Below are 55,407 nucleotides of genomic sequence, written 5' to 3' on the forward strand. Positions count from 1 at the left end.
TCGTGCTCACGCCCGTGCACGTGCAGCGTGTCCAGCGCGCACAGGCCGTCCGCGACAAGCTGCAGCAGATGGGCATCACCGAAGAGGATGTGCAGGAGGCGACCTCCTGGGCGCGCAAATGATGCGTGTCGTCCTGGACACCAACGTCGTGCTCTCGGCATTGCTGTTCACGTCCGGCCGTCTTGCGTGGATACGCCGGGCCTGGCAGCACCAGCAGTTGAAGCCCCTGGTCTGCAGGGAAACGGCCAGCGAATTGCTGCGTGTGCTCGCCTACCCGAAGTTCAAGCTGTCAACGGCCGAGCAACAGGCCTTGCTGGAGGATTTCCTGCCCTGGGCCGATGTCGTCACACTGCCGCAGCCCTGGCCTGCATTGCCGCTGTGCCGGGACGACAAGGACCAGGTGTTCCTGGTGCTGGCGCATGTGGGCCGGGCCCAGGCGCTCATCACCGGCGACGGCGACCTTCTGGCGCTGCGAGACAGCTTTCCCGGCCTGATCGTGACGCCCGATGAGTGGGCAGCGCTGCACAAGCGCTGAGGGCAGGAATCCATGCACAACGCCCACGACCCCAAGGTTCTTCCCATACGCGACGGCGTCAGCCCCAGCTGCGTGGTGCTGCCCAGCCAGGGCGGCGGGTTGCTGATCGATTTTCTGGCCGAGCGCCTGCCGGCCGTGGCGCGCGAAGACTGGCTGCGGCGCCTGGCGCTGCGCGAGGTGGTGGACGAGCATGGCCGCGCCGCCGATGCAGGCACGGCCTTTGCGCCGGGCCTGCGCTACTACTACTACCGCGAGCTGCAGGCCGAGCCGCCCATTCCCTTCGAGGCCGAGGTCCTCCACCGCGACGCGCATCTGCTGGTGGCCGACAAGCCGCATTTCCTGCCCGTGGTACCGGCCGGCAGGTACCTGCAGCAGACGCTGCTGGTGCGGCTCAAGCGCGAGTTCGATCTGCCCGAGCTGTCGCCCATTCACCGCATCGACCGCGACACGGCGGGGCTGGTGGTGTTTTCGGTGCAGCGCGCCACGCGCGGCATCTACCAGGCGTTGTTCCGCGACCGCGCCATCCACAAGACCTACGAGGCCGTGGCCCCCTGGCGCGAGGACGTGGTTTTCCCGCGCACGCATGAAAGCCGCATGGAGGAAAGCGGCCATTTCTTTCGCATGCACGAGGTGGCCGGCGCGCCCAACACCCGCACCCACATGCAGGTGCTGGAGCAGCACGGCCGCTGGGCGCGCTACCGGCTGGAGCCCGAAAGCGGCAAGCGCCACCAGCTGCGCGTGCACATGGCCGCCCTGGGCCTGCCGCTGTGGGGCGACGGCTTCTATCCCGAAGTGCATGACATGCCCGAGGGCGACTACTCGCGCCCGCTGCAGCTGCTGGCGCGCAGCCTGTCCTTCACCGATCCTCTGGACGGCCAGTCGCGGCGCTTTGACAGCCGCCGCCAGCTGCTGCCGCTGACCGACCTGTAGAGGCTTTTCCACTGCCGGAAACCGTTGGTTTTTTGCCCATGGCCCCGCCATGGGATAGGCTGGTTGCGGACATTTAACGGACAACTTTGTCCGATAATTGTCCGCATGACTTCCAAAAGACCCAGTGCCGATATCCGCCGCGCCCAGCTGCTGGACGCGGCCGATGCCGTGTTCTCCGAGCATGGCGTGACCGCGCCGCTGGACCTGGTGGTCGAGCGCGCCGAAGTCGGCCGTGCCACGCTGTACCGGCAGTTTCCTGACCGGCGTGCGCTGATGCTGGCGCTGCTGGAGCGTTCGCTGGACAACATGCGCAGCGCGGCCGAGGCCATGGCCGAGGATGACGATGCCTTCTACAAGCTGCTGTCGCGCCTGGCCGAGCGCATTGCGGTCTCGGCCCCCATCACCGATTACTGGCGCACCGTGGAGCGCGGCGACGAGGTCATCGCCCAGGCGCGCGTTGCCATGTGGCAGATCTTTCGGCCGGCCATGGACCGGGCCGTGGCCTGCGGCCATTGCCGCCAGCCGCTGACGCAGGCCGAGCTGTCCCTGGTCTTCGGCATGCTGGGCGCCTCGCTGCGCGGCGAGACGCCGCAGCAGCGGCGCACGCTGGCGCGCAAGGCGCTGCAGATCGTCTGGCAAGGCCTGAAGGCCTGACATGGCCACCACACCCACTCCACCGGGGCCCGTACTGCCCCCGTCGCCCCCCGTCGTCTACCTCAAGCCCCCGCCGGACTGGGAAGAGCATGAAAAGCCCAGCCTGCCGGGCTCGCCGTCCATGCCGCTGCACCAGCCGGCCGTGCGCGCCGCCTATGGCCTGATCGCCGTGCTGGTGGCGTTGACGGGCGGCCTGGGCAATGCACTGTTCACGGCCAACCTGCCCACCATCCAGGGCCAGATGGGGCTGACGTCTTCCGAGGCCGCCTGGCTGACCGGCGCCTACGTCATGCTCAACATGACGGCCAACCTGCTGGTCTACAAGTTCCGCCAGCAGTTCGGCATGCGGCTGTTCGCCGAGATCGGCCTGGGCCTGTATGCGCTGCTGACGCTGCTGCACCTGGTGCTGGGCAGCTACACCAGCCTGCTCATGCTGCGCGCGGCCAGCGGCCTGGCGGGCGCCACCTGCAGCACGCTGGGCACGCTCTACATGCTGCAGGCCGCGCCGCGCAAGCATGTGCTCAAGATGCTGGTGATCGGCGTGGGCCTGGGACAGATCGCCACGCCGCTGGCCTGGATCCTGTCGCCGGGCCTGCTGTTCAACAGCGAGTGGCACAACCTCTACCTGTTCGAGGCCGGCCTGGCCCTGATCTCGTTCGCGGGCGTGGTGGTGCTCAAGCTGCCGCCGGGCGTGCACATCCGCAGCTTCGAGCGGCTGGACTTCCTGACCTTCTTCCTCATGGTGCCCGGCGTGGGCCTGCTGATCGCCGTGCTGGTGCAGGGCTACAACCACTGGTGGCTGGACACGCCCTGGCTGGCCTGGATGCTGATCGGCTCCATCGTCCTGCTCAGCGTGGCGCTGTACATCGAGCACCACCGCCGCAACCCCATGCTGCAGACGCGCTGGTTCGTGCTGGCGCCCACGGTGCGCTTCGTGATCGGTGCGCTGCTGCTGCGCTTTCTGACCACCGAGCAGACCTATGGCGTGATCGGCATGCAGCGCATGCTGGGCATGACGGTGGACCAGATGCAGCCGCTGTTCATCGTCATCCTGCTGGGCACCATCGCGGGCATTGCCGTGTCGGCGCTGACCTTCGGGCTGGAGAACATGGGCAAGCAGATCGTGGGCTCCATCGTGCTGTTCGCGCTGGCGGCCTGGCTGGACCACAGCCGCACCAGCCTGGCCCGGCCCGAGGACTTCTTCGGCAGCCAGTTCCTCATGGCCGTGGGCGCGGGCCTGTTCATGGGGCCGCTGATGCTGATCGGCGTGGTGCAGGGCCTGAAGTTCGGCGCGCACTACATGCTGACGGCCATCGTCACCATCTCCATGACGCAGGCCATGGGCGCGCTCATGGGCTCGGCCCTGCTGAGCACCTACCAGATGCACCGCGAGCAGGTGTATTCGGCCGCCATCGTGGCCGACGTCGATCCCACCGACCCCATCGTGGCCGACCGCCTGCGCCTGCAGCAGCAAAGCCTGGCCCGCGTCATTGCCGACCCGGCCCTGCGTGCGGCCCAGGGCACGGCCCAGCTGGCGCAGGCCGCACGCCGCGAGGCCAATGTGCGCGCCTACAACGACGTGTTCGCGCTCACGGCCGGCGTGGCCGTGCTCTACCTGCTGTGGATGCTGGCCCTGGCCGGCCGCGCACGCCAGCGCGCCTTCGTGGAGCGCATGCGCGCCGCCGCTGCCGATGCCTCGGCCATGCGCGGCACCGATGCCGCCGCGCCGCAGGACGCGCCGGGCCAGCCGCCCACCCAACCCGTCGCCCGCGCCTGAAACCGTTCGCCCAGAGAAAAGACAACAACATGAGTGACTCCGAAAATTCCAATGGCGGCACGGCCGCCTCTGCCTCGCCTGCGCCGGCTCCCGCTGCGGCGCCTTCGCCTTCGCCATCGCCATCGCCCAAGCTCATCAAGCCCTCGCTGCGCAGCGTGCTGGTGATGCTGGTGGTCGCGCTGGCCGGCGTTCTGCTGGTGCTGCGTGCCTGGAACCTGTTCCCCTTCGCGGGCACCGTGGTCAGCACCGACAACGCCTATGTGCGCGGCGCCGTCACCGTGCTCGCGCCCCAGGTCAGCGGCTATGTGACCGAGGTGCTGGTGCAGGACTACGAGAACGTCAAGGCCGGCCAGCCCCTGGTGCGCATTGACGCCCGCACCTACGAAGCCGCCCAGGCCCAGGCGCAGGCCCAGCTGGCCAATGCCCGCGCACAGCTGGCCAATGCCGACCAGACCCAGGCCCAGAACCGCGCCACGCTGGGCGCCAGCCGCGCCGGCCTGGCGGCGGCGCAGGCCGAATCCGACCGCGCCGCAGCCGAGCTGCAGCGCGTGCAGGCGCTGTCCGAGCGCGGCTCCGTCTCGCTCAACGAGCGCGACAAGGTGCGTGCCACCGCGCGGCTGGCGGCCACCAACGTGGCCAAGGCCCAGGCCGACATCGAGATCAACGCCCAGAAGATCAAGGCCACGACGGTGAACCGCGCCTCGCTCGAAGCCCAGGTCCAGATGGCCGAGGCCCAGCTGCGCCAGGCCCAGATCAACCTGGACAACACCGTGGTGCACGCGCCCGGCGATGGCCAGGTCAGCGAAGTCGGTGTGCGCCGGGGCCAGTACGTCACGGCCGGCTCCCAGCTCATGTACGTGGTGCCGCACACGCTGTGGGTGGTGGCCAACTTCAAGGAGACCCAGACCGCCCAGGTGCGCATAGGCCAGGCAGTGCGCTTCAGCGTCGATGCGCTGGGCGGCGCCCACCTCACGGGCCGCGTGCTGGAGATCGCGCCGGCCACGGGCTCGGAATTCAGCGTGCTCAAGGCCGACAACGCCACGGGCAACTTCACCAAGGTCGTGCAGCGCCTGCCGGTCAAGATTGCAATCGATCCCGACCAGGAGCTGGCCGCCAGGCTGCGCGCGGGCATGTCGGTGGTGGTGCGGCTGGATACGGCGCAGCCTGAGTCCCAACCCGCACAGCAGCCCGCACGGCAACCCGCACTACAACCCGCACCCCAACCGGAGGCTCGCCCATGACCGCCCGCGCACTGGCCATGGCCATGGCCTGCGCTGCCGCGCTGGCCGGCTGCAGCGTGCCGCCGCTGAGCACCGCGCCTGAAGCGGCCCGGCCCGCCGTGCCCGCCCAGTGGAGCGGGGCAGGGCAGGAGCCGGCCGCCGCCGTCCAGGCATCGTGGTGGCAGGCCTTTGGCGATCCGCTGCTCACGCGCTGGGTGGAACTGGCCCAGTCCCGCAACAACGATGTGCTGCTGGCCCTGTCGCGCGTGGATGAGGCGCGGGCCAACCTGGATGTGGCAGGCGCTGCGGGCCTGCCACAGCTCTCGGCCACGGCCGGCGCCTCCACGGGCCGCAGCCTGGGCGCGCGGGGCCTGGCGCACACGCGCTCGGTTCAGCCCGGCCTGCAGGCCAGCTGGGAGCCTGATCTGTGGGGCCGCATCGCCCACCTGGAAAAGGCCGCCGCCCTGCGCCTGCAGGCCAGCGAGGCCGACCGCGACGCCGTGGCCCTGGCCGTGGCCGCCACCACGGCCCAGGCCTATGTGGGCCTGCGCTCGCTGCAATCGCAGCTGCAAGTGGCCCAGGCCACGGCCCGCTCGCGCGAACAGGCCCTGCGCCTGGCCGACGAGCAGGCGCGCGTCGGCTACACCTCGCAGCTGCAGCTCACCCAGGCCCAGGCCGAGCTGCAATCCGTGCAGCAGGCCGTGGAGCAGCTGGAGCTGTCGCTGGCGCGCCAGCGCACGGCGCTCCTGCTGCTGGCCGGCGGCGAGGGTGACGAGCAGGCAGCCGCGCTCATGGCAACAACCGACGGCCAGTCCGCTGCGCTGGGCGCACCGCCGCCTGCGCCGGCCGCCGGCCTGCCTTCTGCCTTGCTGCAGCGCCGCCCCGACATTGCACGGGCTCAGCTGCAACTGGCGGCCGCCGACGAAAGCCTGGCCGTGCAGCGCACCGCCTTCCTGCCCCAGGTCTCGCTGACGGCCAGCGCCGGCAGCCTGCTGGTCAACGCACTGCAATACCACCCGGCCACGGTCTGGGCCCTGGGCGGCAGCGTGCTGGCGCCGCTGTTCACGGGCGGCCGGCTGCAAGGGCAGTTCGACGCCGTGACCGCCCAGCGCGACCAGGCCGCCTATGCCTACCGTGGCGTGGTGATCAAGGCCCTGGCCGATGTGGAAAACGCCCTGGTCGGCACCCGGCGCCTGCAGTCGCAGTGGCAGCACGCCAGCGAGCGCGAGGCGGTGCTGCAGCGCTCCCTGGGCTTTGCCAAGGACCGCTACGAGGCCGGCTACGCCAGCTACCTGGAAGAGCTGGACGCCCAGCGCAATCTCTACCAGGCCCAGCAGGAAGTCATACGCCTGCGCCAGAGCCAGCTGGAAAACGCCATTGCGCTGTACCAGGCGCTGGGCGGCGGCTGGCAGGCCGCCACCACACCAGTCGCTGCACCTGTCGCCAGCCCCGCCCGCTGATCAGACCTTCTCGATGCGCGCAGGCAGCCCCTGGCGCACCGCGGCGCCCGACACCCAGTCCACCCACACGTTTTTGCAGCCGGGCCGCGTGGGATCGGCAAAGCCCAGGTCGTTGAGGTTCACGCCATTGGCATGCTCGGCGTTCACCGGCATGGGCTGGCCGTCGATGCTGTGGCGGCCCGCGCCCAGCTCGCGGTGGCCGTAGCCGTGCTCGATGGCCACGGTCCCCGGCATCACGCCGTCGCGCACCATGGCAACGGCCGTCACCGCGCCGCCCGGCGTGCGGATGCGCACCGTGTCGCCGTTGGCGATGCCCAGCCGCTCGGCGTCATCGCGGTGCAGGGACACCGGGTTGTGCGGATGCACCTGGCGCAGCCGCGAGACGGCAATCGACATGGAACTCATCAGGTTGGACTTGTACGAGGTCAGCAGCAGCGGCCATTGCTGCTCGCCGAAATGCGTGCGCATGGCGCTGCCGTCGGCCAGCCGCGCCGGATACCAGGTGGGGCAGCCGCTGTAGCGCTCGCCCGTCATGGCGTGGCGCATGCGGGCCAGCTCCTCGCTCCAGACCTGCAGGGCAGGCGCGTGGGCCTTGCGGGTGTGGCCGTCCTTCCAGGCGTCCTCGATGCGGTCGAAGCGCCCGCCGCGCGTCAGCAGCATGGCCACCTGGCGCCATTCATCGTCCTTCAGGCGCTGGCGCAGCGCGGGCACCAGCCTGTCCACGCCGGTGATGGCGATGTCGTCATCGCTGGCCGCCGGCACGGGCTTGCCGCCTGCCCAGGCCACGTTGGCCAGGGCGTGGATGAAGAAGTCCTCGGCCGAGCGCAGCGCATGGGGCTGGCCCTGGGCGTCCTTGATGGCGGCCTCGCCAAAGCCGGGCAGGCCCAGCCGTTCTGCCACGGCGAAGAGAAAGCTCTCCACGTTCACGGGCTGGCCGCCGGCCGTGCGCGCCACGGCGGGCTGCACCACGGGCCAGCGCACGGTGGAGCTTTTGGCCACCACGTCGGCCCAGGGCGCCGAGATGCCCCAGCTCTCGTAGGTCACGGTATCGGGCACGATGAAATCGGCCAGCGCGCTGGTCTCGTTGATGAAGGGATCGATGGAGACGATCAGCGGCAGCTTCTTTGGGTCCTTGAGATCGTCCACCAGCGCATTGCGAAAGCCCGCAATGCCGTAGACGGGGTTGCTCATGTGGTTGATCCAGGCCTTTGCGCGATAGGGGTAACCGGCCAGCGCGCTGGCCAGCATCTCGCTGGACAGGCCGCCCACGGCCGGGTACCACGGGGCCTGGGCGGCGGGGTAGTTCTTCGCGCCCTCGGGCTGGCCCTCGCGCTTGCGCTGGAATTCCGCGCTTTTCTCGTAGGGCTGGCGGTGGCGTGACAGCGCCAGGCCGCGCGGCTTGACCTTGCCGTCGAAGTTGGCGAAGTCGTAGCGCGGGCCCGGGCCGAAGGGGCCGAACGGGCCGGCATCCAGCACCAGGCCGCCCTGCACGTTGAGGTTGCCCACCAGGGTGTTGAGCATGCTGATGGCGTAGGCGGTGTAGAAGCCCGCGCCGCTCATGGTGCCGCCATGCGCATCGGCCACGGCGCGCTTGCCATGGCTGGTGAACTCGCGCGCCAGCGCCTCGATCTCGCCGCGCGCCACGCCGCACAGCGCCGCGTACTCGTCCAGTGTCTTGAGGCTGGCCTGCTCATGCAGCTTGGCCAGCGAGGAGCAGACCGACAGCTCGGGGGCCTGGTCCGCGCCTTCGGCCTTCATGCCGGGCACGGCCACGCGGGTGCGCACCATCAGCTGTGCAGGCTCGGCCTGGGTGTGCGGCGCCAGGCTGCCATCGGCACGCTGCACCACGAACACATCCTGGGCCGGCTTGCCGTCTTCGGCTGGCGCGGGCAGGGCCCAGCCCAGGTCGGCGCCACGCAGAAAGCTGCCATGGCGCGGGTGGCCGGGCTCGTTGACCAGCAGGTGCGTGGCATTGCTCCAGGACGCCTCGCCCGCCGCCTGCATGGCGGCCGGGCCGGGCTGGGCGAGAAAGCCCGTGTCATGGCGCGCCTCGTCCAGGATGACACGGATCAGCGCCATGGCCAGGGCCAGGTCGCTGGCCGGCTTGACGGCCAGCCAGCGGTTGCCGCTGCCCGCAGCCAGGCTGGACGAGGTGGGCAGCACGGGCGAGACCACCACGTAGCGGAACCGGTTGTCCTCGCGCGAGCGGGCCTCGGCCAGTTCGCGGCCCTGGCGCTGGAAGGGGTTGCCGGACTGTGCGGGCGCCGCGCCGATGAACAGGCCGAAGCTGGCATGGCTCCAGTCCGGCTTGCCGTGCGGCATGCCGGGCAGGTCGCCCAGGGCCGCTGCCGCACCCACTCGGAAACTCTGGCCGCAGTAGGCGCCGTGGTTGCTGACGTTCACGGTGCCGAAGGACGGCCCCGCAAAGCGGCGCAGCAGCTGGGCGCGGCCTTCGTTGGAGGCGTCGGTCACCAGCAACTGGTTGGAGCGCGGGCCGAACTCGGGGTTGTCGGCGTCCAGCGGCGTCCTGGTGTCCCAGATGGCACGCAGGCCATCGACCTGGCCTTCGCCGAACAGATCGCCGCCCTCGCAGACTTCCTGCACCAGCTGCTCGAAGGAAATGCTCTGCCAGCGGCCGCTGCCGCGCGGGCCCACGCGCTTGAGCGGGGTGAGCACGCGGTGCGGTGCACTCTGGTGCTCCAGCATGGACGAGCCGCGCGCGCAGGACGTGGCCCGGCCCTCCAGGCCCAGCTCCTTGCCCAGCTTGGCGTAGACCTCGCGCACGGGTTCTTCCATGGCTGCCGGGCGCGTGGTGGCCAGCGGGTGGTAGGGGTTGCCTGCCACGCGCAGGATGCGGTTGCTGGCGGTATCGACACGCACGCGCACGCCGCACTGCGTCCAGCAGCCCAGGCAGCTGGACGGGCTGACCACCTGGCCGGGCTGGGTGGCGAGCGCGCCCGTGGCCGGGTCGATGCGGAACTCCGGCGTCAGCGAATTGCCGCGCGTGGCGCTGGCCGTGGGCGTGCCCGAGGTGCCTGCGACCAGGCCCTTGGCGCCACGTGCCAGCGTCTCGCCGTAGCCGGCCGCAAAGGCGGCCAGCCCACCGGCGGTGAGTCCGCCGCGCAGCAGCAGGCGGCGGCGGGCGGCCTCGGCATCCAGGGAATCTTCGGGGGCTTGGGGGAGTTTCTTCTTGTCGGTCATGAAAGGCTTTCTGTGGCGCGGCTGGCCGGTGGCGGGCCGCGCTCCGTGAATGGGTGAGGGGTCGTCAGGGCGGCGGTGTCAGAGGGCGCGGGCCGCGGCCGAGCGCGCGGGAAACAGCTCCAGCGCCCAGGTGGCCAGCGTCACCAGTGCAATGCACAGGCCGGCCACGCCCAGCATGCCCAGCAGGCCGTCGCCGCCCAGCGGCATGTGGTAGATGTACAGGCCCGCGCCGTACTTGGGCACGCCTTGCACGCCCATGAACAGCGCCCAGCGGAAGGCCCAGGCCGCGGCGGCCAGGCCCATCCCCAGGGCCAGCGTGTAGCGCGGGCAGGCCATGCGCTGCCCACCCCGCACCAGAGCCCACAGCAAGGCGGCACCGGCCACGGCCGAGCCCAGCATGCTCAGGCGCCAGACCGGAAACTGCTGCCACAGCTGCAGCGCCGCCTGGAAGGAGCGGCCCTGGCCCAGCCAGCCGGCAACGGCCCAGACCGCCACCATGGCCAGCAGGCACAGCGCCAGCGCCAGGCCCAGCATGCGCAGGGCCTGCAGGGCGCCGGCATCGGGGCGGTGGCGGGCGGGCAGAAAGCGCGCCGTCACCAGCATGCAGCCCACCGTGGCCAGCCAGCCCGTGAGCGCCAGGTTCAGCGGCACCCACAGCGTGTTCCACAGCGGGCGCGAGCGCACGGCCATCAGCTCGGCTCCGGTATAGGCGGTGATGGTCAGCGCCGACACGGCCAGCAGCGGTGCCAGCCAGCGCAGCCACTGCGGCCGGCCCAGCCACCAGGCCAGCACGAAGGCCAGCGCCAGTCCCACGAAGACCGGCAGCAGCAGCGCGCCCACCGACATCCACGACCACGGCGTGAAGTGCGCATAGAAATGCCAGAAGCGCGCAGGCTGGTGCAGGTCGGCCAGCAGCGACACGGGCGCCGCGATGGCGCTGACGGCCAGCACCAGCACGGCGGCCGGCAGCAGGCGCGCCATGGCGCTGGCGCGCGGCGCCCAGGCGCAGGCGGCGGCCAGCAGGGCGGCGCCCGTGGCAATGCCGGCCAGGAAGAAGTACTGCACGGCCCAGGGCAGCCAGGCCGATTCGTAGGCGGGGGTCAGGAGTTCGACGATGTGCATGGGGTGCTCCTTGCGTTCAGTGGGAAGTGACCAGCCGCACGCTGGCCTGCCCGTCCACGCCGTCGACGAAGGCGTCGGGCAATCCCAGGTAGTACACATGCGGGTCCGTGCCCATGGCGGGCTTGAGCACCTTGAGGTCCTTGGCGTGCTCGCGCATGCGCTGGCGGATCTCGCTGCCCTCGTCGTTGAGGTCGCCGATCACGCGGGCGCCGCCCACGCAGCTTTCCACGCAGGCCGGCAGCAGGCCGGCTTCCAGGCGGTGCTCGCAGAAGGTGCACTTGTCGGCGGTCTGCGTCTCGTGGTTGATGAAGCGTGCGTCATAGGGGCAGGCCTGCACGCAGTAGCCGCAGCCCACGCAGCGCTCGTTGTCCACCAGCACGATGCCGTCGCTGCGCTGGAAGGTGGCCTGCACCGGGCAGACCGGCACGCAGGGCGGGTTGTCGCAGTGGTTGCACAGGCGCGGCAGGTTGAGCATGGCCGGCGGCAGGTCCTCGTTGCCCGCGTGCTGCACCTCGTACTGCAGCACCGTGGTGCGGAACTGGCCCAGCGGCGGCAGGTTCTCCATGGAGCAGCTCACCGTGCAGGCCTGGCAGCCTATGCAGCGGCGCAGGTCCACCAGCATGCCGTAGCGCCTGCTGGCCTCGCCGGGGCGGCGCGGCGGCTGGAAACCCGGGGTGCCGGGCGCGGCCGCCGCCACGGGCAGGGCCACGGCCGCCATGGCGGCGGCCAGCAGGTCCTGCAGGAAGCCGCGCTTGCCTGCGGCGGGCTGTGCATGGGAGAGGGGAGGGGCGGGGATGTCCAGGGTGGAGGGCTTGCAGCTGCAGTCGTTGCAGCCGCTGCCGGCGCGGGATGTTTTTGGCATGGCCTGTCTTTCATCGTCCTGCGGCCACGGATCGTGGTCGCTCAAACTCAATAAAGCATTAAAAATATGCTTTTTATATTGAATTTAATATATGAAATTCAGGGCCTTGGCGGCTTGATGTGAGTCAAGCAATGGGCTTGCAAAGCGCCACCGACTGCCTGCCATGGACAGGCGCCCAAGGCAGTCCATAGCGTGTGGCGCAGGGATTAAGACGGGGTTAACAGGGTGACTGCATTCCTCGGGAATGCGGGGCGCGTATCGGAAATCACCCTCTTGTTTCCGTGCGCGGCCCCGGTCTAGGCTGCTTGTGTCGCCACTGCCAAGGAGTTCTCCATGAACCATGCCCTGAACAGCCTTGCTTCGGAACTGGACCTTGCCGCCGAAGCCGGCGAGCACCTGAGGCTGCAATTCACACAGGCCTGCGTGGACCGCATCGCGCACCTGCTGGAAGACCCGGACGTCATCCGCTGCGCACAAGGCCTTCGTCGCTACCTGGACGGCCAGATCGACAGGCAGGAGCTGGACCGCCTGGCCCGCGAAGCGGCCAGCCTGGCCAACCACCACCAGGGATCACGCTCCCTCGACGGCTGCGGCCATGCCGCCGTGTCCGCCACCTATGCCACGGCCCATGGGCTGGCGGGCCGGGCGCTGCAGGCGGCCGACTATGCGGCCTACGCCATGGTCTATGGCGAGGGCGGCCACGGCGCCGTCACGGACCGCGAATCGTTCGAGCCTGAATACCAATGGCAGGCGCGCTGCCTGGCCTCGCTGGCGCAGGCCGCTCAGCAGCGCACGTAGCACCAGGCCGACTGCTGCAGCAGGGCCAGTGACTCGATGCCGCCCTGCGGCAGCACGCGCATGCCGGCAGGCGCCTCGCGGCCCAGCTTCCTGAGCGTGTTCGGGCAGACCAGCGCATGAGCCAGGGCGTCCGCATCCAGATGCTGCGGCGTGCCCGGCGCGGCGTCCAGCAGCGCCTCGACGGCCGGGCCGTTGATGACGATGCGGACCTCGGCACCGGGCCGGTCCTGGCGCAGGTTGGCCAGATTGCTGCGTGCACGGGCCAGGGCGCCGGGCGTGGGCGCATGCAGCACGATGCGCAGCGGCGGCGCATCCGGCCGTGCGGGGAACAGGTCGCTCCAGTCGTTGGAGGAGGTGGAAGCGGCGGGACAACGGCTTGTGCTCATGGTCGTCCTCGTCATTTCCTGCCGCGCGGCCCCATGACCTCTTCCAGCAGGCCCGGCGGCAGGCCGGTGCGTACCTGCACCACTCCCTTGTCATCCTTCCAGACCAGAGCCGGCGTGGCACGCAGGCCCCAGGTGGACATCAGCGAGGCATGGTTGGCCAGCACCTGCCGCGTGGCCTGCGGCACCGGGGCCAGCGGCGTGGCGCCCGCGCCCTCTGCGCTGGCGCGGCCGGCCTTGGCATAGGCGCGTGCGTGCTCGGCCAGGGCCTGCTCGGGCTGGCGCGCGGTCAGCAAGGCGGCGGCCTTGCCCTCGCTGCTGGGCTTGAGGATGCCCACCAGAATGTGGCGCAACTGCACCTGGCCGCTCTCCACCCAGGGCCGGGCATCGTTCCACAGCTGGTTGCAATAGGGGCAGTTGGGGTCGGTGAACACATAGACCGTGCGCGGCGCGTCGGCGCGGCCATCCGGTATGGACTGGGCGCGCTGCACATCGCCCCACAGTTGCTCGCCCATGGGCTTTTGCACGGCGGCCTGCAGGGCCTGGGCGTTCACGTCGCGGCCCTGGGCGTCGATCACCGTGCCCAGCACCCAGTGCTTGCCGTCAGGCATGCGGTAGATGGGCACGGGCTGGCGGTCGCGGTAGGCGGCCCAGGCCTTGAGTCCGCCCACGGCCGGCAGCGGTCCCACCAGGGTCAGTCCCTGCTGGGCCAGGAAATCCTCCGATGGCAGCTCGGACGCCGCAGCCGGCAGGGCCAAGGCTGCCGACAGGGCCAGGGCTCCTGCCAGTGCAGGCAAGGGGAACAGGGGGGAAGCGCTCATGAACATTCCTTCAGATGCTGGGCCAGGCTGGCGCGCGACAGCTCGCCCATGCGCATGCCGCACAGCCGGCCGTCGGCGCCATAGAAATAGGTGGAAGGCAGGCCCCGCTGGCGCCAGTGCCGGCCGGCCTGCTGCTGCGGGTCGAACAGCACCTGGGCCAGCGGCAGCGGGGCTGCTGCCTGCTCGCGCCGCAGGTAGCCCATCACGGCCTCGGCAGACTCGCCCTGGTTGATCCAGATGAAACGCACATCGGGCCGCTGCTGCTGGGCCTGGGCCAGCACCGGCATCTCGCGCCGGCAGGGCGGGCACCAGGTGGCCCAGAGGTTGATCACCATGGGCCTGCCATCGGCCTGCTGCAACTGCTGCAGAGAGACCGGCTGCGCCTGTCCGTTGACCAGGGTGAAGGCCGGCAGGGCCGGTGCATCTGCGGAGGGCAGCGCCTGCAGCAGGCTGCCCAGCACCAGCAGGGCCGCCCCCGCGCCCAGCGCCAGCCCTGTGGCGCGGCGCAGCACCGGGGAGCGGCGGCTGCGCCACAGCATGTACAGCAGCGCGGCCAGCAGGCCGGCCCAGAGGTTCCATCCCCCGTCGCGGATATCGATGATGCGGCCTGCGAAGGCCGGCATCCCGCCCCAATCCCAGGGAGCAGGCGCGTACTCTGCCCACCACTGCGCGACATAGGCCAGGCGCGCCGCCAGCAGGCCGGCCAGGGTGCTTTGCCACAGCAGCGCATCCACGGCCTGGCCTGTGCGCCTTTCATTCCTGCGCGCCAGCCACTGCGCCAGCAGCCAGGCCAGCATGGCCACCACCACGCCCATCGGCAGGACCAGCGGCCCCAGCGCCAGGCTGGCAGGCAGGTGCAGCCAGGCGCCCAGCGCCGATAGCGCTGACGGCCCGCCAGGCTCTGCCGCTCCGGCAAGAACAGGCGAAGGCGCCAGCAGCAGGCCGGCAAGCAAGGGCAGGAAGGACGAGAGAAGAGGGGATGACCGGAGGTGCATGGAAGGGAGTTTCAGCCATGCGGGCTGACAGGCCGTGGATGCTGGCAGCGGGGAATTAACGGGGGGTTAACGAGGGTTAACGGCCTCATGGCCATCAGGCTGCGACCGGTCCATTTCGCCCAACCAATCCCATGGCCGCAGACAGCAGCAAGGCCGCAGCGGCCAAGCCGCCTGACAGCCAGAGCGTGGCGTGCAGCCCCCAGCCATCGACCAGCTGGCCGCCTGCCCATGAGCCCAGCGCAATACCGATGTTGAAGACGCCAACGTACAGCGCCGTGGCAATTTCCACGGCGCGTGGCGCAGCCTGCATCATCCAGGTCATCAGGCCCACCGATACGCCGCCGTAGGCCAGGCCCCAGACCAGCAGCACGGCGCCACCACCGGTTGGCGAGTCGCCCACGGACAGGAACAGCACAGGCGCCAGCAGCAGGCCCATGGCGATCGCCGCCAGACTCGGCACCGTGCGGCGCGCCGCGATGATGCCCGCCAGGAAGTTGCCCGCAATGCCCGCGATGCCGTAAGCCAGCAGCAGCGCGCTCATCCATTGCGCATCGAACCCCGACACCGTCAGCAGCAGCGGGCGCACGAAGGTGAAGGACATGAAATGCCCGGCCACCAGCAGCAGCGTCAGTGCCAGCCCGGCCTGCAGCCTGCGGTTGGCCAGCTGATGACTGAATTGGCGCAGGCTGGCCGAGCCTGTGGCAGGCAGGGCGGGGAGAACGGCCATGTGCAGCGCCAGCACCAGTGCGCTGAAGCCTGCCATGCCACCGAATGCCCAGCGCCATCCCGCGAAATCGCCGATCAGCGCGCCCAGCGGCACGCCCAGCACCGAGGCCGCCGCCACGCCGCCAAAGATGATGGAGGTTGCCAGGCCCATCGACGCCTGGGGTACCAGCCGTGCCGCCAGCCCGCCCGCGATTGCCCAGATGCCGCCCATGCAAAAGCCCACCAGGACGCGCGCGGCCAGCAGCCAGATCAGCGACGGCGCCAGCGCCGAGGCCAGGTTGGCCAGCACGAGCAGGGCCAGCAGTCCGCACAGGATGCGGCGCCGGTCCATGCCGCCCGCCGCCATCACCACCAGCGGCGCGAACAGCGCGGCCAGCAGCGCCGGCAGCGAGATCATCAGGCCGGCCCTGCCCATGGAGGTGCCCAGGCTGCCAGCAATGGATGTGAGCAGGCCGACCGGCAGCATTTCCGTGGTCACCACGGAAAAGGTGGCCAGGCCCACGGCGGACACGGCCAGCCACGGGCGGCGCGCGGCGGGTTCGGGCCGCGTGGAGGAAGACGAATTCATGGTCCAGATCCCTTCAAACAGGTGGGGGGTGTTGCACCGCCGTCGCGGGACAGAGAAAATACATACGCTGCGTATGAATAGAATCCTATATACATACGAAGCGTATGTAAATAATCATGCACGCCGTATGTAAGGAGATTGGCCATGGTCCGCCGCACCCGCGCCGAGATGGAAGAAACCCGCGCCACGCTGCTGGCCACGGCCCGCAAGGCCTTTGGAGAGCAGGGCTACGCCGATGCCTCCATGGACGATCTCACCGCGCAGGTTGGCCTGACGCGGGGCGCGCTGTACCACCATTTCGGCGACAAGCAGGGCCTGCTGGCGGCCGTGGTCGAGCAGATCGATGCCGAGGTGGATGAACGCCTGAAGGCCATCACCGCCCATGCCCGGGATCCCTGGCAGGGCTTTCGCAGTCGCTGCCAGGCCTACCTGGAAATGGCGCTGGAGCCTGAAATCCAGCGCATCGTGCTGCGCGATGCGCGCGCGGCTTTGGGCGGAGCGCTGCCGCAATCGCAGCGCCACTGCATTGCGTCCATGCAGGCACTGATTGCGGACCTCATGGCGCAGGGCATCGTGGCCCGGGCCGATCCGCAGGCGCTGGCATCGCTGATCTACGGCAGCCTGGCCGAAGCGGCTTTCTGGATTGCCGAGGGCGATGACGCCGACCTGCGGCTGGAGCGCGGCGCGGCGGCGCTGGACCTGCTGCTGGGCGGGCTGCTGGCCCGGCCCTGAGCGGGCCGCCTGGCCGCATTCTTGTGCACCCGCCTGCGAAATTCGGCGCACCGCCGCGCCAGCGCGGCAAATCTGCGATGCTCAGTCGCTTTTCGTTCCCGACTTGGATACAGACGGCGGGGCCTGGCGCCAGGCCCTGCGGACAACAACATGCATGTTCTCTTGGTGGAAGACAACGCGCTGGTGGCCAGCGGCGTGCGGGCCGGCCTGCAGCTGCAGGGCTTTGGCGTGGATACCGTGGCCTCGGCCGGGCAGGCGGATGCGGCCATCCGTTCCTCGCATTTCGATGCCTGCGTGCTGGACCTGGGCCTGCCCGACGAGGATGGCCTCTCGCTGCTGGCGCGCTGGCGCGGCCAGGGCCTGCAGGTGCCCGTGCTGGTGCTGACGGCGCGCGATGCTGTGTCACAGCGCATCGAAGGCCTGCAGACCGGCGCCGACGATTACCTGGTCAAGCCCTTTGACCTGCACGAACTGGCGGCGCGCCTGCATGCGCTGCTGCGCCGCGCGGCCGGCCGCAGCGTGGACTGGATCGAGCTGGGCGAGGTGCGCATCAACCCCGCTGCCGGCCATATCCAGCGCCAGGGCCGCACCGTGGAGCTGTCGCGCCGCGAGTGGTCGCTGCTGCGCGCGCTGCTGCAGTCGCCGGGCCGCATCCTGAGTACCGAGCAACTGCGCGACAGCCTCTACGGCTACAGCCAGGACGTGGAGAGCAATGCCGTCAACGTGCATGTGCACCACCTGCGCCGCAAGCTGGGCCATGAACTGGTGGAGACGGTGCGCGGCGAGGGCTACCGCCTGGGCCTGCACCCATGATGCGCAGCCTGCGCGTGCGCCTGCTGGCATGTCTGTGCCTGGCGCTGTGCACGCTGTGGGGCGGGGTGGCGGCCTGGATGTTCTCGGACATGCGCAACGAGCTGCGCACCGTGCTGGATGACCGGCTGATCGCCTCGGCGCGCATGGTGGCAGGCATCGTCCACCAGTTCCGGCCTGCCCGGGAGCTGCCGCAGGACTGGAGCCCCATGCTCAACGTGATCGCGCGCGACGGCGTGGCCTGCGAGGTCAGCCTGGTGCGCGGCGAGGTCCAGCCCGTGCGGCCCGAATCGGCCCTGCCGCAGGTGCTGGCCAAGACCGAGGGCAGCCCCGTGTTCCCGCAGAGCATGCCGCTGGGCTTCTCGACCATCATCAAGGGGGGCAAGCCCTGGCGCACCTATGTGCTGGAGGACCACGGCGTGCGCATCGCCACGGCCGACCGCATCGATGTGCGCGAGGGCCTGATCCACGGCTTTGCCTACACCATCGTCCTGCCCTTCGTACTGGCCCTGCTGGCCAGCATGGGGCTGATGTGGTGGGCCGTGACCCAGGGCCTCAGGCCGCTGGAGGCCCTGCGGCGCGAGCTGGCGCGCCGCCCGCCCGGCGACGATTCGCCCGTGGCCCAGGGCCTGCAGACGCGCGAGCTGGCGCCGCTGGTGGGCACGCTCAACCAGCTGCTGCACCGCGTGCGCGCGGCCATCGACCGCGAGCGCCGCTGGAGCGACGACGCGGCCCATGAGCTGCGCACGCCGCTGACCGCCATCAAGACCCATGTGCAGGTGGCGCAGATGGCGCTGGCGGCGCCCGGCATGCCTGCCGGCCTTCTGGCCGCGCCGCCTGGTTCCATGGCGCGCGATTCGCTGGCACAGGCGGGCGAGGGCGTCGAGCACCTGCAGCACACGCTGGAGCAGTTGCTGCTGCTGGCGCGGCTGGAGCAGCATGAACCGGGCGCCGCCAATGCGCTGGCCTGCGGCGATGCGCCTGCCGATGCGCTGCAGGCGCTGGACAAGGCCTGGCAACTGGCGGTGAATGCCGTGAGCGCCGAAGCACCGGCGCCGGCGCAGCGCCAATGGTTGGACACGCACCAGCAGCCCGGCAATGGCGCCTGGCCGCTGGCCATCTCCGAGCCCCTGCTGGTCTCGGCCCTGCGCAATCTGCTGGAAAACGCCCTGCGCCATGCGCCGCAGCATGCCGTGGAACTGGCGGTGCGGCCCATTGGCGCCATGCCGGGCACGACGCAGCAGCCGGGCTCAGGCTATGTGGAGTTCACCGTGGCCGACCATGGCCCGGGGCTCAGCGCCGAGGAATGCGAAGAGGCCACGCGCCGCTTCTGGCGCAAGCGTCCCCAGGAGCATGGCAGCGGCCTGGGCCTGCCCATCGTGCAGCGCATCGCCGAATGCGCAGGCGGCTGCCTGCTGCTGCAGCCGCGCAGCCTGTGGCGGCCCGAAGAAGGCGATGCGAGCGGGCTGGTCGCACGCCTTTATCTGCCGTTGGCGGTGGGCGCCGGCGCACTGGTGCCGACGCACTGACGAGAGCGCACCGACGCCGGCGCATTAACGCCGACTTAATCTGCGCTGCGTATCGTGCCGACCTGGCTGGCCAGCCGCGCAGGCATTGCGCCGTGCGGGGGCAGCCGCAGGTATCCAGAACTGACCCCGTCCGCCGCTGCCGCGCACCTGCCGGCGCCCACGCATGGCAGGGCAACAGCCTCTTCCCACGATGAACCGCATGAACAAACAGACCCTGTCCCGGTCGTGCATCGCCATTGCTGTCGGCATCTGCATGCCGATGGGCGGCGCCTGGGCACAAGACACCTCCGCTGCGCAGGCGGCAGTGCAAGGCAACGCTGCCGCTGGCCAGAAGATCGCCCAGGCGGGCACGCCCCAGGGCGCGGCGGCCTGTGCCACCTGCCACGGCGCCAAGGGCGAGGGCATGGCGGGCTTTCCGGCCCTGGCCGGCCAGCACGCCGGCTATCTGGCGCGCCAGCTGCAGCACCTGGCCGACGGCAGCCGGCAGGCGCCCGTGATGGCGCCCATGGCCAAGGCCCTGTCGGCCCAGGACCGTGCCGACGTCTCGGCCTACTACGCCAGCCTGCCGCTGCCCATCCAGCCCGTGCGCGGCCCGCTGCCCAAGGGCAAGGACGATGACGGCGCCTGGCTGGTCGAGCGTGGCCGCTGGGCCGACGGCATTCCTGCCTGCGCCCAGTGCCATGGCCCTGGCGGCGTGGGCGTGGGAGCGGACTTCCCCGCCATCGGCCACCTGACGGCCGACTACATGCAAAGCCAGGTCGCCGCCTGGAACAAGGGCCAGCGCGAGGCCGGCCCCTTGGGCCTGATGGGCAAGATCGCCCGCAAGCTCACGCCCGAAGACATCCAGGCGGTGGCGTCCTACTACGCCCGCCTGCATGGCGCGGGCACAGCCACCGCAGCCACGGCCTCCGCGCCGGCCAAACCCTGATGGACCGGGAGCCGATCATGTCCGACACACCACGCAATCCCGCCCCCGGCAGTTCCAACACCGCCGAATACATCGTCGTTGCCTGCCTGTTCGCCGGTCTGGCGGGCACACTCGCCTATGGCATGTACGTCAGCCGTCCTGCCCGGCCCGACGTGCCGGTCAACGTGGCCGCCGCACCCGCCGCACCCGCTGCTGTCCCCGCAAAGCCCGATGCCCAGCCCGTTCAGGGGGCTGCCGACGGCGCAGCCTTCACGCCGCCCGGTGCCCGCGACATTCCGGACACCCCCATGGGCGAGTGGATCCGCCGTGGCGAGGCCATCTTCCTGCGCACGCCGGCCAACGCCGTGGGCTTTTCGGGCAACACCCTCAACTGCGTGAACTGCCACCTGGACGCAGGCCGGCTCAAGGGCGCCGCACCCATGTGGGGTGCCTACCCGCTGTACCCGGCCTACCGCAAGAAGACCAACCACGTGGACACCTTCGCCGAGCGCGTGCGCGGCTGCTTCATGTACAGCATGAACGGCAAGGCGCCCGACGACGGCCATGACATCCTCGTGGCGCTGGAGGCCTATGCCTACTGGATGGCACAGAAGGCGCCCACGGGCGAGAAGCTGCCGGGCGCGGGCTTCACCAAGGTGGGCAAGGCCGCGCAGGAGCCCAGCTTCGAGCGCGGCGCCAAGGTCTACGAGGCCAAGTGCGCCCTGTGCCACGGCCCTCAGGGCCAGGGCCAGGAAGTAGGCGGTGTAACCGTGTTCCCGCCGCTGTGGGGCAAGCAGTCCTACAACTGGGGCGCGGGCACGCACGAAGTGGACAAGGCCGCCAGCTTCATCAAGGGCAACATGCCCTACGGCAACCCCACGCTGGATGACCAGGAGGCCTGGGACGTGGCCACCTACATCAACAGCATGGAGCGCCCCCAGGACCCGCGCTTCACCGGCAACGTGGCCGACACGCGCAAGCAGTTCCACGACAACCCGTACTCGCTGTACGGCACCGAGGTCAACGGGCGGCTACTCAAGGGTCTTTGAGCGGATCGGACAGGCAACGGCAGGCCGGGCGCAGGCCTGCGTTGCTGCAAGGGACAGGGCGCTGACAGCCGCCCTGCAAGCGCATCTGCGCCGGTGCGGCCTTTGCACCAGACGGCGTACGGTCATCGGTTTGACGGCCGGCATTTCATGATTTAATAAGAATCATTCTCACTGATTTGCCGACGCATCCGGCTTGCACCGCAGCACACCGCCTTGCCGGCAAGCCCGGCCCGTGCCGCACGCGGCCATGCGCACAGGCCTTCGCGCGACCGCCGCGCGATGCTCAGGTTTGCCGAGGAAACCATGACCCAGACCTTGGACGACATTCAGCAGCTGGCGCACGAGCACCAGGTGCTGCTGCGTGGCTACGGCCACGCCCAATTGCGCAGCAGCGAGCTGCTGTGCCTTCAAGCCCAGGAAATAGAGAGGCTGCAAAGGCTGGTGATCCGCCAGCGCGCGGCCTTGATGGCCAAGGAAACCCAGCTGCTGTGGGCGCGCGAGGAGCGCGAGGCGCTGGAGAAGGCCATTCCCGGCCTCTCGCGCCGCGTCACGCTGGCGCGGCGCGTGGAGTCGCTGCTGGTGCGCGTGCAGGACCTGTTGCGCGAGCGCGCACGCTGGCAGCGCCAATCGGCCGCGCCCCTGGCGCAGCCCGCCGTGCCTGCAGCGGGCGCGCATGCGCGGAAGCCCGAGCAGGACGCCGAGGCCTTCGAGGCCAGCCTGCGCGAGGCCGATCTGGTGATCTGCCAGACCGGCTGCCTGAGCCACGGCGAGTACTGGCGCGTGCAGGACCATTGCCAGCGCACGGGCAAGACCTGCGTGCTGGTGGAGCAGCCCGATGCGCTGCGCATCGTCCGCATACACCGGGGTGCCGAAGGCGGCGACAACCCCGCCATGACACTGACACACGGAGACACCACCGCATGACACGCAGCAAGATGCCCCTGAGCCCGGGTGGCGAACCCGAACTGCGCAGCGTCGGCCTGAAGGCCACGCTGCCGCGCATGCAGGTGCTGGAAATCTTCAGGCAGAGCGCATCGCGCCACCTTCATGCCGAGGACGTGTTCCGCCTGCTGGCCGAGCGGCGCGCCGAGGTGGGCCTGGCCACCGTCTACCGCGTGCTGTCGCAGCTGGAGGCTGCAGGCCTGCTGCTGCGCCAGACCTTTGAAAGCGGCAAGGCGGTGTTCGAGCTCAATGAGGGGCCGCACCATGACCACCTGATCTGCCTGCAGTGCGGACGCGTGGATGAATTCAGCAACGACCACATCGAGGCGCTGCAGCACCAGGTGGCCCAGGCCCACGGCTACCGCCTTGCCGACCACCGCCTGGCCCTGTACGGCCATTGCGGCGCGTGCTCGCAGCTGCCACCTGAATCACCGGCACAGCCCGAGCAGGCAAGGCAGCCTGCGCTGCAGGACAACGAATGAGCACCAACGACAGATCCCTGACCCCCGAGCAGCGCGCCGCGCTGGACCTGCTGATGTCGCGCCAGTCACGCTGGCCGCTGCAGGAGCCGGCGCCGGGCGCAGACGTGATCGACACCGTCATCGATGCTGCACTGCGCGCCCCCGACCACGGGCAGCTGCGGCCCTGGCGCTTCGTGCTGGTGCAGGGCGATGCGCGCCATGCGCTGGGCGAGGTGTTCGCGCAGGCCGCCAGGGCGCGCGACCCGCAGGCCGACGCCGAGCGATTCCGCGCCAAGGCCTTGTCCGCCCCGCTGATCATTGCGCTGGGCGTGCACCTGCAGCCCGAGCACAAGGTGCCAGAGAGCGAGCAACTGCTGGCCGGTGGCGCTGCCGCCATGAACATGCTCAACGCCCTGCACATCCTGGGCTTTGGCGGCTTCTGGGCCAGCGGCGCCAACAGCCACGATGCGCGCGTGCGCGAGGCCCTGGGATTCGAGCCCCATGACCGGCTCGTCGGCCTGCTGTATGTGGGCACGCCCGTCTCGGCCGGCCGCGAAGCCCTGCGGCCGCCGCGCAACCGCTTTGTGCGCGAATGGCAGCCCGGGCAAGACCTGGTGCAAGGCCTGGCCCTGGCCCTGTCCGCCAGCGCGGACGACGCAGGCTGATCCTGGTTCCTTGAAGCAAAGATGCCCGGCTTGACCGGGCATCTTTCGTTGCGGCTGCGCAATCGGCCTAAGCCGCCGTCTCGACCGACTTCAGCTGGTAGATGGCATAGAAGTGCACGCCAAAGGTCCAGCGGAATGCCGGCCCCACCAGCGAGTAGGGCGGGCCGTAGCCTTCCATCACCTGGTGCGTGGCCACCAGCTGCAGGCGGGGATGGGCTTGCGCCAGATCGGCCTCGCGGCGCAGGCCCCAATGGAACTGGGCCTGGGTGAGCCGGACCGAAGGGTGCTGGCTTGCGCGCCCGGCCGCCAGCCAGCACATGGCGTCGAACACCAGCTCCGAGCCCGGCGGGCTGCGTTGCGCAAACGTGGTCCACAGCGCCTGCATCTGCTCTGGCTGCAGGTACATGGAAACGCCCTCGGCCATCATGAACACCGCAGGCCCGGACCTGTCGGCCGGCAGTCCCAGCCGCTGCCACCAGTCGGCATCGGCCAGGTCGAATTCGCGGATCTCCTGGCGCTCCGATTGCCGGGGCAGCAGCTGCCTGCGCAGCGCGGTCACCGGTCCCAGGTCGGCATCCGTCATGTGCATCTGCCCGTTGTCCAGCCATTGGAAATAGTCGCTGAGGCCGCAGCCCAGGTTCACCACATGGCCCTGCGGCTGGCGCTGCAAGAAGTCCTGCGCCAGCGCGCGAAAGCAGTGCGTGCGCGCCAGCACGCCGTAGATGCTCTGCCGGTCCTGCAGCCACCGGCTGCCGTCGTCGCCCAGCTGGGTCAGGGTGTCCAAGGCGTGGGCGTCGCTGACGGCCATGCCGGGAAACAGCCGCTCGCCCAGGGCGCGGGCGGCCAGTGGAATGCGCAAGGTCTCGCTGACATCGGACAGTTTTTCCTGGCGTGGCGAGGAGGGCTGCGCGTCGGGCAAGGCCGTTGCGGCCGTCGGGGCAAGAGATTCGGGCATGGCGGGCTCCTGTGCGTTGCCGGCCGGGGCGGGCGGCATCCACCTTCCATGAATTGCTTCAAGGGCTGATACCCATATTAGGGCCTGTTCGCACGAATGCAGGCAACCTGACGGGAAGCTGCCTGCCATCAATCCTTGTTCACCTTGTGGTCCTCGCCCTTGGCCTGTTCCATGGCCTCGGGCTCCAGCTCCTCGGCGGAGCGGTTGAGGTGGATGAAGGCACCCCAGCCCAGCAGCAGGACACCCACGGCGCTGACCAGGGCGGCGGGATAGAGCAGGTGGGCCGGCTCTTCCTGCGTCTTGAAGGCAGCGACCAGGGCTTCGACGGCCAGGGCCACGACCAGCACCACCAGAAAGCGCGAGAGAAACCGGCGCACGCGCGTGGGGCCGCTGATATGGGCCTCGCGTATGACCTCCTCTTCGGTGATGGTCTGGGCGATCTGCAGCGCGACCACGCCCGAGGCCAGAATGCCCAGCGCCTCGACGATGCGCAGGCCCGAATCGCCATCCACGCCATGCGCCATGGCATTCCAGCCCTTGAGGCCTGCAATCCACAGCAGGGCGATGGCCGCCAGCGAAAACAGCAGGGCGATGAGCGCGTGCACGACGGTGAAAAGGGTATGGAGTGCTTTCATGGCAAAGGGCGGAGAGTGGGCTGTGGCGCATGTTTCCACGGCGCCGGCGCGCCGCTTGTAGGAAACGGCGAACAGCCGTGGACAGTGGCAGGCAGCGGTGGGCAGGCGCGGTGCCTGCCCGCGGGTGCGGCGCATGGATAAAATCCCCGGACCATGTCCAGATGGTTCATCGTGGCTTTTTCCCTGCACTTCGTCGTCAGCGTGGCCTTGTCCACGCTGGGGCTTGTGCCATGGCGGGCCCTGCCGGGGGCCGCTTGCGAGCCGGCCGGCGCCGCCTGCGCCAGCGTGCAGCGCACGGCAGCGCCGCTGGTGGACACGGCCTCCCTGCTCGATGACTTCGACCATGCGCTGATGGACGATCAGCAGGACCTCCCCGATGTCATGCATGCCGTCGATGGCGTGGATGCCCCCCGGCTGCAGGCCGATCGCCATGTCGCCAGCAGCCTTCGCGAAGGACCGTGGCGCAGCCTGGCCCCGCCCGACCGGCCTCCCCGGGCGGCCTGATCCCCTTTGCGACCTGCCGGGGCCGTTGGCTCCGCCGGGTCGGCTCATGCGGCATCCACGCCGTTCGCCGGGTCCTGTCCGGCATGCCCCGTCTGCGGGGCTGGCCTATCGCTTCCAATCTTTCCGGACCCAGCGCAGCATGGGCCCTTTTTGCCGCAGCGGCGGCTCCCGGTTCCCAGAACAAGCATCATGGAAATTGCCATTCTTTTTGCGCTGATCCTGCTCAATGGCGTCTTCGCCATGTCCGAGATCGCGCTGGTGACGGCGCGCAAGGCTCGCCTGCAAAAACTCATAGACGAGGGGGACGCCGGCGCCGCCGCAGCCGCCCAGCTGGGGGCCGACCCCACGCGTTTCCTGTCCACCATCCAGATCGGCATCACCTCCATCGGCGTGCTCAACGGTATCGTCGGCGAGGCCGCGCTGGCCGCTCCCCTGGCCGAGTGGCTGCAGCGCATGGGCGTGCCCGCGCCCTATGGCGGCTACACGGCCACGGCGCTGGTGGTGGTGCTGATCACCTATTTCTCCATCGTCGTCGGCGAGCTGGTGCCCAAGCGCATCGGCCAGACCTACCCAGAGACCTTTGCGCGCCTGATCGCACGCCCAGTCAACTGGCTGGCCCATCTGACCAAGCCCTTCGTGGTGCTGCTGTCCGTGTCCACCCATGCGCTGCTGCGCCTGCTGGGCGTCAAGGAAAACAGCGGCAGCGCCGTCACGGAGGAAGAGATCCACGCCATGCTGGCCGAAGGCACGACGGCCGGCGTCATCGAATCGCACGAGCACACCATGGTGCGCAACGTGTTCCGCCTTGACGACCGCCAGATCGGCTCGCTGATGGTGCCGCGCAGCGACGTGGTCTGCCTGGATGCCGATGCGCCGTTCGAGGACAACCTGCGTGTGATCGAGCAGTCCGACCACGCGCGCTTTCCCGTGGTGCGCGGCGGCATGGACTCCATCATCGGCGTGCTCAACGCGCGCCAGTGGCTGTCGCGCGCGCTGCAGGGCAAGGATCAGGGCCTGACGGACCAGCCCATGCAGACCGCGCTCTATGTGCCCGAGACCATCACCGGCATGGAGCTGCTGGAGAGCTTTCGGCTGTCCGACGTGCACATGGCCTTCGTGATCGACGAGTACGGCGAGGTCCAGGGCATCGTCACCCTGCAGGACCTGGTGGAGGCCATCACGGGCGAATTCCAGCCCCGCGATCCGCGCAACTCCTGGGCGCTGCAGCGCGAGGACGGCAGCTGGCTGCTGGACGGCCACATCCCCGTGCCCGAACTCAAGGACCGGCTGGAGCTGGCCACCGTGCCCGAGGAGGAGCGCGGCCGCTACCACACGCTGGCCGGCATGGTCATGCTGCTCACGGGCCGGCTGCCGCGTGTCACCGACACCGTGCAATGGGAAGGCTGGCGCTTCGAGGTGGTGGACATGGACGGCAAGGCCATCGACAAGGTGCTGGCCATGCGCGTGGACGTGTCGCTGCAGGTGCCCGGCGACGAAGACGCAGGAGCAGCCCATGCACCGCGTTGAACGACGGGCACCGCGCTGCGCCTGGAAACTGCTGGCATGCGCGGCGGCCGTGGTCTTCATGGCCGCCTGCCTGGACGGCGTGCAGGGCTACCCGCAGCAGCAGGCGCCCATCATCAGCCCCTACGACATGACGCAGGAGCAGCGGCTTGCCGAAATGAACGCCATGGGCGCGGCCGGCCATGCCGACCACCGCTGGACCTACGAACTGCGCCCCGGCTGCGTGCTGCGCGTGGACCTGGACGGCCCGCAAGGCCCGCGCCCTTCCCTTGATATCGCCCTGCTGGGCAGCGTGGTGGCCGTCACGTCCCAGCGCGAACGCGGCAGTTTCCGCGTGGAGCTGCAGCCCGGCGACGGCCTGCAGTCGGCACGGTCCCTGGTGCTGGAAAGCACCAAATGGGCCGACGCCAGCTGGACCCAGCTGCTGCTGCGCCTGATGCAAAAGGGTTGCATGGAAATGCAGGGCCGCCCGCACGGCAGGACCGCCAGCCGGCACTGAGAGGCAGCGCACAACGGCACGGATCGGCATGCATCGGCAGGGACCGGCAGGGACCGGCAGGCCAGGCAAGCGTGGCTTGCCCGGCCCCGCAAATGTGAGGGGCGGAAACGACAAGCGGCACCGAAGTGCCGCCGGGTAGGGCGCGGGGCGCAAGGTCCCGGGCCAGGGCAGATCGCCGGCTTACTTGGCCAGCGTCAGCGTGCCCTTCATCAGCGCGGAATGGCCGGGGAAGGAGCAAAAGTAGCTGTAGGCCTCGCCCGCCTTCAGGGCAGCGGTGGAGAAGGTCACGGAGTCGGTCTCGCCGCCGCCGATCACCTTGGTGTGGGCGATCACGCGGGCGTCCTTGTCCTTCACGAAGTCCTTGGCGGCGCCGGCGGCGATGCCGTCATTGGCCACGGGCTGCAGGTCGGCCGTCTTGCTCAGTACCCAGTTGTGGCCCATGGCCGTCTTGGGCAGCTTGCCCACGTGCTTGAGCTTGACCGTGAACTGCTTGCAGCTGGCGGGCACGCTGATGGTGGGCTTGTTGAACTGCATGGCGTCATTGCCTTCGATCTCGACGGCGCAGTCGGCGGCCAGCACAGGTGCGGCGACGGCAGTCATTGCGAGGGCCAAGAGGACGGGTTTCCATTGCATTGCCATTGTTTTCTCCTTGAAAAGCGGGTGAGGTGGCTGGCATCCGGTGGCCATGGACCGGCAGGCGGTCTGTCGCCATGGATGCTTTGTATGGCTGCCTCCAGCATAGACAGGATGGGGGAGGGCGGGTTGATTTGAATCAAGTCAAAACAGTTCGAAGACCTGCGCTCCAAGCATGCGGTATGGCGTCACGCCGGCAGGGTATGCGCGGTGGCTGTCGCCGGGAATCACTTGCCGTCCGTCGTCTTTTGGCGACGGGCAACCCCACAGCTCGCATGCCTCTACTCACCTCAGTCACATTTGGGTACGATTGCGGAACATAGAGGGGGTTTATGAGAGTGATGGTTTTCATAGGTGCTGTCATTGGCGCCATCTTTCTGCTGACGGCGTTCTTCGTCGATAGCTCCCAGCAACAGACGGCGCTGGCGGGCATGGCCTGTGCCAGCGTCCTCATTCCGTACGTGCTGTTCAGGCTGCACTCGATCGCTGTCGAGCAGGACAAGCTCGATCAGATCCTGCAGCTGATGCGAAAGTCCGGCAGCCAGCCCGAAGGGGTGGCTCCGGGCGGCGAGGGGTCCCGTGAGCCGGGTGGCCCCTCGGCGCCCAGGTCCTGGATGTCCTGAGGCGCGGGGCGGCAGCCAAGGCAGGCCAGGCAGGTCCGGCAGGCCTCAGGCGAACTGCACGACCACGCGCCGGTTCGTGCGGCTTTTCTTCTCGATCTTGGTGACGGCCACCGTGCCGATCTCGGCCGTGCTGCGCACATGCGTGCCGCCGCAGGGCTGGCGGTCCAGGCCGGGGATGTCGATGATGCGGATCGTCGCCGTGCCGCCCGGGGGCGCCGCGCCTGCGGTGCGTACCAGGTCGGGCTGGGCGGCCAATTGCTCGGGCGTGATGCGGTCCACGTTCACGGCATGGCTGGCGGCGATCAGGGCGTTCAGGCGCTCCGTCAGATCGGCCTTGTCCAGCGTGGATTCAGGCAGGTCGAAATCCAGGCGTGCCGAGTCCGGCGAGATGCTGCAGCCCGTCACGGGCACGGGCACCAGCACGCCCAGCAGGTGCAGGCAGGTGTGCAGGCGCATCAGACGGTGGCGCCTGTCCCAGTCGATGGCTACCTGCACGCGCTCGCCGACCTGGGGCGGCGCATCGGTCTGCAGCACATGCAGGATGCGCTGGCGGTCATCGGCATAGACGGTGTCGATGACCGCCAGGCTGCGTCCGTCGGCCAGGATCAGCGTGCCGGTGTCTCCGGCCTGGCCGCCGCTGCGGGCATAGCAGACCGTGGCATCCAGCTCGATGCCTTCGGGGCTGACCGCGATCACGGTGGCTTCGCAGCGGTCCAGGTAGGCGTCGTCGTCAAAGAGCTTTTGCGTCTGGGACAGGGGCATGGGCATGGGCATGGGGTGTCTCCGGGGTCATGTCGCGGTCCATGGTATCGGCGGCATGGCGGGGCCGGGCAGTACGCCTGGGCGAAAAGTCCCCAGTACAGTCCATGGCCGGCAGCGGTGGCAGTCGGCTGCTTGACAGCCTGTCAAGTGCCCGGGTCCGCGACCTGACAAGATCGGCGCCCGCGCCGCGCGCGTGCCGCTGAACAATGGCGCATTCCTTGCCGACGGCGCTACAGTTTTTTCCGAAGCTGACGACATACGCAGGGCATGAATCTGTGAGTTTTCCGAGGAACTGTCCGAATGGATCAAGAACCTTTGCGTCCATCCCGTGCAGGCTCCACCCCCGTCTCCATCCCGGCAGGCCCCGGTTTGCGGCTGCCCACATTGTTCATCTCCTCATCTTTATGAGCACTACCGATCTTCACGCAGCTTCTCTGAGCGATCTCTATGACCGGCTGGACGAAGGCCTCAGCGAAGAGGCCTTTGCCGCCGAACTTGATGCCCGGCTTCATGACGGGCGGGCCGATGAGGTGCAGGTTTTCCTGCGTGATTGCGAGGAGCGCTGCCTTTACATGCTGGGGCGCCTGAACAGCAGCGAATCGCCCTGGACACATGACGGTGAGCGCTGGCTGGCCCTGGCACGGCTCACGGTGCCGCGCGGCCATGCGCCGGCAGGGCTCAGCGAGAAGCTGACCAATGCCAAGGTGGCCGCCGAAGTGCGCGTGATGGCCGAGCAATGGCTGGCCCATGCCCGCAGCGCGGATCTGCCGGTCTTCAAAGGCATAGGCATGGTGCTGGGCAACCTGGTGCCCTGGCTCTGCTATCCAGGCATGCCCTACGAGGAAGTGACGGCCACGCTGGACTGGACGCTGGCGCTGCGCAAGGAAGGTGAGTACAAGCCCGACACCGAGTACCACGCGCCCTGGAAGCGGCTGATCGCCCAGCTGAACGATGCCGACCTGCAGCGCTACGCCGCCGTGGGCGGCAAGCTGTTCGCCGATGTGATAGTGCACTACCGCGAAGAGCGCCAACCCAAGCAGCCCAAGGGGCAGGGCTGGAAGTCCTGGATGGGCTTCTTTGCCGCGCATCCCGAGCTGTATGACCAGACCTACATAGGCGATCCGGACCTGATAGAGCAGCGCTGGGCCAGCGCAGATGCCCCACGGCGTGAGGAACTGGCGGGCACCCTGATGGGCCAATTGGGCCATGCCCAGGGCGGGGAGCGTACCCGTGCGCTGCAGCTGCTGGACCGCCTGGTGGCCGAGGATCCCGCGCCCTTTGCCAGGCAGCTGCGTGAGAACGGCGGCTATCGGATCAGCCTGGCGCTGGCCATGCATGTCATGAAGCAGGACGATGCCGCCTTGCTGCCCCTGCTGCTGCCGGCCATTGCCCAGCACTGCGACCGCGAGGACGAGCTGCGCCGCTACCGCAGCGCGATCCGCGAACTGGTGACCCGCCGCCCGGCCGATCTGGCCGAGGTGCCTGTCAAGGACCTGGTCAATGTGCTGCCCGCGTTCGACACCGCCAGCCTGAAGGCCACGCTGCCCACCCTGACCCCGCTCATCGCAGGCAGCAGCGCCAAGGGCCTGCGCGCCGCCATGGCCGGCCTGGCCGCCCATATTCCGCTGGCCAGCTTGGTGGATGCCGGCTGGCTGAACAAGCCGCCCAAGAACCTGCTGCTGACCTGCCGCGACGTGCTGCTGGCCCACCCCGACCCCGCCGTCGGTCCCTTGCTGGCGCAGTTGCTGGCCGGCGGCAAGCTGGATGCGGCCTCGGCCAGCAGCGTGCAGCAGCGGCTGAACCAATTGGGCCTGACCGGGCAGGGCGCCTCGGCATCGGAAGAAAGCCAGGCGGATGCCGCATCGCCAGCGTCTGCCGCTGGCGGCGTGGACTTGGAAGCCCAGATCGCCTCCATCAAGCGCCTGAGCGCGGCCATCAAGCCCTTCGACACGCCCGAGCTGCTGGCGCTGTGCGCGCCGCTGTCCGAGCACGCGGCCCGCGTGCTGCTGCACGTATCCGCCATTGCCGAAGGCGGCCTGCCGCCGCTGGCCGGCGAGCTGCTGGCGCGCATTCCGGCCGACAACCGTGCCCGCCTGGCGCTGGCCCTGGTGCAGCAATGGATTGCTTGCGAGGGCGAACCCAAGCAGCGCTGGGCGCTCAGGCTGCTGCCCGGCCATGCCGATGACCGCGTGGTCGATGCGCTGGTGGCCGCCGTCCAGGCCTGGAACCGCCCGCGCCTGCAGCGCGCGGCCGCCGCCGTCGAGCATCTGGGCGAGGTGGACAGCCTCTACGCTCTGCTGCGCGTGCAGGAGATCTCCGAATCGCGCTCGCTCAAGGACCAGGTGCAGCGCACGGCGCGCAGCGCCCTGCGTGCCGCCGCTGCCCGCCGCAAGATGAGCGTGCCCGAGCTCTTCGACGAGCTGACCCCCGACTTCGGCCTGGGCCAGGGCCTGACGGTCACGGTCGGGCCGCACAGCTACCGCGTGGAGCTGCAGGGCGATCTGAGCCTGCGCGTCATCAACGACAGGAACAAGGCCAGCAAGACCATTCCTGCGGTCAAGGACGAGGCGCTCAAGCCCGAATGGGAGGCCGCTACCGCGCAGCTCAAGACCCTGTCCACCAGCCTCAAGACCGTGGTCAAGCAGCAGGCGCCGCGCATGCTGGCGGCCCTGGTCAGCGGCAAGCGCTGGCCGCTGGATCGCTGGCAGCGGCTGTTCGTGGCCCACCCGCTGCTGCGCATCGTGGGGCGCAGCCTGATCTGGCGCGCAGAGGATGCGCCGGGCTTGGCGCGCACCAGCTTCCGCCTGGCCGAGGATTTCTCGCTGGTCGATGTGGAGGATGAAACCGTGGCCCTGCCGGCAGGCTGCAGCATCAGCCTCTGGCACCCGGCCACGGCCCAGCCCGGCGAGCGCGAGGCCTGGCAGGCCTACATGGCCGACTATGAGCTGGAGCCCCTGGTCGACCAGCTGGGCGCCTGCGCCGAGCAGCCCGCGCCAAGCCAGTTCAAGAACGGCATGCTGCTGCCGCCCGCGCCGATCACGCTGGCGCAGGAGCAGCTCGGCGCCATGCTCAAGAAGTTCGGCTACCGGCCCGGCCCCGTGGGCGATGGCCCCAGCATCAACGAGCATGTGTGGCGCCTGCCCGCGCTGGAGCTGAGCCTGGAGCTGTCGCACGGCTATTTCCCGCCCTACCTGGACCTGGGCCTGCCCGTGGCCGTGGAAGGCCTGCGCGTGCACGACCTGAGCAAGGGTTACGGGGCCAGCGCCGACCCGGCGCGGCTGCCCAAGCCGCTGCTGGCCACGCTGCAAGGCCAGTGGCTGGCCCTGGCGGCCAAGGCGGCTGCCTGAGCCCTTGTCTTTGTGAACCTTTGCTCCCTTGAAACGTTGGCCGGCCGATCGCCCATCACCGAAGACTCCACAGACCATGAGCAACAACGAGACAGCAGCGCTTCCCCTGCAGGCTTTGTACGAACTGCACACGGCCGCGCCGGCCGGGCGCGAGGGCATGCCGGCCTTTGCCGCCGAACTGGCAAAGCGCCTGGCCCAGGGGCGCGATGCCGAGGTGGCGGACTTCCTGCGCGACAGCAGCAGCCTGTGCCAGGAGCGGCTGCACCAGTTGCCCGGCGAGCATGCGCCCTGGCAGCGCGACCACGCGCTGTGGCTGGCGCTGGCACGCATCAGCCTTCCGCTGGGACAGTTCTATGGAGGCAACCCGGGCGTGCCCCGGCGCAGTGCCGAGCTGACCGCAGAGCTGACGGCACTGGCCCGCGCCTGGCTGGATGACTGGGGCAGCCGCACCCACCAGCCCTGGAGACTGCGCGATGGCTACGACCTCGTGCTCAGGCAGGTGTTCGGCGTGCTGGGCCATGAAGGCATGTCCAGTGCCGATATCACCGGCCTGCTGCGCTGGGCGCGGGAACTGAGCGCAAAGGCCGGCATTGCGCCCGGCGCGCAGTACTACTGCCAGTGGCAGCACCTGCTGCACCAGCTGCCCGAGCCCGAACTGCTGGCCATGGCCATCGAGGACGGCGGAGGCCAGCTCAGCCGCGACATCGTCCAACGCCAGCTGCCGCTGCAGCGCACGCGGCCTGCAGCGCAGCGCTGGGCGCTGTGGCGGGATTTTTTTGCGCAATCCCCCGCCGTGCTTGACCAGCTGCGCCTGCCCGAGCCCGTGCTAATCGCATCGCGCTGGGAGACGGCCGATGCCGCGCGCCGCGACCTGCTGGCCCAGGACCTGTTCAAGGCCCTGTGCTTTGCCTCGGACGATGACTGGCCGCATGACCGTGCCCTGGTGGAGCGCATGCTGCAGACCGACGCTGCGCCCCTGGCAGCCTGGTTCAAGCAACTGGGCCACCTGGCGATCAATCCCGCCGTGGCGCAGCGGCTGTGGGAAGCCCGGTGGCCGGCCCTGCTGCCGCTGCTATTGCCGGCCTGCGCAGACGGCTGCAAGCACGAATCCGACCGCGCCGGCTACGCCCCGGTGGCCGAAACCTTGCTGGCCGATCGCCCTGGCGACCTGGCCCGGCTGGCCGCCGGCCCGCTCACGCACCTGCTGCCCGCGCTGCGCGTGGACACGCTGCAGCGGCTGCTGCCGCAACTGGGCAAGGCCGCCTCCGGCAGTGCCTCCAAGGGTTTGCGTGCGGCGCTGGCACAGGCGCTGTCTGCCTTGCCCGTGGATGCGCCCCAGGCCGCCGGCTGGCTGGCCAAGCCCAACAAGAACCTGGTGCTGGCCTACCGCGATGTGCTGTTGGCCCATCCTGATCCGGCGTCTGGCAGCCTGCTGTCGGCACTGCTGTCCGGTGGATTGCTGGACGTGGCCGAGCAAGGCCCGGTGCAGGCGCGACTGAAGGATCTGGGTGCCGCAGCCCCGGTTGCGGACGCAGCCGGGTCACCTGGCGGCGAGGCCGTGCCTGCGGGCAGCGATGCCGGCTCCCTGGCAGCGCTTGAAGCCCAGGCCGCCAGCCTGCAGCGCCTGTCGCCCGCCATTGCCGCGCTGGACCAGCCGGCGCTGCTGGACCTGCTCGCGCCCCTGTCGGCCCAGGCCGCGCGCGCGCTGCTGCACCTGGCGGCCTCCAGCCCGCAGGAGCTGCCTGCGCTGGCCCGCCAACTGCTGGCCCAGGCCGGCGCGGAGAACCGTGCGCGGCTGGCGCTGGCCCTGGTCCAGCACTGGGTGGCTGCCGATGGAGCGCCCGAATCGCGCTGGGTGCTCAAGCTGCTGCCCGGCGCGGCGGACGACCGCATCGTCGATGTGCTGTCCTCGGCCGCCCTGGCCTGGCACAAGACGCGCAAGGAGCGCGCCGTGGTCGCGCTGCAGCAGCTGGGCCGGCTCGACACGGTCTATGCCCTGTCCTGCGTGCAGGCCCTGGCCACCGGCAAGACCCTCAAGCCCAGCGTGCTGGCCGCCGCGCAGGCCGTGCTGGCCGAGGCCGCCACGCGGCGCGGCATGGCGCTGGCCGACCTCGGCGACGAGCTGACCCCGGACTTCGACCTGGGCCGGGGCGTGCAATTGCAGGTGGGCGCGCAGACCTATGACGTGCTGCTGCGGGGCGACCTGTCGCTGCGCCTGCGCACGCCGGCCGGCAAGCTGGTGCGCAGCCTGCCGGCCCTGGCCGACGAGGGCCTGCGCACGGAGTGGGAGGCGGCCGCCGCGCGGCTCAAGACGCTGTCCAAGGGCATCAAGGCCGTGCTGCAGCAGCAGGCGCCGCGCCTGCAGTCCTGCCTGATGCTGGGCCGGCACTGGCCGCTGGACACCTGGCGCCGCCTCTTCCTGGAGCACCCGCTGCTGCGCGTGGTGGCACAGGGCCTGGTCTGGCGGGTGGAGCCCGCGGCCGGCCAGCCGTTCAGCCTGCGCATTGCCGAGGACCTGTCCCTGGTCGATGCCGAGAGCGACGCGGTGCAACTGCCGGCCGAGGGCCGCATCGCCCTGTGGCACCCCGCGCAGGCCACCGAACAGGAGCGTGCGCAGTGGCGCGAATGCCTGGCCGACTACGGCCTCAAGGCCCTGGTCGAGCAGGTCGATGCGCCCGCCGACCTGCCGCTGACCAGCCAGTGGCAGCAGGAACTACTGCAGCCCCTGGCACCGATACGGCTCACGCAGCAGGCGCTGGACGGCCTGGCAGGGCCATGGCGCTTTCATGCCGGCCCCGTGTGCGATGGCCCCGGCATCTACCTGCACCTGCGGGACTTTGCCGTGCAGCGCTGGCGCGTGGAACTGCTGCACAGCGCGGCCATGCCGTACTACGAGCCCGGCCATGAGATCGACATCGAAGGCTTTGCCCTGCGCGACATGGCCGCCGACCGCCTGCTGCCCCCGGCCGAATGGCCGCTGCCGCTGCAGGCATCGCTGTGCGCCATGCTCCAGGCCCTGGCCTCGCGCGCTGCGGGCGCGGCAGCCGCAACAGCTTCAGCCCAGGTTTGACTCCTTCCAGAACCCCTGAATCCATGACCTCTTCGACCCTAGAACACACCGACCAGGCCACGCTGGAGGAACTGAGCGCCTCGCTGCCGCCCGCCGAGCTGGTCCAGGTGCTGGCCAGCCGCATGCGCGCGGGCCGGCATGACGAAGTGGGCGCCTTCACGCGCAAGGCCTTCGACGACTATTCCAGCCCCATCCGCGCCCTGGGCAACTTCGATCTGCCCTGGACCCATGACCATGACCTGTGGCTGGCCTTCGCGCGGCAGACCATCCCCTTCGGGTGCAGGATCGACGGCAGCCTGGACGGCGACATTCCACGCCATAGCCCCGAGCTTGCGGCCGAGTTCGAGCAGATGGCGCGCGCCAGCCTGGCCCGTCCACCTGCGCCGGACGGCGACAACGACTACCGTGAAATCCGCATCCTGGACATGTTCGGCTGGCTCTGGTACCCGGGCATCAGCCGTGAACGGGTGATGCAGCTGCTGGACTGGGCCGCAGAGCTGAACGTCCAGTCCGGTGGCGGGTATGACAGAGCCGACTGGAAGCTGCTGCTGGGCAGCCTGGACGACCAGGACCTGATGGAGCTGGCCGAGCGCGGTGGCGCGCTCTATGCCGACATCCGCGATGTCTACCTGACGCGGCACAGCGACGTTCCGCACCCGCAGCGCTGCGCGCCCTGGTACGACTTCTACCGCCGCCATCCCGACTGGTTCGACGACAAGCCCATCAACGAAGACCCGGGCCTGATCGCGCTGCGCTGGGACCTGGGCGCCGATGCCCAGCGGCGCCTGGAACTGGTCAACCTGCTGCTGGGCAGGGCGGACCATGAGCCGGCCGACTACTTCATCCCCATTTTCGACCGCCTGGTGCGGGAGGATGCCGCGCCCTTCGTCGCCTGGATCGAAGGATGGCAGCCCAAGTACCACTTCGATGCGGTGGTCGCCCGCCAGATCTGGACGGCACGCTACCCGGAGCTTTTGCCCCATCTGCTGCGCTGCATATTGCAGAAATCGCGGATCGAGCCCTTCATCGGCCTGCTCAACCAGATGCTGACCGAGCAGCCCGACTACCTGCGCGAGATTCCCACCGTGCGCCTGGCCCCGCTGCTGGCGCAGCTGGACCCGTCCATGCTGCATGCCCGGCTGCCCCTGCTGGGCGAACTGCTGGCGGCCAGCAGCTCGCGGGCGCTGCGCGAAGCGGTGGCGCGCTTCATGCAAGGGCTGGATGCGCAGGCCGTAGGCGCTGTCTTCGAGTCCAACGCCTGGCTGCAGCGGCGCGAGAAAGCGATGCAACTGGCCTGCCGCGACATCCTGCTGGTCCACCCCGATCCCGGGGTCGCGCCGCTGCTGCAGGCGCTGCTGCGCACGGGCCTGGACCTGGGCTCCGAAAGCATGGTCGAGGGCCGGCTGCTGGCCCTGGGCGTCCCAGTGCCGGGCGCTCTGACCGTGGAGCAGGGTGAGGAGGGCCGGGTCCCGCTCGATGCGCTGGAGTCCCGCGTGGCGCGCTTCAAGCGCTTTTCCAGCAGCATCAAGGCCTATGACCAGCCAGAGACCCTGGCCCTGTTCGCGCCGCTGTCCGAGCATGCGGCCCGCACCGTGCTGCACCTGGTGGCCACGGCCGAGGAAGAGCTGCCGCCGCTGGTGGAGCAGTTGCTGGCCCATGTGCCGGCCGAAAGCCGCGCCCAGCTGTCCCTGCACCTGGTCAATGCCTGGGTGGCCCTGGAGGGCGAGCCCAAGGCGCGCTGGGCGCTGCGACTGGCCACCGGCCATGTCGACGACCGCCTGGTGCAGACCCTGGTGGCCGCCGTGAAAGCCTGGGGCTGGAGCAAGAAGCTGCGCGCCATCATCGCCGTGGAGCAGCTCGGTGCGCTGGACACGCTGTACGCGCTGTCCCAGGTCCAGACCCTGTCCACCTCGCGCAAGCTCAAGGACCTGGTGATTGCGGCAGCGCATGACGCGCTGGAGGCAGCCGCCCAGCGGCGCGGCCTGAGCCTGATTGAGCTGTATGACGAGCTGACGCCCGATTTCGGCCTGGGCGGCGAAGGCCTGGTGCTGGAGGTGGGCCCGCAGCGCTACCGCCTGCAGCTGCAGGGCGACCTGAGCCTGCGCGTGGTGGGTGACAAGGGCAAGGCCTCCAAGACCTTGCCTGCGCTCAAGGACGAATCGCTGCGCCTTCAGTGGAATGCGGCACAGGCCGAATTCAAGACCGTTGCCGCTGGCGTCAAGGCCATCGCCAGGCAGCAGGCGCCGCGCATGGGTACCGCCTTCATGACGGGACAGCGCTGGTCCGTCCCGCGCTGGCGCCGCCTGTTCCTGCAGCATCCCCTGCTGCGCATCATGGGCCGCACCCTGATCTGGCGGCTGGAGCAGGGCGCCAGCTTTCGCATTGCCGAGGACTTTTCCCTGCTCGATGCCGCAGACGATGCCGTGGAGCTGCCCGACGATGCGCAGGTGCTGCTCTGGCATCCGGTCGATGCCGCAGCGGGCGAGGTTGAGGCCTGGCGCACCTGCCTGGCCGACTACGAGCTGCAGCCTCTGATCGACCAGCTGGGCGCGGGTGCGCAACTGCCCGACGCCAGCCAGTGGAAGAACCATGCCCTGCACCCTGCCGGCCCGCTGCAGATACGCCAGGGCGCGCTGTCCGGCCTGTTGGCCAAGTGGAACTACCGCCCTGGCCCCGTGGAAGACGGCCCCGGCATCTACGAGCACAGGCTGGACCTGGCGGGCCCGCAGCTGTACATCGAGCTTCACCACGGGCGCTACATGCCGTTCATGGAACTGGACCACCGCGTGGACATCGTCCACGCCGTGGTCTATGACAGCAGCCACCGCGGCGAGGATGGCCGCTGGCCCCGGCTGCAGCCGCAGCAGTGGCCGCGCGCGCTGCAGGCCACGCTGATGGCGCAGTTCGCGGCCATCGCCGCCAAATCGGCCAGCACCAAAGAGAGCAACTGATGGCCACCAAACGCATGGCAGCGCCCACCCCGGAACCTGCCGCCCAGCGGCTGCCGGCCGAGATGGCCCACGCCCAGGAACTTGCGGCCCTGCAGGCCGCCGACCAGGGCCCGCGCCCCGACGGCTGGCGCCTGAGCCCGCGCTCCGTTCGGCGCTTCATCCTGGGCGGCCTGGCCCCGGATGGCGGCGGCCCCGAAATCGCCCGCAAGATCCACGGCAACGATGCCCTGGTCGAGCGCGCCATCGTCACCCTGGCCGGCCAGCGCGGCCTGATGCTGGTGGGCGAGCCGGGCACGGCCAAGTCCCTGCTGTCCGAGCTGCTGGCCGCCGCCATCAGCGGCGACAGCAAGCTCACCGTGCAGGGCGGTGCCGGCGTGGTGGAGGAGCAGATCCGCTATGGCTGGAACTACGCCCTGCTGCTGCGTGACGGCCCCGGCCCCGAGGCCCTGGTGCCCGGCCCGCTGCACCGCGCCATGGGCGAAGGGCGGCTGCTGCGTTTCGAGGAAATCACGCGCTGCTCCACCGAAGTGCAGGACTGCATGGTGCCCGTGCTCTCCGACCGGCTGCTGCAGATTCCCGAACTCAAGCACGAGCAGCCCTGGCTGCTGGCACGGCCGGGCTTCAATGTGATTGCCACGGCCAACCTGCGCGATCGCGGCGTCAACGAGATGTCGGCCGCGCTCAAGCGCCGCTTCAACTTCGAGACCATGCGCCCGCTCGAGGGCGTGGCCGCGCAGGCCGCATTGATAGGGCAGGAGGTGGGCCGCGCACTGGCGCAGCAGCGCATCGGCACCACCGTCGCGCCCGATGTGCTGGCCCTGCTGGCCACGGCCTTCCAGGAGCTGCGCAGCGGCAGCGTGGAGGGCACGGCCGTGGAGCGGCCGGGCACCGTGCTGTCCACGGCCGAGGCCATCGACGTGGCCTTCAACGCCGCCTGCCAGTGCTGGTACTTCGGGCAGGAGCGCGTGGGTCCGGCCCACCTGGCGCGCCACCTGCTGGGCACGGTGATCAAGGACGACGACGAGGACCGTCGCCGCTTCGCCGAATACCTGCGCGTGGTGGCACGCCAGCGTGCAGGGCAGCCGGCTTGGCAGGACTTTGTCGCAGGCGGCCGTGAGCACTGAGGCCGCCGAGGCCATCGCCTGGCTGGCGCCGCTGCCGCAGCTGCGCCTGGTGCCCGTGCGCCACCACAGCCCGCGCTGCGCCCACCACCTGCGCGCGCTAATGCGCGAGTTCAAGCCCAGCCACGTGCTGATCGAAGGCCCGGGCGAGCTCGATGCCCTGCTGCCTGCGCTGCAGCACGCCCAGGCGCGTCCGCCGCTGGCGGCCTACCTGCATGCGACCGTGGCAGGCGGCGATGGCGCACATGAAACGAATGGCTCGAATGGCGCTTTGGAGGACGACTGGCGCTGCCGCTGCTATGTGCCCTTTGCGGCCTTCTCTCCTGAATGGGTGGCCCTGCGCGAGGCGGTGCGGCTGCGCAGCCATGTGCGCTTCATCGACCTGCCCTATGCGGCGCGGCTGGCCCAGGCCGCGCAGCTGGACTACTTCGCCTGCGCGCCCGAACCCCTGCTGGCCGACGAGCCCTCGCGGCGCGCGCCCGACGTGCTGGCCGGCCTCATCCAGGCCGGCGGCTGCCGAGACTTCGACGAATGGTGGGACCGGCATTACGAATCGGGCAATGAGGACGCCTCGCCCCAGGCGTACTTTGCCGGCGTGCTGGCCTTCAGCCAGCTGCTGCGCGAGCGGGACGAGGCAGCGGGCGGCGCGGGCCCTGATGCCGAAGACAGGGCTCGCGAGGCCCACATGGCCGCCCAGGTCCGCGAGGCCCTGGCCGAAGGCGGGCGCTGCCTGGTGGTCTGCGGCGGCTTTCATGTGGCGGGCATCGTGGCTGGCATCACCGCTGGCCTGTCGGCGCCCGAGCGTCCGGCTGCGGCCGGTCAGCCCATCGATGTGGGCGTGCATCTCATCCCCTACACGCTGCAGCGGCTGGAGCGTGCCAGCGGCTACGCGGCCGGCATGCCCATGCCCGGCTACTACCAGGGCGTTTGGCAGGCGCTGGAGCAGGGCGCCTCGCAACCCGATGCCCAGGCCTGGCCCGAGATGGCGGCACGCACCGTGAACGGCCTGCGTGCCCGGGGCCTGCCCGCCAGCCTGCCCGACGCGGCAGAGGCCGTGCGCCTGGCCCATGGCCTGGCTGCACTGCGCGCCTGCCACGGCGGCCGGGCCGAGCTGCTGGAAGCGCTGGACAGCGCCGTGTTCAAGGAGCATGCCCAGGCCCTGCGTCCGCAGCCTATGGTGCAGCAGACCGGGCAGCAGACCGGGCAGCAGATTGGTCAATGGCTGCTGGACGCCGACGACTACGGCCAGCTGCCACCCAACGCGCCGGCCGCCCCGCTGCTGGTCGATGTACAGGCCTTCTGCCTGCGCCACCGCCTGCCCGTGCGGCCTGCCGCACCCGTGCGCAAGGAGCTGGACATCTACCGCAGCGCCCGTCACCGCCGCCTGTCGCAGGGACTGCACCGGCTGCGCTACCTGGGCGTGCCCTATGCGCAATGCCTGGCGGGACCGGACTTTGTGGCGGGCACCGGCCTGGCGCGCGTGCGCGAGGTCTGGACGCTGGGCTGGCAGGTCGAGACCACGGTGGCACTCACCGAGGCCATGCGCCACGGCTCCAGCCTGCAAGAGGCCGCTGTCCACCGCGTGCTGGAGCGGCTGTCGCAGACCGCCGACACCGAGCCGGCGCAGCGCGTGCTGGAAGTGCTGGTCATGGGCCTGGACGGCATTGCCCAGCAGGTGCTGGACACCGTGCAGGCCTGGATGGAGCGCAGCCACGACGCCCTGGCCCTGGCCCGCGCCACCGGCTGCCTGGCCCTGGCCTACGAGGCCCGCCATGCGCTGGGCGGCGTGGGCCTGGCGCGCCTGCTGCCGCTGCTGCGGCGCTGCTTTGCGCAGGCCTGCCTGCGCCTGCCCTGGCTGGGCGAGGGCGTTGCATCCCAGCAGGCACAGGCCCTGGATGCCCTGGCCGATCTGCACGGCATGGTCTGCCGCGCCGTGCCCTGGGCCGACGCCGGCCTGTTCCACGATGCCTGTGCCGCCTTGCATGAGGCAGAAGCCGGCAGCACGCCTGCGCGCGTGCGCGGCGCCACCGCCGGCATCCTGAGCATGGCCGGCCGCTGGCAGATTGCGCAGACCGATGCCGCCCTGCGCGCCATGCTGGGCCTGGCGCAGGTCGATGCTGCCGCCATGGGCGAGTACCTGCAGGGCTTTGTGCGCGTGGCCAAGGGCTGGCTGCTCAGTCATCCGCCGCTGCTGCGCCTGCTCAGCGACGGCATTGCGCACTGGCCGCAAGACGCCTTCCTGGCCGGCCTGCCGGCCTTGCGGCTGGCCTTTGCCCAGCTGACCCGCGCCGAACTGCGGCAGCTGGCCGTGCGGCTGGCCGGTTTGTCGGGCGCTGCCCCGCCACCCGGCGCAACCACGCTGGCCTGCGTGCACCTGCCATCGGACGAGGCCCTGGCGCACAGCCGCGCCTTGGCGGCCCAGGTGGGCCGGCTGCTGCAACCCTGGGGACTGTCATGAGCCGGAAAGATCCGCCAATGCACGAATTGCCAATGCACGAGCCGCCAATGCAGGAACAGGCAATCGATGCCGCCACCCTGCGGCGCTGGCGCCTCATCCTCGGGCCCGAGGCGGCCCAGCCCCTGGCTGCGGCGCAGCCGCTCGATGACGCCGATGCGCGCCGCGACGCGGCACTGGACTATCTCTACCAGCGCGAGCACCGCCTGCGCGAGCAGCCCGACGGTGCAGGCACCGACGCCTGGCAGGGCACGGGCGGGCTGTCCGCGCGCCAGGGCGGCAGCGGCGTGCCCGAGCCGCAGGCCGTGCACTGGCTGGGCGAGGTGCGCGACCTGTTTCCGCACAGCGCCGTGGAAACGCTGCAGCGTGATGCGCTGTCGCGCTACGGGCTGCACGGCCTGCTCGGCGACCCCCAGGTACTGGCCCAGGCCACGCCCAGCATTGAATTGGTGGCCGCGCTGATGGCCGTGCGCGCCAGCCTGCCCGTGCAGGTGCTGGCCGAGGCCCGCCGGCTGGTGGCGCGTGTGGTGGCCGATCTGCAGGCGCGGCTGTCCTCGCGCGTGCACTCGGCCCTGGGGCGGCGGCGCAGGCGCCGCAGCAGCCGGGGCCAGGGGCAGATGAGCGATCTGGACTGGCCGCGCACCCTGCGCCACAACCTGCGTCACTACCAGTGCGAGGAGCAGGTGCTGGTGCTGGAGCGCCTGTTCTTCAGGGAGAACGAGGCGCAGCGCCTGACCTGGGACCTGTGGCTGCTGGTGGACCAGAGCGGCTCCATGTACGAATCCGTCATCCACAGCGCCGTGATGGGCAGCATCTTCGCGCGCGTGCGCGCCTTGCGCACCCATGTGCTGCTGTTCGCCGACGAGGTGGCCGATGTCACCGGCCAGTTGCATGCGCCCGAAGAACTGCTGCTGGGCGCGCAACTGGGCGGAGGCACGAATATCGGTGCCGCCCTGGCGCATGCGGCCGGGCAGCTGGGCGCGCCGCGCCGCAGCGTGGTCGTGCTGATCACCGATCTCTACGAAGGCCATGACGAGGCCCGCGTCATCGCCGAGACCGAGCGGCTGATCGCCAGCGGTGCGCGCGTGCTGGTGCTGGCCGCCCTGGATCGCCGCGCCCATCCCGACTACGACCGGGACCTGGCTGCGCAACTGGTGGAACGCGGTGCGCAGGTCGGCGCCATGACGCCCGACCATCTGGTGGACTGGCTGGCCCGTGTCATGCAGGCAGGGCGATCCTCATGATGCAGGAATGGCTGCGCACCCTGGACGATGACGCCATTGCCGACTGGGCCAACAAGGGCCTGCTCAAGCGCGGCGCAAAGGCCCTGGCGACATTGGATGCGGCGGCCTGGGAGCTGGATGCCAGCCATGCCCGGGCCGATATCGAAGGCCATGTCCAGACCCTGGCGGGCGCGGGCTTTGCCACGCTGCAATGCAGCTGCCCCGCGTATGGACCCTGCCACCATCTGTGCGCCCTGCTGCTGGGCCTGCGCGTGCGCCTGGCCAGCGGAGTGGCGGCCGATGAGGCAGCACAGGCCCCTATCGCGCCATGGCTGGAGGGCGATGCCGAGGCCGTGGCGCGGGCCTTCGGCAGCGCTGCCCAGCGCAAGGCCCTGCGCTGGATGGCACAGGGTTTCGATGCCGTGCTGGAAGAGACGCCGGCCGCGCTGGTCGGTGAACTCTCCAATCCCGACGAAGTGACCGTGCGCCTGCCGCGTGCTGGCGGCCTGGCGGCGGCCAGTTGCAGCTGCAAGGCCGCCACCTGCGCGCACCGCGCCCTGGTGGCATTGCAGGCCCGGCGCGCAGCGGGCGCACCCATGCCCGAGCTGCCTGCGCATGCGCTGGAAGCCGGCGCACTGCAGCGCCTGGCGCAGGTGAGGCTCTGGCTGACCGGCTGGGTGCTGCAGGGCCGTGCCGGCATGAGCCCGGCCTTCCTCGATCAGGGCGAGGCACTGTCCACCGAACTGCGCCAGGCCGACCTGCCGCGCCCCGCCAGCGTGCTCAACCTGTTGGTGCGCGCCTTGCGCGACGAGCGCTCGGGCCGTGCCGGCGCGGCCGAGCGCGTGGCGCCCCTGCTGGCCGCGCTGTGGATGCTGCTGCGCGGCCTGGCCCAGCAACCCCTGCCTCGGCCCCTGCAGGAGCTGGCTGGCGTGCATAGGCGCAGCTACCGGCGCGTGCAAGGCCTGTGTCTGCATGCCGTGGCGGCCGAGCTGTGGCTGGCGCGCGGAGGGCAGCGCGGTTTTTCGGTGCACTTGCAGGATGCGGCCAGCGGCCGGTTCCTGACCTGGTCGGCATCGCGCGCTGAGGGCTTTGATCCGCAATGGGAGCCTGCCCAGGCGCTGGAATCGGAAACCCTGGGCGGCCTCACGGCAAGGCAGCTGCTGCAAGGTCCTCATGTGCTGGTGGACGGCTGGGTCAGCGACGACGGCCGCCTTTCGGCGCGGGATGCCACCCGGCTGGTGGCGGCCCAGGCGGCCGGCCCCTTGCCGGGGGCCGACGACCCCCAGGTCCTGCTGCGCCGCCATCTGCAGGAGCTGCATGCAGACCCCTGGCGCCAGCAGCCGCCCCTTTGGGCGCGATGGCAGGTGAGCGGCAGCGGCCTGCCGCAGACTGACCTGCTGCTGCAGCGCTGGACGATGGAGCTGCAACCGCAGCTGCCAACCTCCGGCCCCGTCATATGCCTTGCTGGTGATCTGCACGGCATGCAGGGCAGGGCGGGCGAGGCCCTGCGCCGGGAGCTGGCGTGCGGCCGGGTGCTGCAGGAGGTCTTTGGCCGCGTGGAATTCGTGGCCGGGCGATTGCAGATGGCCGTGGCATCGGTGCGCTGGCGGGACAGTACGGACTGGCACCATCCCAGCACGGCCTGGAAGCCGCCGCCAGCGCAGGGCAGCAGGGAGAAACAGCCATGAGCACGGCACCGAACGAAAACGCCGAGGCGCCGCTGCGCCATTGGCTGGCACAGGGCCAGGTCTGGCTGGCCGATATGCAGGCCGCAGGCCTGGTGGGTGCCGGCGCACCGCTGCTGGCCGCAGGCCGGGCCTGGGCCGATCAGGCCGCACTGCTGGGCTGGTCCGCCCTGGCACGGCAGATGGACGGCGTGCTGGACCCACAGCTCGCGCCGGTGGAGCGCGCGGCCGCCCTGCTCGATATCGCGGTCTGGGTCATGACCGCGCAGCGGCTGCAGGCCGATGCGGATCAGTCCTTGCCCTGAAAAAAGCCATTGAGCTCGGCGCCCGGCGTGGCCTGGGCGAACGCGTCGAAGCGCCCCGTCTCGGCAATGGAGCGCGCCGCATGCAGAAAGCCGCCCCAGGCTGCGCGCGCCAGTGCGCCGCCCACGCTGATGCGGCGCACGCCCATGGCCTCGGCATCCTGCAGGCTCCATTCGCTGGCCCCTCCGATCAGCAGATTCACCGGCTTGGGTGCCACGGCCGCCACCACGGCACGGATCTGCTCGGCGCTGCGGATGCCGGGTGCGTACAGGCAGTCCGCGCCGGCCTCGGCATAGGCCTTGAGCCGGGCAATGGTGTCGTCGAGATCGGGCCGGCCCACGAAGAAATTCTCCGCACGCCCGACCAGCAAGGTGCTGCCGCCTGCCTCGTCGATGGCAGCGCGGGCGGCGCGCAGCCGGGCCACGGCGTCCTCGATGCTGCGCAAGGGGTTGGCCGCATCGCCTGTCGAATCCTCGATGGACAGCCCTGCCACGCCGGTGTCCAAGGCCATGCGAACGCTCTCTGCCACCTCCTGCGGACCCAGGCCGAAGCCGCTTTCAAAGTCCGCGTTCACGGGCAGGTCGGTGGCCGCGACTAGGGTGCGCAGATGCGCCAGGGTCATTTCGCGCGAGATGGCGCCATCGGGCCGGCCCAGCGACCATGCATGGCCCGAGCTGGTGCTGGCCAGCGCCTTGAAGCCCAGGCCCTGCAGCATGCGGGCGCTGCCGGCGTCCCATGGATTGGGCAGTACAAAGCAGCCCTGGCGGTGCAGGGCCCGGAAGCTGGCACGTTTTTGTTCGGTGGTAGGGGTCATGGAACACTCCGTTTTGACTCTTGAGAAACTCAAGCATCGATTCTCCAAGGCCTGTGAGCGCTATCCACCGCCACAGGCTGAATGGCTGCTGTACCTGCCGAGGCACCAACTTCTGCGCATCTTCCTGCATCACTGCCTGGGTTGCATCTTGACGGGCTACCGTTCGTCAGTTTGATTCGCCCCAGCACACATTGCGTTACGATGCCGCGGCTCTCAAATGAAAGCCGTCCTGGGCGAGTGTGTCGCAACGCCTTGGCTGCTATCGGAGGGACGGCTTCACCACGGCATTCTTTTGCCCAGATCATTCGACATGCAGACTCCGACCTCAGCCCTGCCGAGCACCACCTTCACCACCGAGCAGTGCCTGGAGGCGGACAGGTTCGACGCTTGGCGCAGCGGCATCTCTGTACTGTTCGATGTGACCCCGCTGGAGCGCGGTACGGTGCGCGGTGGCTTCCACGCCTCGGTAGATGCAGTCCACTTGGGACAATTGCTTTTGGGAGACCTGCGCTTCGGTGCACAGCGCTTCTCGCGCGGACATGCACGCGCGGCCCATGACGGGCTGGACCACTATCTGGTGCAGTGGTACCGGGGAGGAGGCTTCACAGGGCGCTGTGACGATGGTCACGAGCTGACGGTGCAAGCAGGTGATGTGGTCTTCTTCGACATGGCTCGCTGCCAGCATACCGTTGCGGACGACTCCCATGTGCTCTCGTTGATCGTGCCCCGCAGCCTTGGCGACCAGGCAATGGGTGCATCGAGTTCAGGCTTGCACGGAACCGTGTTGACCGGCAGCAGCATCTTCGCCGGGCTATTGGCAGATCATCTTTGCGCTCTGCAGCGACGCCTGCCTTCCATCGGCCTGGAGCAGGCTGACGACATAGTGCATGCCACTACCCAGATGCTGGCGGCCTGCCTGCGCCCCAGTCTACGGACGGTGGCCGAGGCTCGGACTGAATTGCAGGCAGCAATGCTGGACCGTATCAAGCGCCATATCGCGCGAAACCTGGCCGCTCCCCTCTCGCCCGAGCTGCTTTGCCGGTGCTTCGGCATCTCACGTCACCGGCTCTACCACCTTTTCGAACCTTTGGGGGGTGTGATGCGCTATGTACAGCAGCGACGGTTGCAAGAGGCCTTCCATGCCCTGTCAAACCCTGCCTACCGACGCCTGCGTGTCGCCGAGGTGGCCGCACGCCTGGGCTTTGCCAGTGAGGCCCACTTCAGCCGCGCATTCCGGGCCAAATTCGGCCACACACCCAGCGACATACGCGCCATGGCGAATTCCACACGCGCGGCATGCATCAAGCCTCCTTCCGGGACCACTCCCGCCACCGTGGAGTATGCGGACTGGCTGCTTGGGCTCATGGCCTGAGTGCCGGATGGATGGTCTTGCCCCAGGCTGACGCTCAGTCGAAAACGTCAGGGGCTTCTGCATGCAGGATGCTCTAATAGGGCGGCCGCAAGCCACGGCCTGGCTTGTTTCCGAAGACCCACTCCCTTTTCGCATATGCATCTTCTGCAGCGTTGTAGCTTTGTCTTTGCCTGTCTTGCCCTGCCGGCATTCGTTCACGCCGCAGACTTCGACAAGAAAAACTGCACCTACAAAGGCATCCGCCTCTACGGCAAGGTCCAGCTCGTGCAGTCCTTCCCCGACATCAAGGTCCAGGCAACCAGTTCTTTCCCGGACCTCAAGGTCAAGGTGGTGAACTCCTCCGCAGACCGTTGCGGGGAGTGGCAGATCGTCACCTCTTTCCCTGACTTCAAGGTCCAGATGGTCAACTCCTTCCCAGACCTGAAAGTCGAGATGGGCAGTTCATCGCCTGGCGTGCGATAGAGCCCCGGCGCCGCTGCGGCGGCGCCTGCTCCTCAGTCCAGAGATTGGCCCGCGCGCGCAAATGAAGAGTGCGCGAGGAAAGCTGGAGCGGGCGATGGGAATCGAACCCACGTCATGAGCTTGGGAAGCTCAGGTCCTGCCATTGAACGACGCCCGCCTTGGTTGAGCCATTGTCGAATCATGCATTTCTTCGCTAGATGCTTGTTTTCTTGAGAGTTTCACGGCGCGTTTGCCGCAAAACCTCAACTTGGCACCCAGCGAAATCTATCTGCACCTGCAACCTTGGCGTAGGTTCGGGAGTAGGTTTTTGCCTCCTACGTCGCTGGCAATAGAACCGGCGCCATGACTCTGGGTGAGATTCTAGTGCTATTCGATTCGCGGTCTGCAAAGCAGCTTCAGCCAGGCTCGCACCTGCTCGTGAAGGGGTGCGATGAATTGCGATAGGTCACCTCCCAATCGCACAAAACACGGGCCTACCGCTACAAACAGCTCTGCTGGCCTGATGAAGTAGGTGAGGCTCGGGCACTGGCCCGAGATAGCGCTTTGCAGAGGCTGTCTCAGTTCAGGGAGACAAGCGCGGGGGTAGCGCAGGAGTTGATCCGGTCACTGCCCGTCGCAAGGCAGCACTGGCCAAACATGGTCCTGCCGTATCGTCTAAGGTGCGTGCGCTGCTGGAGGGTTTCCGCGATCACCTTGCGCGGCTGCGCCAAGCCGAGTGCACGGCCCTTGCGTGGAGCGCTCTGGCGCGAATGCTGGGCGAGGTACCAGAGCTTGCCTGGACAGTGCCGCGTGACGTGACCTGTGGCCAAGCTTACGACGTACTCGATAAGCGACGAGACCCTCCCACGGCGGCCAAGCAGCTGCGGGCACAGCTGGGGCAGGCGTGGGACTGGGGCTCGATGCAGGAAAGATCGGTAGGGAGGCGCCGAACTGTTGGCGTAGCCTTCTCAAACGCCAGCTGTGTTCCAAGGGGAAAACCGCCGGGGGGAAGCATGTGGGGTTTCGGCGCCGGGTGCTGTCCCAGGCGGAACCGCGCAAGCTCCTGTCGTGTCCCCGGACGGATATGTCGCAGAGCGCGCTGGATGGCCAGCCCACTGACGTGCATGGTGGCCCGATAGGTTCCGCCCGGCTGTTTGTCATAGACGTTAGTGGCGATGGGTTAGGGTTTCGTGGTCACGATGCCGGTCCTTTCTGCTGCCGCAAGGGCTTGTGGCCGGTCATTTCGAGGTTTCCTTTCTGAGAGGGGCAGTCGCCGCAGGGCAGGGCATGGTCGCGGTGGTGGTCTTTGGGCAACTACCAATGCATCAAGCTCATGCTAGAAGGCCTGAGTCCGGTGCAGTACCGAAATCAGGCCTTGAGCCGCTAACTTCCAACCGTCCAACTTCATGGGGTCAGTTCAAAGCGGGCTTCGTCGTTTCTATGGTGCACTTGACAAGGCTGTAGGGTGCAAGCGCGCTGCCGGGCTTCCGACGGATTCCTGGGCTGGCTACACTTTTCTTTCCACAGAGAAGGGAAGTCATGGGCACAGATATCTACGTTTCGACGCTGACCGCCGATCTGGAGCAGCAGTTCATCGACGCGGTCGGACAGAGCCGCAAACTGCACGCTCCATGGGTTTCGCCGCCCAGCACGGCACAGGAGTTCCAGGGCTACCTGGCTCGCGTGCAGGAGCCGTCGGGTGCGGCATTTGTGATCTGGGAGTGGCGCAGCGATGGTTTTGCCGGGGTCGTGCAGATCACGAACATCCTGATGGACCCGTTCCGCTCTGCCCATATCGACTTCTTTGCATTCTCGGGCTTCGAAGGGAAGGGCCTGATGAAGGAGGGCCTCGCGCATGTCGTGAAGCAGGTCTTCAGGACTTCGAAGCTGCATCGGCTGGAAGCCAACATTCAGCCTGAGAACAAGGCAGCCATAGCACTGGTGAAGTCCTGTGGTTTCAAGTTGGAGGGGTTGTCGCCCGCATTCATGAAGGTCGGTGGTCGCTGGCGAGATCACGAACGCTGGGCGCTGTTGACCGCGTAGTCGCTGCCGGATCCGTCAGCGCCTGGGGGTTCTCCATGAACTGGTCTCGCAAAGGGCGCAGCACCTTGTCATCCTGGGAAGTGACGAGACGTCGAAGAAGGTGAAGCACACCGAGGTGCAGACAAGCCCTACCAGCGGGCTTGTTCTTGCCTGACGTCTCCCCCCGAAAACAGCTGGACAGCGTCCGGAACTACAGGGGCGAGATCTGCGGCGCGACAAACGCAAAAAAGCCGCATAGGTGCTGAGATGACAGGCGAAGGCGCTCGTTACAATGGAACTCCATGGTTCACTGCACTCTCACCACTACCATCTCCACGACCGCTTCCTGCGGACCGTGTGAAGTGCCGTGAGTCCCAGTTGAACCACTTCCCAGGCCCGCCAGCGATGGACCGGGCCCTTTTTTTTGCACTTGCGTCGCCGGCACCACGCAAGGAGTTGTACTCATGTTTGCTCTGTTAGTCCTCGATGTTCAGGTCGGCCTGGTCCGAGGCCCTGAACCCATGTGGCGCTGCACCGAGGTGCTGGACACCATCAACACCTTGATGGAACAGGCCCGCCGTGCGGGAGCGCCAATTTTTCTGGCTCGTCACATCGGTCCCGTGGGAACGCCCATTGGCCCAGGCAGCCCACTGACCCAACTCGCACCCGAACTGCAACTGGACGGCAGTGAGGTTGTGTTCGAAAAACACCGCCCAAGCGCCTTTGCAGGCACCGATCTGTTGCAGCAGCTTCAAGCACGCAACGTGACCGGCCTGGTCATCACCGGCATGAAGACTCAGTACTGCGTGGACACCAATTGCCGGGTCGCTCGCGATCTGGGCCTTGATGCCGTCCTTATTGCGGATGGACATACTTGTGCCGACACCCCCCAGCTTGCAGCGCAGAAGATTGTGGAACACCACAACGCGACGCTGGCAGGGGCGTTTTGCGCGGTCATGCCCGCAAACGCCTGGGATTTCTCGGCACCGGTTCACACCTGATCTGCGGAGTCCGCCCATATTGAGGCACACGCGAGCGATTGCAGCGCCATTCGTCTTTCAGACCACCGGGCCATGGGCCAATGCCGACGGCCTGGTCCTGCCTTGCGCTGATTCCCTGACCTGTGCTTGTCCGACAAGGGCGTGCCTGGGCGGCACCCATGCTTGAGGCCATGAACACACCTCCTCCCAACACCCCTGGCCAAGTGCCCACGTCGTCGTCCCGCAACCGGTTCGCCACCAAGCGGACCATGTACATCGCCGCAGCCGTCGTGGCCGTGGCGCTGATGATGGTGTTTGCGCCCTGGTAGGCGCGATCCACTGTCATGGTCCCGCCCATGCCCGAAAGGGCATGAGAAAGCCCGCCATTTGGCGGGCTGTCGTTTTGGGGAATCGCTTGCCTCAGTGCGCAGGGTGCGCCGTCGGTGCTTGCGCCGTGGGGAGTCGGGCCAGCTTCTGCGAGCAATCGCTGCACACGTGCCACGCATGGAATTGGCGGGCGCCTGTGGCGGGCTTTTCCTGTTCGCACTGCATGCAGAAGACGGCAGGGGCCAGGTCCAGGAGCCGGATCGGCTCTCTGCCTTTCTTGGGACTACGCATAGCTCTCCTTCAAAGTGTTGCTCCTCGGTATCCATTGGGCGCCGGGTTGGAAAAGGCGGTCGTCAGCGGGCGCGCCAAGGCGCAGCAGAAGCCGGCGCCATCGAGGGTGCGTGTTCAACTTACAGCCAGGCCGTCTCACGATTGTGACTTTTGCATGACCGTGTGGGGAAGGCGCCGCAGCTGTTTGACAGCGTGCTTCGGGCAGCCCTAGAATTTTTGCTTCCATCCCTGCGACCATTGCGAGCCTGACATGAACCTGTGACGCCTTCGGACCTTCGTCCGACCCATCCCCCGAAGCCCTTTGCCGGCCGACGGCGGACGCCTGCGTCACCTCCTGCCTGTTCGTTGATTGCTCTGCGTTTCCTGAACGCAACCCGGCGTCGCCGTGCGGCCTCCTTTCGGAATTTTTGAAAGAGTGCCCATGACGGAATCCATCGATATCCTTGCCCACAACACGGCCGCCTGGAACCAGCAGGCTGCCAAGTCCTGCGACTGGTCGCGCCCGGTCGACAGCGCCGAAATAGCACGGGCCCGCGCCGGGAGCTGGCAGGCGCGGCTCACGCCAGGCCCCTTGCCTGCCGGCTGGCTGGATGATGTACGCGGCCTGCGCATCCTCTGCCTTGCCAGCGGCGGCGGCCAGCAGGCGCCCATCCTTGCGGCAGCGGGCGCCCAGGTCACCGTCTTCGACGCCTCAGCCGGCCAGCTTGCGCAGGACCGGCACGTGGCCGAGCGCGAAGGCCTTGCGCTGACCTGCGTGCAGGGCGATATGCGCGATCTGGGGGGCTTTGCAGACGCCAGCTTTGATGTGATCTTTCACCCCATCTCCAACCTCTACGTGCCCGATGTGCGGCCCGTGTGGCGTGAATGCGCGCGGGTGCTGACGACGGGCGGGCGTCTTCTGTCCAGCTTCTGGAATCCGGTGGTCTTCGTGGAGGACCGTGATCCTGCATTGCGCGAGCAAGGACTCGTGCGGCCCGCCTGGCGCCTGCCGTATTCCGATGTGGCGGATTTGCCGCCCGAGGCGATTGCGGCCAAGCGCGAGCGCAACGAGGCCCTGGTGTTCGGCCATACGCTGGCCGATCAGATCGGGGGGCAGTTGGATGCGGGGCTTGTGCTGACGGGCTTCCACGAGGACTGGCAGCCCCACGCCCGTTTTGTGATCGAGAAGTTCGTGCCGACCTTCATTGCGACACGTTCGATGAAGGTCTGAACGCGCTACCTACGGCCTGGACCGGCCTTGCCGCGCTCAGGTGCGCAAGGCCGGTATCCAGGTCTGTTGCTGGGCGGGTTCTGCCACGGGCTGCGCCGGTTGCGGTCGGGGAGCAGGGCCTTTGGCCTGGGGCGATGGCTGGGCCTGCCGCACCTGCTCGGCGCCGGACTTGGCCAGCAGCAGCATCACGGCCATGCAGATCAACGTCAGCAAGAGCACCACGCAAATGGGGCCCAGATCCACGGAGGCGATGTCCAGCCCCTTCAGCGACTGCCAGCGTTCTGAGCGTATTTCCAGCGGTTCTTCGGGATCGGCCATGACACCTCCACTGCGTTGAGTGTGCCTCCATGCTAGGCGCAAGTGAGCATGCAAACAATATGGGAACTTCGCCAGGATGCGAGGGTATACCGCAGGCAGCTACTTGACCCACATCAATTGCGCCGCCACGGCCAGGGCGATGGCCAGCAGCACCAGCAGCACCAGCCTTGCCACGATGGTGACCGCCTTGCGGCGCGCTGCTTTGCGGGTGTTGCGCGGACGAGGTGGGGTAGGCGGCGGCTGCGTGGCATCCAGGGCTGCAATTCTTTCCAGCCAGTCCTGGGTTGTTGGCAGGGCAGTGGCGGGCGGTGACGAGGACGGGGACGGGGACGAACCGGGCTTGCCGCGGTTCATGGCTCCAGCTCCTGCCGCATCTCTTCCAGCACCTCCAAGGCGCCCTGGATCATGGCTTGCCTGTGCTCCAGCGCAGCCTTCTGGGTCTGCAGCCGTTCCAGCTGCTCGGCTACCTGCGCCTCGTCGGCCCGCAGCTTCTTCAGCCGCTCCTGTATGGCCTCCATTTCCGGGGCGCTCATCTGCCAATCCTCCAGCATGCGAAGGGCGTGGCACGTGGCCCGGTCCCTTCTCACAATTCACACGAATGCCGGCAATTATCTGTGCGTCTTAGCGACTGGCTATGAATGAATTGATATAGATTGTCATCGGCTGGCGCAGAAGGGGGCCGAAAGCTTGCCGCTGCATGCGCACGGTGCTGCGCAGATCAGAGCAGCGCAGTTCAATGCGCGAGGAATTTGAGAAAGATCCGCCCCTGCCGGGTTCTGACCTCGGTCCCTTCGATAAAGCCCATCAGTCTGGCCGAGCCGTCCATGGAGTACAGCGCCGGCCCATCGATGCGGTAGATGAGCCTGGTCCCGCACCGGACGAATTCATCGCCTTCGACACGCCCGATTTCGTGTCCGCGCCCATCAAGCACAGTCCACGAGCGTCCTGCAATCATGGCCTCACCCGGCGGTTGCCGGTCCCCAAGTAAAAGCGTCAATCTAAGGAACGCTGGGCGTCTGAGTCTGAGCGAATCTGAGCAGTTGTGTAAAGCCGGGCCACCGATGCCTCGGGCGGTGCCCTGCGCAAATTCGTGTGCACCCGGCCCAAGCCGCACCACGCCGGCCAAAAGAAGCTGGCTGCGGTCTAGGGGCACTGCGCGCTTGGGCGCTTGAGTGGTGCGCAGGCAAGTAGAATTGTTTCATATCAAAGACATGCTGCTCTGAAAGTTGCAGCGACCGGGCCCGCTTGGCGGGCCTTGTGCATGGGGCGCCGTCCCGCAGCCTGTATCTGGGTGCATGTCCTGATTCTCTGTGGGCCCGGCCTGCGATCCAATCTCGCGCATGGGGCTGAGCCTTCTCGTCAAATTGCTCTCATTTATGAAGTTCTGCTGTCGCCAACCGGATGCGCCTGTGGCATTGCCTTGCGGCTTGCCTGGGGTCGGTTCCGTCCGGTGGACGCTGCGCTGCGGAGGGCGGAGGTGAACGAGCAGGCGCTGTACGATCTGGCCCCCGTTCTGGAGCTGATGCTGCTGGGCCTGTTGCTGGCGCTGGGACCCTTGGCCTGGGTGTGGCTGCGCAACCGCAACGGTGGCTCGCTCAAGCGGCTGCAGGCACTGTCGGTGCTGACGCTGTTCCTGACTTTCGACCTGGTGCTGTTCGGCGCCTTTACGCGTTTGACCGATTCCGGCCTGGGCTGCCCTGACTGGCCGGGCTGCTATGGCAGCGCCAGCCCCATGGGCGCCCGCGCGCAGATTGCCGAGGCGCAGGCCGCCATGCCCACCGGGCCGGTGACGCATGGCAAGGCATGGATAGAGATGGTCCACCGCTATCTGGCCACCACCGTGGGCGTGCTCATCATCGCCATGACCATCATGGCCTGGCGGCGTGCGCGCCGCCAGGGCAGGGCGGGTGGCGCCCAAGGCGTGGAAGGCGCACGGCGGGGGGCCATGAGCCCCTGGTGGCCCACGCTGGCGCTGTTCTGGGTCTGCCTGCAGGGTGCCTTTGGCGCCTGGACCGTGACCATGAAGCTGTTTCCGGCCATCGTGACCCTGCACCTGCTGGGCGGCACGGGCCTGCTGGCCTTGCTGTGCGTGCCCGCCGTGGGGCTGAGCCGGGCGGCACGCCAGCAGCAGGCAACGGTGATTTCCCCGGGCCTGCGTGCTCTGCTGTGGCTGGGCCTGGGCTTGCTGGTGCTGC

The 55,407-nt window shown here is 68.8% G+C and carries 51 protein-coding genes and 1 tRNA gene (2 of these 52 only partly in view); 35 read left to right on the plus strand and 17 right to left on the minus strand.

Annotation, left to right across the window (positions count from 1 at the left end):
• From AAN986_RS11920 to AAN986_RS11950, 7 genes are all read left to right on the plus strand, one after another.
• Positions 1–122, plus strand: the 3' portion of a protein-coding gene (locus tag AAN986_RS11920; protein ID WP_012206056.1) for an AbrB/MazE/SpoVT family DNA-binding domain-containing protein. The gene continues 106 nt to the left of window position 1, outside the view; 122 of the gene's 228 nt are visible here — the last part of the coding sequence; the start codon falls outside the window, past its left edge; its stop codon occupies positions 120–122.
• Entirely contained in the window at positions 119–535 is a 417-nt protein-coding gene (locus tag AAN986_RS11925; RefSeq protein ID WP_012206055.1) for a putative toxin-antitoxin system toxin component, PIN family, read from the plus strand. The genes AAN986_RS11920 and AAN986_RS11925 overlap by 4 nt, the downstream gene beginning before the upstream one ends.
• A 12-nt stretch (positions 536–547) precedes the next feature.
• Positions 548–1,465 carry a pseudouridine synthase gene (locus AAN986_RS11930; protein ID WP_047216966.1) on the plus strand — a complete coding sequence of 306 codons (918 nt, stop codon included), beginning with the start codon at positions 548–550 and terminating at the stop codon, positions 1,463–1,465.
• A 105-nt stretch (positions 1,466–1,570) separates the two neighbouring features.
• Positions 1,571–2,119 (plus strand): TetR/AcrR family transcriptional regulator, encoded by a 549-nt coding sequence (locus AAN986_RS11935; RefSeq protein WP_034394679.1) that lies wholly within the window; start codon positions 1,571–1,573, stop codon positions 2,117–2,119.
• A gap of 1 nt (position 2,120) precedes the next feature.
• The gene (locus tag AAN986_RS11940) at positions 2,121–3,896 is read left to right on the plus strand and encodes an MFS transporter (protein WP_012206052.1); all 1,776 of its coding nucleotides are present in this window, start codon (positions 2,121–2,123) and stop codon (positions 3,894–3,896) included.
• A gap of 29 nt (positions 3,897–3,925) precedes the next feature.
• Complete coding sequence (locus tag AAN986_RS11945; RefSeq protein ID WP_047216967.1) at positions 3,926–5,137, plus strand: efflux RND transporter periplasmic adaptor subunit; 1,212 nt, start codon at positions 3,926–3,928, stop codon at positions 5,135–5,137.
• Positions 5,134–6,576, plus strand: coding sequence for an efflux transporter outer membrane subunit (locus tag AAN986_RS11950; protein ID WP_047216968.1), 1,443 nt, complete (start codon positions 5,134–5,136; stop codon positions 6,574–6,576). Before AAN986_RS11945 ends, AAN986_RS11950 begins: the two co-directional genes overlap by 4 nt.
• Here the strand turns inward: AAN986_RS11950 and AAN986_RS11955 are convergent, their stop codons facing one another.
• The 3 genes from AAN986_RS11955 to dsrO all read right to left on the minus strand — a co-directional run bounded on the left by AAN986_RS11955 (position 6,577) and on the right by dsrO (position 11,761).
• Positions 6,577–9,777, minus strand: a complete 3,201-nt coding sequence (locus AAN986_RS11955; protein ID WP_047216969.1) for a tetrathionate reductase subunit A — start codon at positions 9,775–9,777, stop codon at positions 6,577–6,579.
• A gap of 78 nt (positions 9,778–9,855) precedes the next feature.
• On the minus strand, positions 9,856–10,899 hold the full coding sequence (gene nrfD / locus AAN986_RS11960; RefSeq protein ID WP_047216970.1) for an NrfD/PsrC family molybdoenzyme membrane anchor subunit: 1,044 nt from the start codon (positions 10,897–10,899) through the stop codon (positions 9,856–9,858).
• Between the two features lie 16 nt (positions 10,900–10,915).
• Positions 10,916–11,761: a sulfate reduction electron transfer complex DsrMKJOP subunit DsrO gene (gene dsrO, locus AAN986_RS11965; protein WP_047217054.1), complete on the minus strand. Its 846-nt coding sequence runs from the start codon at positions 11,759–11,761 to the stop codon at positions 10,916–10,918.
• A 333-nt stretch (positions 11,762–12,094) separates the two neighbouring features.
• Between dsrO and AAN986_RS11970 the strand changes: the two genes are divergently transcribed.
• Positions 12,095–12,559, plus strand: coding sequence for a hypothetical protein (locus AAN986_RS11970; RefSeq protein WP_012206046.1), 465 nt, complete (start codon positions 12,095–12,097; stop codon positions 12,557–12,559).
• Here the strand turns inward: AAN986_RS11970 and AAN986_RS11975 are convergent.
• The 4 genes from AAN986_RS11975 to AAN986_RS11990 form a co-directional block, all read right to left on the minus strand.
• Positions 12,544–12,945, minus strand: a complete 402-nt coding sequence (locus AAN986_RS11975; RefSeq protein ID WP_047216972.1) for a hypothetical protein — start codon at positions 12,943–12,945, stop codon at positions 12,544–12,546. The two genes, AAN986_RS11970 and AAN986_RS11975, sit on opposite strands and share 16 nt — an antisense overlap.
• Before the next feature lie 11 nt (positions 12,946–12,956).
• Positions 12,957–13,763, minus strand: coding sequence for a thiol:disulfide interchange protein DsbG (gene dsbG / locus AAN986_RS11980; protein WP_047216973.1), 807 nt, complete (start codon positions 13,761–13,763; stop codon positions 12,957–12,959).
• Positions 13,760–14,758: a TlpA disulfide reductase family protein gene (locus tag AAN986_RS11985; protein ID WP_047216974.1), complete on the minus strand. Its 999-nt coding sequence runs from the start codon at positions 14,756–14,758 to the stop codon at positions 13,760–13,762. The genes dsbG and AAN986_RS11985 overlap by 4 nt, the downstream gene beginning before the upstream one ends.
• Before the next feature lie 94 nt (positions 14,759–14,852).
• Complete coding sequence (locus AAN986_RS11990; protein WP_047216975.1) at positions 14,853–16,052, minus strand: MFS transporter; 1,200 nt, start codon at positions 16,050–16,052, stop codon at positions 14,853–14,855.
• Between the two features lie 144 nt (positions 16,053–16,196).
• Here AAN986_RS11990 and AAN986_RS11995 point away from each other — a divergent pair, with 144 nt between their 5' ends.
• From AAN986_RS11995 to AAN986_RS12030, 8 genes are all read left to right on the plus strand, one after another.
• Complete coding sequence (locus AAN986_RS11995; protein WP_047216976.1) at positions 16,197–16,784, plus strand: TetR family transcriptional regulator; 588 nt, start codon at positions 16,197–16,199, stop codon at positions 16,782–16,784.
• 150 nt (positions 16,785–16,934) lie between these two features.
• Entirely contained in the window at positions 16,935–17,597 is a 663-nt protein-coding gene (locus AAN986_RS12000) for a response regulator transcription factor (protein WP_012206042.1), read from the plus strand.
• Entirely contained in the window at positions 17,594–19,123 is a 1,530-nt protein-coding gene (locus tag AAN986_RS12005; RefSeq protein WP_047216977.1) for an ATP-binding protein, read from the plus strand. The genes AAN986_RS12000 and AAN986_RS12005 overlap by 4 nt, the downstream gene beginning before the upstream one ends.
• A gap of 190 nt (positions 19,124–19,313) precedes the next feature.
• The gene (locus AAN986_RS12010) at positions 19,314–20,051 is read left to right on the plus strand and encodes a c-type cytochrome (RefSeq protein ID WP_016446227.1); all 738 of its coding nucleotides are present in this window, start codon (positions 19,314–19,316) and stop codon (positions 20,049–20,051) included.
• Between the two features lie 17 nt (positions 20,052–20,068).
• Positions 20,069–21,079, plus strand: a complete 1,011-nt coding sequence (locus AAN986_RS12015) for a c-type cytochrome (protein ID WP_026061998.1) — start codon at positions 20,069–20,071, stop codon at positions 21,077–21,079.
• A 303-nt stretch (positions 21,080–21,382) separates the two neighbouring features.
• Positions 21,383–22,003 carry a DUF2325 domain-containing protein gene (locus AAN986_RS12020; protein WP_047217055.1) on the plus strand — a complete coding sequence of 207 codons (621 nt, stop codon included), beginning with the start codon at positions 21,383–21,385 and terminating at the stop codon, positions 22,001–22,003.
• Positions 22,000–22,503, plus strand: coding sequence for a ferric iron uptake transcriptional regulator (gene fur, locus AAN986_RS12025; protein WP_043821391.1), 504 nt, complete (start codon positions 22,000–22,002; stop codon positions 22,501–22,503). The genes AAN986_RS12020 and fur overlap by 4 nt, the downstream gene beginning before the upstream one ends.
• A complete protein-coding gene (locus AAN986_RS12030; protein ID WP_047216978.1) occupies positions 22,500–23,147 on the plus strand; it encodes a nitroreductase in 648 nt (215 codons plus the stop codon). The genes fur and AAN986_RS12030 overlap by 4 nt, the downstream gene beginning before the upstream one ends.
• 67 nt (positions 23,148–23,214) lie before the next feature.
• Here the strand turns inward: AAN986_RS12030 and AAN986_RS12035 are convergent, their stop codons facing one another.
• Positions 23,215–24,102: a class I SAM-dependent methyltransferase gene (locus AAN986_RS12035; protein WP_047217056.1), complete on the minus strand. Its 888-nt coding sequence runs from the start codon at positions 24,100–24,102 to the stop codon at positions 23,215–23,217.
• A gap of 128 nt (positions 24,103–24,230) precedes the next feature.
• Positions 24,231–24,737: a hypothetical protein gene (locus tag AAN986_RS12040; RefSeq protein WP_026061999.1), complete on the minus strand. Its 507-nt coding sequence runs from the start codon at positions 24,735–24,737 to the stop codon at positions 24,231–24,233.
• A 153-nt stretch (positions 24,738–24,890) separates the two neighbouring features.
• On the opposite strand from AAN986_RS12040, the gene AAN986_RS12045 reads away from it, so the two are divergent.
• The 3 genes from AAN986_RS12045 to AAN986_RS12055 all read left to right on the plus strand — a co-directional run bounded on the left by AAN986_RS12045 (position 24,891) and on the right by AAN986_RS12055 (position 27,264).
• Positions 24,891–25,241, plus strand: a complete 351-nt coding sequence (locus AAN986_RS12045) for a hypothetical protein (protein WP_016451613.1) — start codon at positions 24,891–24,893, stop codon at positions 25,239–25,241.
• A gap of 189 nt (positions 25,242–25,430) precedes the next feature.
• Entirely contained in the window at positions 25,431–26,768 is a 1,338-nt protein-coding gene (locus AAN986_RS12050; protein WP_017403868.1) for a hemolysin family protein, read from the plus strand.
• Entirely contained in the window at positions 26,755–27,264 is a 510-nt protein-coding gene (locus tag AAN986_RS12055) for a hypothetical protein (RefSeq protein ID WP_017403869.1), read from the plus strand. The genes AAN986_RS12050 and AAN986_RS12055 overlap by 14 nt, the downstream gene beginning before the upstream one ends.
• A 180-nt stretch (positions 27,265–27,444) precedes the next feature.
• Here the strand turns inward: AAN986_RS12055 and azu are convergent, their stop codons facing one another.
• The gene (azu, locus tag AAN986_RS12060; RefSeq protein WP_016446217.1) at positions 27,445–27,903 is read right to left on the minus strand and encodes an azurin; all 459 of its coding nucleotides are present in this window, start codon (positions 27,901–27,903) and stop codon (positions 27,445–27,447) included.
• A 335-nt stretch (positions 27,904–28,238) separates the two neighbouring features.
• On the opposite strand from azu, the gene AAN986_RS12065 reads away from it, so the two are divergent.
• The gene (locus AAN986_RS12065; RefSeq protein WP_227468558.1) at positions 28,239–28,520 is read left to right on the plus strand and encodes a hypothetical protein; all 282 of its coding nucleotides are present in this window, start codon (positions 28,239–28,241) and stop codon (positions 28,518–28,520) included.
• A 45-nt stretch (positions 28,521–28,565) separates the two neighbouring features.
• Here the strand turns inward: AAN986_RS12065 and AAN986_RS12070 are convergent, their stop codons facing one another.
• Entirely contained in the window at positions 28,566–29,288 is a 723-nt protein-coding gene (locus AAN986_RS12070; RefSeq protein WP_047217057.1) for an alanyl-tRNA editing protein, read from the minus strand.
• Between the two features lie 398 nt (positions 29,289–29,686).
• Between AAN986_RS12070 and AAN986_RS12075 the strand changes: the two genes are divergently transcribed.
• From AAN986_RS12075 to AAN986_RS12110, 8 genes are all read left to right on the plus strand, one after another.
• Positions 29,687–32,629: a DUF4132 domain-containing protein gene (locus AAN986_RS12075; protein WP_047216979.1), complete on the plus strand. Its 2,943-nt coding sequence runs from the start codon at positions 29,687–29,689 to the stop codon at positions 32,627–32,629.
• A gap of 76 nt (positions 32,630–32,705) precedes the next feature.
• Positions 32,706–35,699: a DUF4132 domain-containing protein gene (locus AAN986_RS12080; RefSeq protein WP_052862637.1), complete on the plus strand. Its 2,994-nt coding sequence runs from the start codon at positions 32,706–32,708 to the stop codon at positions 35,697–35,699.
• A gap of 23 nt (positions 35,700–35,722) precedes the next feature.
• Complete coding sequence (locus AAN986_RS12085; protein ID WP_047216980.1) at positions 35,723–38,650, plus strand: DUF4132 domain-containing protein; 2,928 nt, start codon at positions 35,723–35,725, stop codon at positions 38,648–38,650.
• Positions 38,650–39,774 carry an AAA family ATPase gene (locus AAN986_RS12090; RefSeq protein ID WP_047216981.1) on the plus strand — a complete coding sequence of 375 codons (1,125 nt, stop codon included), beginning with the start codon at positions 38,650–38,652 and terminating at the stop codon, positions 39,772–39,774. The genes AAN986_RS12085 and AAN986_RS12090 overlap by 1 nt, the downstream gene beginning before the upstream one ends.
• A complete protein-coding gene (locus AAN986_RS12095) occupies positions 39,764–42,229 on the plus strand; it encodes a DUF5682 family protein (protein WP_047216982.1) in 2,466 nt (821 codons plus the stop codon). Before AAN986_RS12090 ends, AAN986_RS12095 begins: the two co-directional genes overlap by 11 nt.
• A gap of 47 nt (positions 42,230–42,276) precedes the next feature.
• Positions 42,277–43,470 (plus strand): VWA domain-containing protein, encoded by a 1,194-nt coding sequence (locus tag AAN986_RS12100; protein WP_047216983.1) that lies wholly within the window; start codon positions 42,277–42,279, stop codon positions 43,468–43,470.
• Positions 43,467–45,137 carry an SWIM zinc finger family protein gene (locus AAN986_RS12105; protein ID WP_047216984.1) on the plus strand — a complete coding sequence of 557 codons (1,671 nt, stop codon included), beginning with the start codon at positions 43,467–43,469 and terminating at the stop codon, positions 45,135–45,137. The genes AAN986_RS12100 and AAN986_RS12105 overlap by 4 nt, the downstream gene beginning before the upstream one ends.
• Positions 45,134–45,439 carry a hypothetical protein gene (locus AAN986_RS12110; RefSeq protein ID WP_016451624.1) on the plus strand — a complete coding sequence of 102 codons (306 nt, stop codon included), beginning with the start codon at positions 45,134–45,136 and terminating at the stop codon, positions 45,437–45,439. The genes AAN986_RS12105 and AAN986_RS12110 overlap by 4 nt, the downstream gene beginning before the upstream one ends.
• On the opposite strand, the gene AAN986_RS12115 is transcribed toward AAN986_RS12110, so the two are convergent.
• A complete protein-coding gene (locus AAN986_RS12115) occupies positions 45,424–46,251 on the minus strand; it encodes an isocitrate lyase/phosphoenolpyruvate mutase family protein (RefSeq protein ID WP_047216985.1) in 828 nt (275 codons plus the stop codon). The two genes, AAN986_RS12110 and AAN986_RS12115, sit on opposite strands and share 16 nt — an antisense overlap.
• Before the next feature lie 310 nt (positions 46,252–46,561).
• Between AAN986_RS12115 and AAN986_RS12120 the strand changes: the two genes are divergently transcribed.
• Together AAN986_RS12120 and AAN986_RS12125 are read left to right on the plus strand one after the other, a co-directional pair.
• On the plus strand, positions 46,562–47,623 hold the full coding sequence (locus AAN986_RS12120; RefSeq protein ID WP_016451626.1) for a helix-turn-helix domain-containing protein: 1,062 nt from the start codon (positions 46,562–46,564) through the stop codon (positions 47,621–47,623).
• A gap of 135 nt (positions 47,624–47,758) precedes the next feature.
• Positions 47,759–48,085 carry a hypothetical protein gene (locus AAN986_RS12125; protein ID WP_016446204.1) on the plus strand — a complete coding sequence of 109 codons (327 nt, stop codon included), beginning with the start codon at positions 47,759–47,761 and terminating at the stop codon, positions 48,083–48,085.
• An 83-nt stretch (positions 48,086–48,168) separates the two neighbouring features.
• On the opposite strand, the gene AAN986_RS12130 is transcribed toward AAN986_RS12125, so the two are convergent.
• Positions 48,169–48,242, minus strand: a tRNA-Gly gene (locus AAN986_RS12130).
• 1,361 nt (positions 48,243–49,603) lie between these two features.
• On the opposite strand from AAN986_RS12130, the gene AAN986_RS12135 reads away from it, so the two are divergent.
• From AAN986_RS12135 to AAN986_RS12150, 4 genes are all read left to right on the plus strand, one after another.
• Positions 49,604–50,107: a GNAT family protein gene (locus tag AAN986_RS12135; protein ID WP_252652474.1), complete on the plus strand. Its 504-nt coding sequence runs from the start codon at positions 49,604–49,606 to the stop codon at positions 50,105–50,107.
• Positions 50,108–50,550: 443 nt separating this feature from the next.
• Positions 50,551–51,087, plus strand: a complete 537-nt coding sequence (locus tag AAN986_RS12140; RefSeq protein ID WP_080945370.1) for a cysteine hydrolase family protein — start codon at positions 50,551–50,553, stop codon at positions 51,085–51,087.
• Between the two features lie 170 nt (positions 51,088–51,257).
• On the plus strand, positions 51,258–51,395 hold the full coding sequence (locus AAN986_RS12145; RefSeq protein ID WP_162233967.1) for a hypothetical protein: 138 nt from the start codon (positions 51,258–51,260) through the stop codon (positions 51,393–51,395).
• Positions 51,396–52,105: 710 nt separating this feature from the next.
• Positions 52,106–52,894, plus strand: a complete 789-nt coding sequence (locus AAN986_RS12150) for a class I SAM-dependent methyltransferase (protein WP_047216987.1) — start codon at positions 52,106–52,108, stop codon at positions 52,892–52,894.
• A 36-nt stretch (positions 52,895–52,930) separates the two neighbouring features.
• Here the strand turns inward: AAN986_RS12150 and AAN986_RS12155 are convergent, their stop codons facing one another.
• The 4 genes from AAN986_RS12155 to AAN986_RS12170 all read right to left on the minus strand — a co-directional run bounded on the left by AAN986_RS12155 (position 52,931) and on the right by AAN986_RS12170 (position 54,167).
• Positions 52,931–53,212, minus strand: a complete 282-nt coding sequence (locus tag AAN986_RS12155) for a hypothetical protein (RefSeq protein WP_016447192.1) — start codon at positions 53,210–53,212, stop codon at positions 52,931–52,933.
• 99 nt (positions 53,213–53,311) lie between these two features.
• Positions 53,312–53,566 carry a hypothetical protein gene (locus AAN986_RS12160; protein ID WP_047216988.1) on the minus strand — a complete coding sequence of 85 codons (255 nt, stop codon included), beginning with the start codon at positions 53,564–53,566 and terminating at the stop codon, positions 53,312–53,314.
• A complete protein-coding gene (locus AAN986_RS12165) occupies positions 53,563–53,745 on the minus strand; it encodes a hypothetical protein (RefSeq protein WP_016447190.1) in 183 nt (60 codons plus the stop codon). The genes AAN986_RS12160 and AAN986_RS12165 overlap by 4 nt, the downstream gene beginning before the upstream one ends.
• Positions 53,746–53,945: 200 nt before the next feature.
• Entirely contained in the window at positions 53,946–54,167 is a 222-nt protein-coding gene (locus AAN986_RS12170) for a hypothetical protein (protein WP_017403888.1), read from the minus strand.
• 522 nt (positions 54,168–54,689) lie between these two features.
• Here AAN986_RS12170 and AAN986_RS12175 point away from each other — a divergent pair.
• A protein-coding gene (locus tag AAN986_RS12175) for a COX15/CtaA family protein (RefSeq protein ID WP_016451655.1) crosses the window boundary here: on the plus strand, positions 54,690–55,407 show its 5' portion. Its footprint extends 473 nt past the window's final position; the window shows 718 of its 1,191 coding nt (coding positions 1–718); its start codon is at positions 54,690–54,692; the stop codon falls past the right edge of the window.

The organism is Delftia sp. DS1230 (genome assembly GCF_040112715.1).
Taxonomy (GTDB): domain Bacteria; phylum Pseudomonadota; class Gammaproteobacteria; order Burkholderiales; family Burkholderiaceae_C; genus Comamonas; species Comamonas tsuruhatensis.

Bases quoted from the DNA above. Each gene is read 5' to 3' on its own strand.
- AAN986_RS11925 (WP_012206055.1), top strand. From the start codon at position 119: ATGATGCGTGTCGTCCTGGACACCAACGTCGTGCTCTCGGCATTGCTG.
- AAN986_RS11930 (WP_047216966.1), top strand. From the start codon at position 548: ATGCACAACGCCCACGACCCCAAGGTTCTTCCCATACGCGACGGCGTC.
- AAN986_RS11935 (WP_034394679.1), top strand. From the start codon at position 1,571: ATGACTTCCAAAAGACCCAGTGCCGATATCCGCCGCGCCCAGCTGCTG.
- AAN986_RS11940 (WP_012206052.1), top strand. From the start codon at position 2,121: ATGGCCACCACACCCACTCCACCGGGGCCCGTACTGCCCCCGTCGCCC.
- AAN986_RS11945 (WP_047216967.1), top strand. From the start codon at position 3,926: ATGAGTGACTCCGAAAATTCCAATGGCGGCACGGCCGCCTCTGCCTCG.
- AAN986_RS11950 (WP_047216968.1), top strand. From the start codon at position 5,134: ATGACCGCCCGCGCACTGGCCATGGCCATGGCCTGCGCTGCCGCGCTG.
- AAN986_RS11955 (WP_047216969.1), bottom strand. From the start codon at position 9,777: ATGACCGACAAGAAGAAACTCCCCCAAGCCCCCGAAGATTCCCTGGAT.
- nrfD (WP_047216970.1), bottom strand. From the start codon at position 10,899: ATGCACATCGTCGAACTCCTGACCCCCGCCTACGAATCGGCCTGGCTG.
- dsrO (WP_047217054.1), bottom strand. From the start codon at position 11,761: ATGCCAAAAACATCCCGCGCCGGCAGCGGCTGCAACGACTGCAGCTGC.
- AAN986_RS11970 (WP_012206046.1), top strand. From the start codon at position 12,095: ATGAACCATGCCCTGAACAGCCTTGCTTCGGAACTGGACCTTGCCGCC.
- AAN986_RS11975 (WP_047216972.1), bottom strand. From the start codon at position 12,945: ATGAGCACAAGCCGTTGTCCCGCCGCTTCCACCTCCTCCAACGACTGG.
- dsbG (WP_047216973.1), bottom strand. From the start codon at position 13,763: ATGAGCGCTTCCCCCCTGTTCCCCTTGCCTGCACTGGCAGGAGCCCTG.
- AAN986_RS11985 (WP_047216974.1), bottom strand. From the start codon at position 14,758: ATGCACCTCCGGTCATCCCCTCTTCTCTCGTCCTTCCTGCCCTTGCTT.
- AAN986_RS11990 (WP_047216975.1), bottom strand. From the start codon at position 16,052: ATGAATTCGTCTTCCTCCACGCGGCCCGAACCCGCCGCGCGCCGCCCG.
- AAN986_RS11995 (WP_047216976.1), top strand. From the start codon at position 16,197: ATGGTCCGCCGCACCCGCGCCGAGATGGAAGAAACCCGCGCCACGCTG.
- AAN986_RS12000 (WP_012206042.1), top strand. From the start codon at position 16,935: ATGCATGTTCTCTTGGTGGAAGACAACGCGCTGGTGGCCAGCGGCGTG.
- AAN986_RS12005 (WP_047216977.1), top strand. From the start codon at position 17,594: ATGATGCGCAGCCTGCGCGTGCGCCTGCTGGCATGTCTGTGCCTGGCG.
- AAN986_RS12010 (WP_016446227.1), top strand. From the start codon at position 19,314: ATGAACCGCATGAACAAACAGACCCTGTCCCGGTCGTGCATCGCCATT.
- AAN986_RS12015 (WP_026061998.1), top strand. From the start codon at position 20,069: ATGTCCGACACACCACGCAATCCCGCCCCCGGCAGTTCCAACACCGCC.
- AAN986_RS12020 (WP_047217055.1), top strand. From the start codon at position 21,383: ATGACCCAGACCTTGGACGACATTCAGCAGCTGGCGCACGAGCACCAG.
- fur (WP_043821391.1), top strand. From the start codon at position 22,000: ATGACACGCAGCAAGATGCCCCTGAGCCCGGGTGGCGAACCCGAACTG.
- AAN986_RS12030 (WP_047216978.1), top strand. From the start codon at position 22,500: ATGAGCACCAACGACAGATCCCTGACCCCCGAGCAGCGCGCCGCGCTG.
- AAN986_RS12035 (WP_047217056.1), bottom strand. From the start codon at position 24,102: ATGCCCGAATCTCTTGCCCCGACGGCCGCAACGGCCTTGCCCGACGCG.
- AAN986_RS12040 (WP_026061999.1), bottom strand. From the start codon at position 24,737: ATGAAAGCACTCCATACCCTTTTCACCGTCGTGCACGCGCTCATCGCC.
- AAN986_RS12045 (WP_016451613.1), top strand. From the start codon at position 24,891: ATGTCCAGATGGTTCATCGTGGCTTTTTCCCTGCACTTCGTCGTCAGC.
- AAN986_RS12050 (WP_017403868.1), top strand. From the start codon at position 25,431: ATGGAAATTGCCATTCTTTTTGCGCTGATCCTGCTCAATGGCGTCTTC.
- AAN986_RS12055 (WP_017403869.1), top strand. From the start codon at position 26,755: ATGCACCGCGTTGAACGACGGGCACCGCGCTGCGCCTGGAAACTGCTG.
- azu (WP_016446217.1), bottom strand. From the start codon at position 27,903: ATGGCAATGCAATGGAAACCCGTCCTCTTGGCCCTCGCAATGACTGCC.
- AAN986_RS12065 (WP_227468558.1), top strand. From the start codon at position 28,239: ATGGTTTTCATAGGTGCTGTCATTGGCGCCATCTTTCTGCTGACGGCG.
- AAN986_RS12070 (WP_047217057.1), bottom strand. From the start codon at position 29,288: ATGCCCATGCCCCTGTCCCAGACGCAAAAGCTCTTTGACGACGACGCC.
- AAN986_RS12075 (WP_047216979.1), top strand. From the start codon at position 29,687: ATGAGCACTACCGATCTTCACGCAGCTTCTCTGAGCGATCTCTATGAC.
- AAN986_RS12080 (WP_052862637.1), top strand. From the start codon at position 32,706: ATGAGCAACAACGAGACAGCAGCGCTTCCCCTGCAGGCTTTGTACGAA.
- AAN986_RS12085 (WP_047216980.1), top strand. From the start codon at position 35,723: ATGACCTCTTCGACCCTAGAACACACCGACCAGGCCACGCTGGAGGAA.
- AAN986_RS12090 (WP_047216981.1), top strand. From the start codon at position 38,650: ATGGCCACCAAACGCATGGCAGCGCCCACCCCGGAACCTGCCGCCCAG.
- AAN986_RS12100 (WP_047216983.1), top strand. From the start codon at position 42,277: ATGCAGGAACAGGCAATCGATGCCGCCACCCTGCGGCGCTGGCGCCTC.
- AAN986_RS12105 (WP_047216984.1), top strand. From the start codon at position 43,467: ATGATGCAGGAATGGCTGCGCACCCTGGACGATGACGCCATTGCCGAC.
- AAN986_RS12110 (WP_016451624.1), top strand. From the start codon at position 45,134: ATGAGCACGGCACCGAACGAAAACGCCGAGGCGCCGCTGCGCCATTGG.
- AAN986_RS12115 (WP_047216985.1), bottom strand. From the start codon at position 46,251: ATGACCCCTACCACCGAACAAAAACGTGCCAGCTTCCGGGCCCTGCAC.
- AAN986_RS12120 (WP_016451626.1), top strand. From the start codon at position 46,562: ATGCAGACTCCGACCTCAGCCCTGCCGAGCACCACCTTCACCACCGAG.
- AAN986_RS12125 (WP_016446204.1), top strand. From the start codon at position 47,759: ATGCATCTTCTGCAGCGTTGTAGCTTTGTCTTTGCCTGTCTTGCCCTG.
- AAN986_RS12135 (WP_252652474.1), top strand. From the start codon at position 49,604: ATGGGCACAGATATCTACGTTTCGACGCTGACCGCCGATCTGGAGCAG.
- AAN986_RS12140 (WP_080945370.1), top strand. From the start codon at position 50,551: ATGTTTGCTCTGTTAGTCCTCGATGTTCAGGTCGGCCTGGTCCGAGGC.
- AAN986_RS12145 (WP_162233967.1), top strand. From the start codon at position 51,258: ATGAACACACCTCCTCCCAACACCCCTGGCCAAGTGCCCACGTCGTCG.
- AAN986_RS12150 (WP_047216987.1), top strand. From the start codon at position 52,106: ATGACGGAATCCATCGATATCCTTGCCCACAACACGGCCGCCTGGAAC.
- AAN986_RS12155 (WP_016447192.1), bottom strand. From the start codon at position 53,212: ATGGCCGATCCCGAAGAACCGCTGGAAATACGCTCAGAACGCTGGCAG.
- AAN986_RS12160 (WP_047216988.1), bottom strand. From the start codon at position 53,566: ATGAACCGCGGCAAGCCCGGTTCGTCCCCGTCCCCGTCCTCGTCACCG.
- AAN986_RS12165 (WP_016447190.1), bottom strand. From the start codon at position 53,745: ATGAGCGCCCCGGAAATGGAGGCCATACAGGAGCGGCTGAAGAAGCTG.
- AAN986_RS12170 (WP_017403888.1), bottom strand. From the start codon at position 54,167: ATGATTGCAGGACGCTCGTGGACTGTGCTTGATGGGCGCGGACACGAA.